62 protein-coding genes and 1 riboswitch (2 of these 63 only partly in view) are annotated in these 56,981 nt (G+C 40.1%); of the genes, 39 read left to right on the top strand and 23 right to left on the bottom strand.

Translation table 11 applies throughout. From position 1 onward, the window contains the following. The 3 genes in view from ACX0HA_RS01060 to ACX0HA_RS01050 are tightly spaced (at most 15 nt apart) and all read right to left on the bottom strand, a layout consistent with a single transcriptional unit that may run on beyond the window. Positions 1-117: the beginning of a DUF5074 domain-containing protein gene (locus tag ACX0HA_RS01060; RefSeq protein WP_458843408.1), read on the bottom strand. 1,161 nt of this gene lie to the left of the window's left edge; only the first 117 of its 1,278 coding nucleotides appear in the window; the start codon lies at positions 115-117; its stop codon lies off the left edge, out of view. Between the two features lie 15 nt (positions 118-132). Next, the gene (locus tag ACX0HA_RS01055) at positions 133-1,206 is read right to left on the bottom strand and encodes a YncE family protein (protein WP_458843407.1); all 1,074 of its coding nucleotides are present in this window, start codon (positions 1,204-1,206) and stop codon (positions 133-135) included. Positions 1,207-1,211: 5 nt separating this feature from the next. Further along, entirely contained in the window at positions 1,212-3,038 is a 1,827-nt protein-coding gene (locus ACX0HA_RS01050; RefSeq protein WP_458843406.1) for a TonB-dependent receptor plug domain-containing protein, read from the bottom strand. A 29-nt stretch (positions 3,039-3,067) separates the two neighbouring features. Then, positions 3,068-3,281, bottom strand: a riboswitch (cobalamin riboswitch). A gap of 53 nt (positions 3,282-3,334) precedes the next feature. On the opposite strand from ACX0HA_RS01050, the gene ACX0HA_RS01045 reads away from it, so the two are divergent. From ACX0HA_RS01045 to ACX0HA_RS01020, 6 genes are all read left to right on the top strand, one after another. Continuing rightward, positions 3,335-4,471 carry an ABC transporter substrate-binding protein gene (locus ACX0HA_RS01045; RefSeq protein WP_458843405.1) on the top strand — a complete coding sequence of 379 codons (1,137 nt, stop codon included), beginning with the start codon at positions 3,335-3,337 and terminating at the stop codon, positions 4,469-4,471. Between the two features lie 6 nt (positions 4,472-4,477). Next, positions 4,478-5,506, top strand: coding sequence for an iron chelate uptake ABC transporter family permease subunit (locus ACX0HA_RS01040; RefSeq protein ID WP_458843404.1), 1,029 nt, complete (start codon positions 4,478-4,480; stop codon positions 5,504-5,506). 2 nt (positions 5,507-5,508) lie between these two features. Further along, positions 5,509-6,297 carry an ABC transporter ATP-binding protein gene (locus ACX0HA_RS01035; RefSeq protein ID WP_458843403.1) on the top strand — a complete coding sequence of 263 codons (789 nt, stop codon included), beginning with the start codon at positions 5,509-5,511 and terminating at the stop codon, positions 6,295-6,297. 71 nt (positions 6,298-6,368) lie between these two features. Further along, on the top strand, positions 6,369-6,629 hold the full coding sequence (locus ACX0HA_RS01030; protein WP_458843402.1) for a hypothetical protein: 261 nt from the start codon (positions 6,369-6,371) through the stop codon (positions 6,627-6,629). A 2-nt stretch (positions 6,630-6,631) separates the two neighbouring features. Beyond that, positions 6,632-7,144: a hypothetical protein gene (locus ACX0HA_RS01025; RefSeq protein WP_458843401.1), complete on the top strand. Its 513-nt coding sequence runs from the start codon at positions 6,632-6,634 to the stop codon at positions 7,142-7,144. Between the two features lie 19 nt (positions 7,145-7,163). After that, the gene (locus ACX0HA_RS01020; RefSeq protein ID WP_458843400.1) at positions 7,164-7,577 is read left to right on the top strand and encodes a hypothetical protein; all 414 of its coding nucleotides are present in this window, start codon (positions 7,164-7,166) and stop codon (positions 7,575-7,577) included. Positions 7,578-7,702: 125 nt separating this feature from the next. On the opposite strand, the gene ACX0HA_RS01015 is transcribed toward ACX0HA_RS01020, so the two are convergent. Continuing rightward, the gene (locus ACX0HA_RS01015; RefSeq protein ID WP_458843399.1) at positions 7,703-8,242 is read right to left on the bottom strand and encodes a YceI family protein; all 540 of its coding nucleotides are present in this window, start codon (positions 8,240-8,242) and stop codon (positions 7,703-7,705) included. 316 nt (positions 8,243-8,558) lie between these two features. On the opposite strand from ACX0HA_RS01015, the gene ACX0HA_RS01010 reads away from it, so the two are divergent. Together ACX0HA_RS01010 and ACX0HA_RS01005 are read left to right on the top strand one after the other, a co-directional pair. Next, positions 8,559-8,753, top strand: coding sequence for a hypothetical protein (locus tag ACX0HA_RS01010; protein ID WP_458843398.1), 195 nt, complete (start codon positions 8,559-8,561; stop codon positions 8,751-8,753). A gap of 20 nt (positions 8,754-8,773) precedes the next feature. After that, positions 8,774-9,250, top strand: coding sequence for a hypothetical protein (locus ACX0HA_RS01005; RefSeq protein WP_458843397.1), 477 nt, complete (start codon positions 8,774-8,776; stop codon positions 9,248-9,250). 86 nt (positions 9,251-9,336) lie between these two features. On the opposite strand, the gene ACX0HA_RS01000 is transcribed toward ACX0HA_RS01005, so the two are convergent. The 9 genes from ACX0HA_RS01000 to ACX0HA_RS00960 all read right to left on the bottom strand — a co-directional run bounded on the left by ACX0HA_RS01000 (position 9,337) and on the right by ACX0HA_RS00960 (position 17,439). Continuing rightward, positions 9,337-9,774 carry a DUF6526 family protein gene (locus ACX0HA_RS01000; protein WP_458843396.1) on the bottom strand — a complete coding sequence of 146 codons (438 nt, stop codon included), beginning with the start codon at positions 9,772-9,774 and terminating at the stop codon, positions 9,337-9,339. A 7-nt stretch (positions 9,775-9,781) separates the two neighbouring features. Then, positions 9,782-10,402: an N-acetylmuramoyl-L-alanine amidase family protein gene (locus tag ACX0HA_RS00995; RefSeq protein ID WP_458843395.1), complete on the bottom strand. Its 621-nt coding sequence runs from the start codon at positions 10,400-10,402 to the stop codon at positions 9,782-9,784. A gap of 77 nt (positions 10,403-10,479) precedes the next feature. After that, a complete protein-coding gene (locus ACX0HA_RS00990) occupies positions 10,480-11,040 on the bottom strand; it encodes a YdeI/OmpD-associated family protein (RefSeq protein WP_458843394.1) in 561 nt (186 codons plus the stop codon). Between the two features lie 103 nt (positions 11,041-11,143). Then, positions 11,144-11,833, bottom strand: a complete 690-nt coding sequence (locus ACX0HA_RS00985) for an HAD family hydrolase (protein ID WP_458843393.1) — start codon at positions 11,831-11,833, stop codon at positions 11,144-11,146. 39 nt (positions 11,834-11,872) lie between these two features. Further along, on the bottom strand, positions 11,873-12,259 hold the full coding sequence (locus ACX0HA_RS00980) for a nuclear transport factor 2 family protein (RefSeq protein WP_458843392.1): 387 nt from the start codon (positions 12,257-12,259) through the stop codon (positions 11,873-11,875). A gap of 6 nt (positions 12,260-12,265) precedes the next feature. Next, positions 12,266-12,826, bottom strand: coding sequence for a putative glycolipid-binding domain-containing protein (locus ACX0HA_RS00975; protein ID WP_458843391.1), 561 nt, complete (start codon positions 12,824-12,826; stop codon positions 12,266-12,268). A gap of 332 nt (positions 12,827-13,158) precedes the next feature. Further along, entirely contained in the window at positions 13,159-14,139 is a 981-nt protein-coding gene (locus ACX0HA_RS00970) for an ImmA/IrrE family metallo-endopeptidase (RefSeq protein WP_458843390.1), read from the bottom strand. Positions 14,140-14,248: 109 nt separating this feature from the next. Next, positions 14,249-14,893 (bottom strand): hypothetical protein, encoded by a 645-nt coding sequence (locus ACX0HA_RS00965; RefSeq protein ID WP_458843389.1) that lies wholly within the window; start codon positions 14,891-14,893, stop codon positions 14,249-14,251. Between the two features lie 17 nt (positions 14,894-14,910). After that, entirely contained in the window at positions 14,911-17,439 is a 2,529-nt protein-coding gene (locus ACX0HA_RS00960; RefSeq protein WP_458843388.1) for a DEAD/DEAH box helicase, read from the bottom strand. 130 nt (positions 17,440-17,569) lie between these two features. Between ACX0HA_RS00960 and ACX0HA_RS00955 the strand changes: the two genes are divergently transcribed. From ACX0HA_RS00955 to ACX0HA_RS00935, 5 genes are all read left to right on the top strand, one after another. Continuing rightward, the gene (locus ACX0HA_RS00955) at positions 17,570-18,964 is read left to right on the top strand and encodes a DNA recombination protein RmuC (RefSeq protein WP_458843387.1); all 1,395 of its coding nucleotides are present in this window, start codon (positions 17,570-17,572) and stop codon (positions 18,962-18,964) included. Positions 18,965-18,966: 2 nt separating this feature from the next. After that, a complete protein-coding gene (locus ACX0HA_RS00950) occupies positions 18,967-19,515 on the top strand; it encodes an acyl-CoA thioesterase (RefSeq protein WP_458843386.1) in 549 nt (182 codons plus the stop codon). A gap of 71 nt (positions 19,516-19,586) precedes the next feature. Further along, positions 19,587-20,669, top strand: a complete 1,083-nt coding sequence (locus tag ACX0HA_RS00945; RefSeq protein WP_458843385.1) for a hypothetical protein — start codon at positions 19,587-19,589, stop codon at positions 20,667-20,669. 93 nt (positions 20,670-20,762) lie between these two features. Then, on the top strand, positions 20,763-22,676 hold the full coding sequence (locus tag ACX0HA_RS00940) for a transglutaminase-like domain-containing protein (protein ID WP_458843384.1): 1,914 nt from the start codon (positions 20,763-20,765) through the stop codon (positions 22,674-22,676). A gap of 3 nt (positions 22,677-22,679) precedes the next feature. After that, positions 22,680-24,833 carry a hypothetical protein gene (locus tag ACX0HA_RS00935; RefSeq protein ID WP_458843383.1) on the top strand — a complete coding sequence of 718 codons (2,154 nt, stop codon included), beginning with the start codon at positions 22,680-22,682 and terminating at the stop codon, positions 24,831-24,833. A gap of 68 nt (positions 24,834-24,901) precedes the next feature. Here the strand turns inward: ACX0HA_RS00935 and ACX0HA_RS00930 are convergent, their stop codons facing one another. Next, the gene (locus ACX0HA_RS00930; RefSeq protein ID WP_458843382.1) at positions 24,902-25,477 is read right to left on the bottom strand and encodes a T9SS type A sorting domain-containing protein; all 576 of its coding nucleotides are present in this window, start codon (positions 25,475-25,477) and stop codon (positions 24,902-24,904) included. A gap of 158 nt (positions 25,478-25,635) precedes the next feature. Continuing rightward, positions 25,636-27,678: a CotH kinase family protein gene (locus ACX0HA_RS00925; RefSeq protein WP_458843381.1), complete on the bottom strand. Its 2,043-nt coding sequence runs from the start codon at positions 27,676-27,678 to the stop codon at positions 25,636-25,638. 233 nt (positions 27,679-27,911) lie between these two features. Between ACX0HA_RS00925 and ACX0HA_RS00920 the strand changes: the two genes are divergently transcribed. After that, on the top strand, positions 27,912-28,463 hold the full coding sequence (locus tag ACX0HA_RS00920) for a DUF6252 family protein (RefSeq protein ID WP_458843380.1): 552 nt from the start codon (positions 27,912-27,914) through the stop codon (positions 28,461-28,463). A 71-nt stretch (positions 28,464-28,534) separates the two neighbouring features. Here the strand turns inward: ACX0HA_RS00920 and carB are convergent, their stop codons facing one another. Both carB and rpmH read right to left on the bottom strand, forming a co-directional pair. Beyond that, positions 28,535-31,387, bottom strand: a complete 2,853-nt coding sequence (carB, locus tag ACX0HA_RS00915; RefSeq protein WP_458843379.1) for a carbamoyl-phosphate synthase large subunit — start codon at positions 31,385-31,387, stop codon at positions 28,535-28,537. A 168-nt stretch (positions 31,388-31,555) separates the two neighbouring features. Further along, positions 31,556-31,717: a 50S ribosomal protein L34 gene (gene rpmH, locus ACX0HA_RS00910; protein ID WP_057669770.1), complete on the bottom strand. Its 162-nt coding sequence runs from the start codon at positions 31,715-31,717 to the stop codon at positions 31,556-31,558. A 190-nt stretch (positions 31,718-31,907) separates the two neighbouring features. On the opposite strand from rpmH, the gene ACX0HA_RS00905 reads away from it, so the two are divergent. From ACX0HA_RS00905 to ACX0HA_RS00865, 9 genes are all read left to right on the top strand, one after another. Beyond that, positions 31,908-32,447, top strand: a complete 540-nt coding sequence (locus tag ACX0HA_RS00905; RefSeq protein ID WP_458843378.1) for a DUF2892 domain-containing protein — start codon at positions 31,908-31,910, stop codon at positions 32,445-32,447. Between the two features lie 64 nt (positions 32,448-32,511). After that, a complete protein-coding gene (locus ACX0HA_RS00900) occupies positions 32,512-32,838 on the top strand; it encodes a low molecular weight protein tyrosine phosphatase family protein (RefSeq protein WP_458843377.1) in 327 nt (108 codons plus the stop codon). 25 nt (positions 32,839-32,863) lie between these two features. Beyond that, a complete protein-coding gene (locus ACX0HA_RS00895) occupies positions 32,864-33,325 on the top strand; it encodes a GyrI-like domain-containing protein (protein ID WP_458843376.1) in 462 nt (153 codons plus the stop codon). A gap of 106 nt (positions 33,326-33,431) precedes the next feature. After that, complete coding sequence (locus ACX0HA_RS00890; protein ID WP_458843375.1) at positions 33,432-33,761, top strand: ArsR/SmtB family transcription factor; 330 nt, start codon at positions 33,432-33,434, stop codon at positions 33,759-33,761. Positions 33,762-33,773: 12 nt separating this feature from the next. After that, positions 33,774-34,244, top strand: coding sequence for a DUF6428 family protein (locus ACX0HA_RS00885; protein ID WP_458843374.1), 471 nt, complete (start codon positions 33,774-33,776; stop codon positions 34,242-34,244). Between the two features lie 130 nt (positions 34,245-34,374). Then, positions 34,375-34,797 (top strand): arsenate reductase ArsC, encoded by a 423-nt coding sequence (locus ACX0HA_RS00880; protein ID WP_458843373.1) that lies wholly within the window; start codon positions 34,375-34,377, stop codon positions 34,795-34,797. A 135-nt stretch (positions 34,798-34,932) separates the two neighbouring features. Beyond that, positions 34,933-35,424, top strand: coding sequence for a Crp/Fnr family transcriptional regulator (locus ACX0HA_RS00875; RefSeq protein ID WP_458843372.1), 492 nt, complete (start codon positions 34,933-34,935; stop codon positions 35,422-35,424). Positions 35,425-35,493: 69 nt separating this feature from the next. After that, entirely contained in the window at positions 35,494-36,453 is a 960-nt protein-coding gene (locus ACX0HA_RS00870) for a quinone oxidoreductase family protein (protein ID WP_458843371.1), read from the top strand. A 164-nt stretch (positions 36,454-36,617) separates the two neighbouring features. Next, positions 36,618-37,322, top strand: coding sequence for a TlpA family protein disulfide reductase (locus tag ACX0HA_RS00865; protein ID WP_458843370.1), 705 nt, complete (start codon positions 36,618-36,620; stop codon positions 37,320-37,322). A gap of 121 nt (positions 37,323-37,443) precedes the next feature. On the opposite strand, the gene ACX0HA_RS00860 is transcribed toward ACX0HA_RS00865, so the two are convergent. Next, on the bottom strand, positions 37,444-38,331 hold the full coding sequence (locus tag ACX0HA_RS00860) for a lytic transglycosylase domain-containing protein (protein ID WP_458843369.1): 888 nt from the start codon (positions 38,329-38,331) through the stop codon (positions 37,444-37,446). A 5-nt stretch (positions 38,332-38,336) separates the two neighbouring features. Next, positions 38,337-39,011, bottom strand: coding sequence for an alpha/beta hydrolase (locus ACX0HA_RS00855; protein ID WP_458843368.1), 675 nt, complete (start codon positions 39,009-39,011; stop codon positions 38,337-38,339). 118 nt (positions 39,012-39,129) lie between these two features. On the opposite strand from ACX0HA_RS00855, the gene ACX0HA_RS00850 reads away from it, so the two are divergent. From ACX0HA_RS00850 to ACX0HA_RS00820, 7 genes are all read left to right on the top strand, one after another. Then, on the top strand, positions 39,130-39,855 hold the full coding sequence (locus ACX0HA_RS00850; RefSeq protein ID WP_458843367.1) for a pirin family protein: 726 nt from the start codon (positions 39,130-39,132) through the stop codon (positions 39,853-39,855). Positions 39,856-39,857: 2 nt separating this feature from the next. Continuing rightward, positions 39,858-40,142: a GNAT family N-acetyltransferase gene (locus ACX0HA_RS00845; protein ID WP_458843366.1), complete on the top strand. Its 285-nt coding sequence runs from the start codon at positions 39,858-39,860 to the stop codon at positions 40,140-40,142. A gap of 23 nt (positions 40,143-40,165) precedes the next feature. Beyond that, on the top strand, positions 40,166-40,882 hold the full coding sequence (locus tag ACX0HA_RS00840) for a 3-ketoacyl-ACP reductase (RefSeq protein ID WP_458843365.1): 717 nt from the start codon (positions 40,166-40,168) through the stop codon (positions 40,880-40,882). 4 nt (positions 40,883-40,886) lie between these two features. Continuing rightward, positions 40,887-41,522, top strand: coding sequence for a class I SAM-dependent methyltransferase (locus ACX0HA_RS00835; protein WP_458843364.1), 636 nt, complete (start codon positions 40,887-40,889; stop codon positions 41,520-41,522). A 35-nt stretch (positions 41,523-41,557) separates the two neighbouring features. Then, positions 41,558-42,091 carry a DMP19 family protein gene (locus tag ACX0HA_RS00830; RefSeq protein ID WP_458843363.1) on the top strand — a complete coding sequence of 178 codons (534 nt, stop codon included), beginning with the start codon at positions 41,558-41,560 and terminating at the stop codon, positions 42,089-42,091. A gap of 300 nt (positions 42,092-42,391) precedes the next feature. Then, positions 42,392-43,174, top strand: coding sequence for a hypothetical protein (locus ACX0HA_RS00825; protein WP_458843362.1), 783 nt, complete (start codon positions 42,392-42,394; stop codon positions 43,172-43,174). Positions 43,175-43,204: 30 nt separating this feature from the next. Then, entirely contained in the window at positions 43,205-44,923 is a 1,719-nt protein-coding gene (locus tag ACX0HA_RS00820; protein ID WP_458843361.1) for a T9SS type A sorting domain-containing protein, read from the top strand. Between the two features lie 46 nt (positions 44,924-44,969). Here ACX0HA_RS00820 and mtaB read toward each other — a convergent pair whose 3' ends face one another. Next, positions 44,970-46,337, bottom strand: coding sequence for a tRNA (N(6)-L-threonylcarbamoyladenosine(37)-C(2))-methylthiotransferase MtaB (mtaB, locus tag ACX0HA_RS00815; protein WP_458843360.1), 1,368 nt, complete (start codon positions 46,335-46,337; stop codon positions 44,970-44,972). Between the two features lie 87 nt (positions 46,338-46,424). On the opposite strand from mtaB, the gene ACX0HA_RS00810 reads away from it, so the two are divergent. The 6 genes from ACX0HA_RS00810 to ACX0HA_RS00785 all read left to right on the top strand — a co-directional run bounded on the left by ACX0HA_RS00810 (position 46,425) and on the right by ACX0HA_RS00785 (position 51,586). Continuing rightward, positions 46,425-48,026 carry an ABC transporter substrate-binding protein gene (locus tag ACX0HA_RS00810; protein WP_458843359.1) on the top strand — a complete coding sequence of 534 codons (1,602 nt, stop codon included), beginning with the start codon at positions 46,425-46,427 and terminating at the stop codon, positions 48,024-48,026. A gap of 86 nt (positions 48,027-48,112) precedes the next feature. Next, positions 48,113-48,535, top strand: coding sequence for a PepSY-like domain-containing protein (locus ACX0HA_RS00805; protein ID WP_458843358.1), 423 nt, complete (start codon positions 48,113-48,115; stop codon positions 48,533-48,535). Positions 48,536-48,620: 85 nt separating this feature from the next. Next, a complete protein-coding gene (locus ACX0HA_RS00800) occupies positions 48,621-49,292 on the top strand; it encodes a response regulator transcription factor (protein WP_458843357.1) in 672 nt (223 codons plus the stop codon). Beyond that, complete coding sequence (locus ACX0HA_RS00795) at positions 49,292-50,557, top strand: sensor histidine kinase (protein ID WP_458843356.1); 1,266 nt, start codon at positions 49,292-49,294, stop codon at positions 50,555-50,557. The genes ACX0HA_RS00800 and ACX0HA_RS00795 overlap by 1 nt, the downstream gene beginning before the upstream one ends. 80 nt (positions 50,558-50,637) lie before the next feature. After that, positions 50,638-51,075, top strand: a complete 438-nt coding sequence (locus tag ACX0HA_RS00790) for a PepSY-like domain-containing protein (protein WP_458843355.1) — start codon at positions 50,638-50,640, stop codon at positions 51,073-51,075. A gap of 73 nt (positions 51,076-51,148) precedes the next feature. Continuing rightward, positions 51,149-51,586 carry a PepSY-like domain-containing protein gene (locus tag ACX0HA_RS00785; RefSeq protein WP_458843354.1) on the top strand — a complete coding sequence of 146 codons (438 nt, stop codon included), beginning with the start codon at positions 51,149-51,151 and terminating at the stop codon, positions 51,584-51,586. 50 nt (positions 51,587-51,636) lie between these two features. Here ACX0HA_RS00785 and ACX0HA_RS00780 read toward each other — a convergent pair whose 3' ends face one another. The 3 genes from ACX0HA_RS00780 to ACX0HA_RS00770 all read right to left on the bottom strand — a co-directional run bounded on the left by ACX0HA_RS00780 (position 51,637) and on the right by ACX0HA_RS00770 (position 53,822). Next, on the bottom strand, positions 51,637-52,206 hold the full coding sequence (locus ACX0HA_RS00780) for a thermonuclease family protein (protein WP_458843353.1): 570 nt from the start codon (positions 52,204-52,206) through the stop codon (positions 51,637-51,639). A 32-nt stretch (positions 52,207-52,238) separates the two neighbouring features. Further along, on the bottom strand, positions 52,239-53,417 hold the full coding sequence (locus ACX0HA_RS00775; protein ID WP_458843352.1) for a GlmU family protein: 1,179 nt from the start codon (positions 53,415-53,417) through the stop codon (positions 52,239-52,241). Between the two features lie 132 nt (positions 53,418-53,549). Then, positions 53,550-53,822 (bottom strand): type B 50S ribosomal protein L31, encoded by a 273-nt coding sequence (locus ACX0HA_RS00770; protein ID WP_458843351.1) that lies wholly within the window; start codon positions 53,820-53,822, stop codon positions 53,550-53,552. Positions 53,823-54,062: 240 nt separating this feature from the next. Here ACX0HA_RS00770 and ACX0HA_RS00765 point away from each other — a divergent pair, with 240 nt between their 5' ends. The 3 genes in view from ACX0HA_RS00765 to ACX0HA_RS00755 are tightly spaced (at most 52 nt apart) and all read left to right on the top strand, a layout consistent with a single transcriptional unit that may run on beyond the window. Next, positions 54,063-54,659, top strand: a complete 597-nt coding sequence (locus ACX0HA_RS00765; protein WP_458843350.1) for a DUF4199 domain-containing protein — start codon at positions 54,063-54,065, stop codon at positions 54,657-54,659. Positions 54,660-54,665: 6 nt separating this feature from the next. Continuing rightward, positions 54,666-55,616: a glycosyltransferase family 2 protein gene (locus ACX0HA_RS00760; protein WP_458843349.1), complete on the top strand. Its 951-nt coding sequence runs from the start codon at positions 54,666-54,668 to the stop codon at positions 55,614-55,616. Between the two features lie 52 nt (positions 55,617-55,668). Continuing rightward, positions 55,669-56,981, top strand: partial view of a phospho-sugar mutase gene (locus ACX0HA_RS00755; protein ID WP_458843348.1) — the 5' portion only. Its footprint extends 415 nt past the window's final position; the window shows 1,313 of its 1,728 coding nt (coding positions 1-1,313); its start codon is at positions 55,669-55,671; its stop codon lies off the right edge, out of view.

Here is a 56,981-nt window from a genome sequence, read left to right as displayed (position 1 = left end):
ATTCGAATTGTCAGTACCTGCATTTCCTTCATTAAGAACCAGGATACCGTCTGTGTATTGTGCCGATGCCGACAGGAATGATGCTGCAAATACAGCCGATAGTAAAAATTTTTTCATTAGTTATAGTAGTAATTAATCATTAAAGAAGAAACCTGAAGGCAATAATCCTACAGTATATGTATTTGTAAGGCTCCCTGTAGCAGAATAAACAAACACTTTACCCGGGGTTTTATAGTCTCCGGCATCACCAATATAGATATGTCCATCTTCTACAGCAAAAGCGTAAATACCATAAACACCCTGATCAGTTGTCGTAAACAAAGGAGTAGAAGGCAATGTCAATGATGAAAGCGGAGTTGTGAATATACCGTTATCTACAGTATAGAAAATATTGTTATCTTCTATAACAAGGTTAGACGGGTGTGCAAGATCAGTAAATGCTATAGTTTTTGTTACTGTATTATTACTTAAGCTTATAACATCAATCTGCCCGGCTGTTTCAGTCCCTCCCCATGAAGGCATACCATTGCTTAATACATAAAGGTTACCGTTTTCTACCTCAAGAGAACCCGGCACATTTCCTACAGTTATGGTTTTTGTAACTGAATTGCTTGCTGCCTCAATTACACTAACTGTATTTCCGTAGCCGTAACCACCTTTATGAGCTACATAAAGTTTACCGTTTTCTTCAACGATCCTTTCAGGACCTTCAGCAACCGGGATTGTAGTACCTACATTGTTAAGCGCAAGGTTAATAACCGCAACATAATCATCGGTAGTAACGGTAGCATCACCCCAACAGGTAACATAAGCTTTGCCATTTGCAAAAGCAATATATCTTGGGTTTGTAAGGCCGCTGCTGATAGTTGCTACTTTGGCAAAAGTGTAACGGTTAACGATCTCTATCTTGTTAGACACATTAAGCACTATGTAAGCAAGATCTCCCTCAAGGCCAATATCCTGTCCGGTATCACCTAAAATATCACCATTGTTTACATTAGCGAATATATTATTTTCCACTACCGCGCCGGCAGCATCCGAAAGAAAAGATATCGATGCATTTCCTTTACCAAAATTACCCTCGTTAAGGATAAGCATACCATTATCATAAGCTCCTGATGGCTTGTTGTTCGAGTCATCATCGCTACATGATACAAACAATAGAGAACCTGCAACTGCAGTTAAGATTAGTTTGTGTAGTTTCATATTTATTAAAAATTAAAATTAAGATACATGTTATAATTGCGTCCCGGCATAGGCCTTACCTCATAGGCCAGGTATTCCTGGTCCCACAGGTTATTTACCTGTACACCTACATCGATGCCTTTCAGCACTTTAAAAGTATACTCCGCGCCTACCGAGCCTACGTTATAAGGATCAAGGCTGTAGCTATTGTCGGCAGTAGTAAATACTTCTCCGTTAAACAGATGCCTATAATACACCGATGCCCTCTTGTAGCTATAAGCCAGTGATGCAGTAGCTTTGTGCAGCGGCACGTAGATAAGCTGGTCATCTGACCCGTCTTCGCGCGATATAGTATAGGCATAAGTCCCGGTTATACTGATATGGCCTGCGCCTATTTTTTTGTTCCAGTTAAGCAATGACTCAACACCATAACTTTTGGCCTTCCCAACATTTCCCGGACTCCAAATGCCGTTTGTGCCGGGTGTCCAGCGCAGCATGTTTGTCATATCTATATAATAGCCTGTAACACTCAGCATGAAGCCCTTAAACTTCAGCACATTGCCAATCTCCCCCTGATAAGAACTTTCGGGCTTCAGGTCAGGATTACCACTTCCGGTCCAATACAGGTCGTTGTAGGTAGGAATTCTGAAATTGCGGGATGCATTTAGCCTTATGGTATAAAAACCGGTAACATCGATTTCGGTTCCTGCAGAGAAGAGCACAGGGCTTTCATAACTTTCGGTAAGTTCTTTTCGAACTCCCAGCTCATACCTGAGCCTGTTGGTTAGAGCGTGCTTCATCAGCAGGCTGGCAGAACCGATATCCCTTTTTTTATTAATGATATCTGATCCCTCTCCGTTATTATGGGTATAATCCAGTATGGTATTCAGCTTTATGGCTTCGGAAACATCATAGGTAAGGTCATATCGTGCTATATAGGTCTTTATGTTGCCAAAAGAATAGATATCATTCTTATAATTCTCGAAATATTTGTATTTTTCATACAGGTAAGCACCTTTAAGCCTCGACGTAAATTTGCCATAGTAACCGCTCCACTCTACAAGGTTACGGGCATCGATAGACTGGTATTTGCTTCGTGAAGGTGCAGCCAGAGTGCCCGAAAAATGCCTTTCCCCATCAAACAGATAACTGTAAAAACGAATTATATTTTTAGGATTCAGCTTGTAAGCCATACCCACATTAAGGCTTGTATTGTAGTATTGTCCGTTCTCATTGGTCTTATTCGTCCCCGGATACCCATAATCATTGTCAGAACTATTGCGGCTGATGCTGGCATTAGTACTGAAATCATCGGTTGCGGCATCTACACGGTAATTTATCCCTATGGTTTTATAGTTTCCATAATCAGTACGCAGGCTGTTGTCGAACCTGTTTCCAAAAGCAAGGTCATTATTCAGGTGGATGCTGCCCCCTATTGCGCTGCTTCCGTAGGCCACGCTGCCACCACCGGCCCTCACGCTGATGTTGTTGAAATCTCGAGTATTAAGCACATTAAAGTCAGTTTGGCCGTTAAGCTGCGAATTAATATTGATACCATTCCATACCACAGCTGTTTGCGAAGCCGTAGTACCACGAAAAGATGGAGAAGACACCATCCCGAGTCCGTTTTCCTTGAAATAGATATTCGTATTGTAATTAAGCAGTGAAGTTAATGATGCTGCATTCCTGCCGATAACAGAATCATTGAGCTTTTGTACCGACTGTGAATCAGAAAAATCGCGAAGCTGCGTATCGGATATAATTACTTCAGTAAGGGCAATAGTATCACTCTGTGCCGACAGGTAGTGGCACATTAGTAGCAATATAGGTAAAATGAATTTTTTTAGCGTCATAATTCGCAAGCCTTTTTTCCCGAAAGCCCGATATTAGTTATACTAAGGCAGGTCTCCTGGCTTGCGTACTGTTGTTTCCCTTCCCGTTACGCAATGGCGCACAGTGGTTTGTAGTTTACAACAGCCTCCGCCTCAACGACGGATAAGCTTACAGTTGCGGGAACAGCTCAGGTATTAAACCTGATTCCCTTTTAATGTGATATTCTTATAAAAAACATCACAACCTTAAGTGCTGCAAATATAGTATTATTGTTGATATAATAAATTTATACATTTGCATCTGTTGAATATTTTTTATGAAAAACACATTTTATCTCTTACTTTTTGTAGTATTTGCAATGGCAGGCTGCAAAAACGACCAAAAAGCCGAAACGCACAAAAATACTAATGCAGTAAATGCCATACAGCATGCACAGGGATTACAAATGTACCGTTATGACGGTTACACCGTTGTAAAAGTGAGCAATCCGTGGCCCGATGCAAAAGAGGTTTTTACTTATGTTATGCAAAAAAAAGGAGGCATAATTCCTGACAGCCTTAAACAGTATACTACCGTTCAGGTACCGCTTAAAACCGTAGTGGTAACCTCAACAACTCACATCCCATCGCTGGAAGCTCTTGGCGTAGTAAACACACTTGTGGGCTTTCCCGGAACGGACTTCATTTCGTCAGAGAAAGTGAGAAGCCGTATTGACAGCGGCAAAGTAAAAGAGGCCGGCGCCAACGAAAGCCTTAATACCGAAGTGATGATCGACCTTGCCCCGGAAGCAGTTGTAGGCTTCAGTATCAGCAGTAATAACAAATCGCTGAACAGCCTTGAAAAAAGCGGACTTAAAGTATTATATAACGGCGACTGGACTGAGCAAACGCCTTTGGGTAAAGCCGAATGGATAAAGTTCTTCGGGGCGTTATACGATCAGGAAGACAAAGCCGACAAGCTGTTTTCCGACATCGAAAAAGGTTATAAAGAAGCCCTGAAACTCGCGCAAAAAGCTACTACAAGACCTACAGTATTAAGCGGTGCCATGTTTCAGGACCACTGGTACCTGCCTCAAGGCGGAAGCTGGGCTGCACTATTCCTGAAGGATGCAAAAGCGGATTATCTTTGGGCCGACTCTGAAGGCACGGGAAGCCTGAACCTTTCCTTTGAAACGGTACTTGACAAAGCAGAAAATGCCGACTGCTGGATAGGCCCGAGCCAGTTTACAACCTTTAAGGAAATGACCGATGCCAATCCGCATTATGCGCAGTTTAAAGCATTCAAGACAAAAAACGTATATTCGTACAGCAGTAAAAAAGGGGCTAAAGGCGGACTTATTTATTATGAACTGGCTCCTAACCGCCCTGATCTTGTACTGAAAGACCTGATAGCTATACTGCACCCTGAATTGCTGCCGGGTTATCAAACCTACTTTTTTGAAAAACTAAAATAAAACCCCTTGCATAACCAAAAGAGGAACATAGCGCTTTTTACCATACTGGGCATCGCTCTTGTACTGGCCTTTTTGCTGAACCTTAGCCTGGGTTCGGTAAAGATTCCGTTTACAGATGTCGTACATAGCCTTACAGGCGGTGAAACCTCTAAACCTGCCTGGGATTATATCATAGTGCATTATCGTTTGCCAAAAGCCATAACAGCACTACTTGCTGGTATGGGGCTATCCGTAAGCGGATTGCTGATGCAGACGCTTTTTCGCAATCCTCTTGCCGGACCCGATGTGTTGGGACTGAGTTCGGGAGCAAGCCTTGGTGTTGCTTTCGTAATACTGGGAGCAGGCATTTTACCGGCAATCCTTGCCGGGTTTTTCCTTTCTCCCTATGGGATTGTATTGGCTTCGACTGCCGGAAGCTTTCTTGTATTGCTCGCTATACTTGTCGTGTCGCAACGATTGAGAGATACCATGGCCATACTCATCATAGGGCTTATGTTCTCAAGCTTTACAGGAGCAATCGTGGGTGTACTTACCTTTTTCAGCACTTCAGAACAATTACAGAAATTCACGTTCTGGTCGTTAGGCAGCCTTGGTAATTTAGCGTGGGAAGATATTATTATACTGCTTGTTGCCTGCTTGGTTGGGTTGTTGCTGTCTGCTCTTTGCATAAAGCCCCTCGATGCCTTATTGCTTGGCGAACGCTATGCTAAAAGCATGGGTATCAACTTCAGGAGAACACGATTCATAATCATACTGGCAGCCAGTCTGCTAACGGGAACCATAACTGCTTTTACAGGGCCTATTGCCTTTGTGGGGCTTGTGGTTCCGCATATTGCCAAACTGGTATTTAAAACCAGCAGCCACCTTATCTTGTATGCAGGAACATTACTAACAGGAGCCATCATATTATTGGTTTGCGATACATTTACCCAAATGCCGGGTAGCGAATATGTATTGCCCATCAACGCTATAACATCCATTATTGGTGCGCCGATAGTCATCTGGCTGCTGATGCGCAAACATAAACCGGTATAATCATGGGAAAGAACATCATATTATCGGCACAGCATCTCGGTATTGGTTACCATCATAAAAAAAAGGTAGATACCATAGCAAAAGATATTGATCTGGCATTCGCCGAAGGAAGCCTAATTGCGCTCATTGGGGCAAATGGCATAGGCAAATCTACCCTGTTGCGCACCCTTACCGGTATTCAGAAACCAATTGCCGGTGAAGTGCTCCTTAATAGCAAGAACATAACATCTTATACCTCAGCTGGACTCGCACAAAACCTTGCCGTAGTACTCACCGAGAGCCTTCCGCCAAGTAATCTGAGCGTTTTTGAACTGGTGGCACTTGGAAGGCAGCCCTATACCAACTGGCTTGGTACCCTGAGCCCTGAAGACCTTGACAAGGTAAATGAGGCCATAACCCTGACACAAATTGAGGCTATTGCACACAAAAAACACTTTGAGATAAGCGATGGCCAACTGCAAAAAGTACTGATTGCACGGGCTCTTGCACAGGATACACCACTTATTGTACTCGATGAACCTACTACACATCTTGACCTTCAGCATAAGGTAAACCTCATCAGGCTGCTTAAAAAACTGGCGACAGAAACCGGTAAATGCATCCTCTACTCTACGCACGACCTTGACCTCGCACTGCAGCTTAGTGACGAAATTGTTGTAATGGCAGATGGAAATGTTATACAGGGCACACCTCAGCATTTGATCGAAAACAACATCTTCGACAGGCTTTTTAATGATAAAACAATCCATTTTGATGCGAAAAAAGGCGGTTTTACCGTAAATGGAGAATAGCTTTAACAAAAGCTAAACACAAATAAGCATTGTATTGATTAAATTTACGTAATAACACTAAATCTACTACAATGGCTAATCAGTTTTCATTAAGTTACCCCGGAGATAAAAAACAGCTTCTCGAAAAGATAAAAAACGCAGCAGGCGACAAAGGTCAGTTTGCCGGTGATGAATCGCAGGGCAATTTTGAAGGAGATACACCTCTGGGTAAATTTGCAGGTACTTATACCATAGACGGTGACAGTATCAATATCACCATTGACAAAAAGCCTTTCCTGGTATCGCATGGCATGATCAAAGACGAATTTGAAAAAGCGCTTAAAAAAGCATAACCATGTTCAGGCTATCATCCTTACTCTGCTTTTTTATAGTGGCAATAACCTATGCCCAGCCACCGGCAATGGAACTCACACCACACGGATTTGACCCTGTGGAAGTAACAATTCAGAACACTTCTAATGAAAAGCTTATTGAACTTTCTAAAGCCTGGGCGGCAAGCGTCAATATCAAACTCAAGGGGTATGATGCAAGCAACGTTACCAGCAACAGCATGGTGATAAGTGCCTTTAGAAGGAATGCATTTTTTATACGGAATAATGGCGAATCGTTCAATTATAACATTACCTACTCTATAAAACTAAGTTTTCACGGAAACTATTATACGCTCCATTTTCTTGTAGATGATATTTATACCGATGATGATACATTGATAAAATATAAGATACCCGATTATTTTGATACCGATGGAGATATTAAAGAAGGGTATGAAAACATGAAACCATCATTGGAACGCAGTGCAAACGATCTTATACAATCCTATCACAATTATATTGTGAATTACAGATAGAACATTAAAAACAATTGCTATGATACCAGGAACAGATGACCCGAAAGACCTGGGTTCAAAAAAAATGAACAACCAGGAAAAAGAAAGTAAACCCAATGAAGGCTTTAGCGGTGAGAACCTGCCTAAGAATTACGATCCGTCGAAGGATAAGCTAAAAACAGAGCTTGACAAGGACACTGATGGCAGTACCGTAACCGTAAAACGAGCCCGCGATGTAGACGAAAAGAAAGCACCACCCGTAAGCGACAGCGGTAAAACCACCCGCGATGACGGCGCTGTAATAAGCAAAAACCGTGGCACAGCCAGTGAAAAAGAAGAGATTGAAACCGCCGAAAACCGTGATTTCAATTCCGATACCACGAAGAAAGATTACCCTGAATCCTATCCTGATAATGACAAACATCGGGGTAATATTGATGCTGGTAAGTCGTAGTTCCGGTTAATGTCCGTCATTGCGAGGAGGTACGACGAAGCAAACTCTTAGATTGCCGCACTCCGCTACGTTACGTTCGCAATGACAAAACTATACGAATAATAAAGGGCCTTAGCGGCCCTTTATTATTCTGTTTCGTTGGTAAACTGTATATTGGCATGTAATTTAATATCTTCACCCAATACAAGCCCGCCGGCCTCCGTTACATCAGGGGCATGGATATCAAAATCATTCCTGTTAATAAGGCCTGTAATCTCAAAACCGGCACGGTTAATACCAAAGCCATCCTTAGCTTCTCCGCCAAATAATACATCAAGCCTTACTGCTCTAGTAATACCTTTTATGGTCACATTACCGGCCAGCACATACTTATCGCCCATTATATGTCTGAACGACGTCGAATGAAAATCGATTTGCGGATAGATATCAGCATTAAAGAACTCATCCGATTTCAGGTGCTCATCCCGTGTGCTGTTATTTGTATCTATGCTGTAGACATCAATAGTAAAATTGATTTCGGCATCATTAAAATCGTCATGCTGTTTCGTAGTAAGATTCCCCGAGAAAACATTAAAAGCCCCGGTAATAGTAGAAATAACGAGGTGTTTTATTTTAAAATGTACTTCAGAATGTGCCAGATCCAGCACCCATTTGTTTGTTGCCATGTATATAGATTTGGTTTAGTAATTTCCTAAAGTTACAAATAAAAGTGGGTTTGAAAAAACTTTTACCAGTAAAGCCCTGTTAATCACTCGCTAATTTAATCGCATATCCTTTTTTTAAGCATAAACACCAGTGAATTCTTTGTTAAACTTTGGCTGCTGCCAAAATTCGCAATTGTATAAACCTCCTGAATTTACTGCATATCCAACAGCTTGTTAAAGGTTCTTATAACATTTTCAATAAAACAGAACGTTAATTGACCGCTTTCCACTCACGCCTCTTGCGAACTTTGTAATGTAACCTCTAAACAACAACATCATGGCAGATAAAAATCAGACACCGGCACCTAAAGTATCAAGTGATCGTGAAGATTATGAAGTAAAACCTTCAGAATCGGTATTAAAAAAACAGATGGCTGAAGCCGAAAAAGGAGCAGCCAAAAAAACAACAGCTACCAAAACACCCCAGAAAATACAAGAGGGAAAAATGGACGGACAAAAAAGGGAATATTAATATCCAAACTATACATAATTATGCAAACAGACAACAACGACAACCGCGACTTAAATAACCGCGACCGTCAGGACGAAAACAGAGACCAAAACGAATCACAACGCATGGGTAACCGTGAAAATGACAACCGTGATGACAGCCCTAACCGTACTTCTTCCATGGGACAGGAAAATAATGAATGGAACGAAAGTGACCTTGACTCTAGAGAAACGAGAGACAGGGAAAGATCTGAAAGGGATTCAGAGAACAGAGGATCCCAAACCAATAACGAAGATGAAGAAACCTGGGAAGAAGAACGAAGAATGGGTGGAACATCGTCTAACCGTGGTACTGAGAACAATGACTGGAACCAAAATGACCAGATGCAGCGCAGCCCCGGAAGATCGCACAGCGAAGACCAGAGGGATGCATCATCAAGCGACTACTACAGCGACAGGGAACAAGACAACCGTGGCAGCGATAACAGCAGCCGAAGCAATAACGGTGACGACTTTTAAAATACAGGATAGAGGTAAGAATTATGATGAATATTCCGAACCTAATCCAAAAGAAGCGGGACAATATTAATTGTCCCGCTTTTATATTATACCCTTCTGTTATCTGGTTTCCAGTTTTCTATGGAGCGTTTAATGGCATCGGGTGACAGCTCTTCGTTAATTGCTTTTTTAATAAGATCCAGCAGTTGGTCATCCTGTGCAAAGCGCAGGGCAAACAGCTGGCCTTCGGTCAGCATTCCTTCATACATTTCAAGCCTTTCGCCTGTGCTGGCAAAAAAGCGGTAGCGCAGCTCGAGCAGCACTATCCTGTTTTGAACTGTTAAAGCATAGTGTTGGCGCATCATATATGCAACCCACGTAATAATCGCTGTAAGAACGCTTAAAAATATCCACATGAGTTTATCTTGCTCTTTCAGGATTACCTGTGTTACTGCAAATGAGAAGAGAGCCAGCATTAGCGGATAAAACACAAAATGATGTGGAACGTACCAGCGTACGTGGTTTTTATAGCTTTGTTCTGCCATGGCCTAATTAATTTATTTCGTTTAGAAATTCTGCTATGATACCGGCAATTTGTTCCTGGTCAGCATCATTAGTCAGGTAGTCCCTGTCTGTTTTATTCGAAAGAAAACCCAACTCTGCAACAATAGCCGGTACTTCTGATTTCGCTAACGTGTAAAAAGGCGCTGTTTTCACCCCTCTTACCTTAAAGCCTTTATCTCCGAATTTATCAGATAGCCTTGTAGCATACATGGCCGATTTTTCACTGTTTTTTCCTTCCTTAGTTACAAAAAATTCCATCCCTGAAGCCTCTTCCTGTTTTGTATAGTTTACATGCAGTGAAAGTACCAGATCGGGCTTAATAGCATTTATTGTCTCGACACGCTCGTTGAGATCAACAAACTTATCGCCTTCACGGGTAAAATGCAGTATAACTTCTTTATCCGTATTCAATGCCCTGATTTTAGACGCAATTGCATCGGTAATCTGTTTTTCGGTAAAAGCATCATGTGCAGCACCAAAATCCTTACCGCCATGAGCGGCATCAATAACCACATTAATGATACGTTTTGGTTCTTCTTTATTTGGCAATGCAAATGCAAAACATACTCCTGTCGCCAATAGTGCAAATGGTTTAATAAGTTTCTTCATGTTAGATTGGTTTTAGTTGGTTTACGGTATTATTCAAATATAGCTAAAAATGTAATATTTTACGCATACAATCTATTTTACACCACCCTTTTCCCATCGGCACTGGCGTTCAACAGCTTTTCAAACCTTGATAGTTTTGTCTTTTCCTGCTTCGCAGAAACAATAAGGTGCAGCATCGTCTTGCGATAACCCGGCGGCTGCGCCATAAAAAACTCCCACGCCGTTTTATTGGCTTTGAATTGCTTTTCCATTTCAGCAGGCAGCACAGCATCTTCAGTACGTTCGTGCGAATAGATACGCGATTTGTTCTCCGTACGCTTTTCATAGGCCGCAATACCGGCAGACTTAACCAATCCCAGCTTGAGCAGCTTCTCCATCTTATCGATGTTTATGGCACTCCATATACTGGTAGGCTTCCTTGGTGTAAAGCGGATCGTATAACTATCCTCGTCCAACGATTTGCGTACACCGTCAATCCAGCCGTAACACAATGCCTGATCTACCGACTCAGGCCAGGTAATACTGGCTTTGCCACTATTCATCTTATAGAACCCGACCAAAAGTTCGGTTTCTGTTTCAGAATGCTTATCGAGCCATGCACGGAAATCGGATGGGGTTGCGAAGAAATGAGGTTTCATATATTTTTTAATAATACTTACAAGGTCTCAAAGATCTTGCAGGAATAGTACCGAATAGCAACCTGCAAGGTTTTCAAAACCTTGTAGGTTTTAATATTCTTATTTAATGAAGTAATAACGGTAGCAATTGCCCTATATTCTCAGCTTCCTTAAAATTAGGATGTTCTATGGTATGGTCTATCTGTTCGTGCAGCCAGGTAGTGTGAAATGGTATATGGCAGGCATGCCCGCCAATTTCAAGTACTGGCAGCACATCGGATTTCAGGGAGTTCCCTATCATCAAAAATTCAGACGGCTCCACCTCCAGGCGTTTCAGCATCTTTTCATAGTCTATTTTCCCTTTGTCTGACATTACCTCTATATGGTGAAAATAATGCCCAAGACCCGATTCGTGCAGCTTACGGTGCTGATCTTTCAGGTCTCCTTTCGTAGCTACTACCAGTTTGTATTTACCATGCAGCGCTTTCAGGGCTTCATCAATGCCTTCAATAAGCTCTACAGGCTTCTCAAGCATTTCTTTACCGTATTCAATGATCTTGCCAATGGCCTCGACACTTATGGTATTTTCAGAGATATGCAGTGCAGCCTCAATCATACTCAGTATATAAGCCTTGATACCATATCCATATACATCAAGATTATCGATCTCTATCTTAAAGAGTTCTTTGGCAATACTGTGCTGCGGAAGATAATCCGCCATCAGGCCATAGAATTTATGTTCCGTTTCCTGAAAAAAAGGTTCGTTTACCCAAAGGGTATCATCGGCATCAAAGGCGATCACTTTAATATTCATGAGGGGCAATTTTGTTCAAATTTAAGCATTAGGAATTACTTAATCTAATTGTACCTGCTCTCTCACTGCCTGTGTAGATTGTGCTGCAATGATTTGCCACTTATCACCGTGATCTTTCCATACACGTGTAAAACGGAAAAATCCAACTTCGGTATTCCCAAAGAAAGAACCGCTTATCTCCAGCAGTACCGACACTATGGCTACATCGCCTTCTATCCTTATCTTCTGTTCCGAAGGGATAATATCAAATATTTCTATATTCCCTGAAGCATGTGAATCAAGATCGTCCTGTTTGGTAAACAGCTGACCGGTATGGGCCGTAAATATAAGGTCATCGGCAATAAGCAAGTCAAGTTCGTTTACATTGCTTGTTTTCATGGCTTCAATAAGCCTGTTCTCTAACGATTGTATTTGCTGGATATCCATAAAAGGTTATTTGGTTTGGATCATGTTGAACAATTCGGGGTAATGGGTAACAAAGCCATCGTTGTCTACCTGTATATCGGCAATAAAACTGGCATCGGCATTCTCAAAATGGTAGTTGTGGTGTCCGGCTTTGGTATATTTCTGGTGTTCTTTGCGAATTTCATTCGCGATAATATCTACATAAACGACATCAATCTGTGCACTTTCGCCATGCGGCAAAAAGAGTCCGTTTACAGGCAATGAATTAGTGAATGGGGTAAGCGAGATATCGATGTAATTGCAGCCTTTAAATTCGGGAAATGATGTACCGGAGTCGTCGGTCCAGTTACCTTGTTCATCACGAAAGAGATGGTAATGGTGCTGCGTATCGCTCACGTGGAAACTGATTTTAAATTCCTGAACATTCCATTTAGAGTCGAGCCTCAGGGTATAATCTGCATAAACCGGAATGCCATGCGCCCAGCCCTCAATTTCCGAGCGTACCATAATGGCATCATCGAGGAAATTAACGGCACAATGCTCATCGGTATCATTCGCGATACCTTCCCAAAGTATACTCTTTTGCATGATTGAATTTTACTGCAATTTAGTTAAAATTCAGCTTGCTAATCAGAACAATATGTTAAAGAGAGTATAATATAACTGTATGATAGTATGAAGTTATTCCACAGAGATTCGCTGAGTTATCTCAGAGGTACACTGAGGATTTATTTAAATAAAGTGCACAGAGAAATCCTGTCTTAGGCAGGATAAAGCTTTGAGTGCTCAAAACCTTAAAACTTTGTGTCTTCTTTGTGTATCTCCGCATTATAGCTCTAACAAAAAAGCCCCGCTACAGCGAGGCTAATTTTTTACGGCTCAGTTTCTTTATGAGCAGTAGCGTTAAAATGATCAACATGTTATTTTCTTGCTTTAAGGTAACCTATCTTTTTCCCGTAGTTATTCACCAACATTCCTCCTGAACCAACATAAATCGTATTATAATCGGTATCAGTCAACATCATTTTGTATCCGGGCTTATTGGACTGCGTGAGGCTGCCCACAAGATATACCTTATCCCTGTCTACCTGTACCAGGTTACCTTTTGCGGTAACATAATACTTTCCGTTAGGATCTGAAGCAAACCAGGCTTCAGAAACCACATTTTTATCTGATTTTGCGCTTTGGGAGATTTTTTCGGCGCGAGTTAACGGTTTTGTTTCTGTTCTCTGAGGCTGCAACGTTATGGGTGCAGCCGTTATGGTTTTAGGCTGTTCCGGCTGATAGGCCGCAACAGCTGTAGTAATCGTCTTTCCTCCTGCCTTACCCCATCCTGTAGCGATGGCACTCAGGCGTTGGTTTTTTGGCGGATGTGAGTGCGAACCTTTAAGCGATGCGATGGCGGCCATTGCGGCCTGTGCATCGGTTAGTGTAGCACCCATCTTTTGAAGCACAAAACCCGAAAATTCATCGGCTTCGAGTTCGGTAGCGGGTTTACTGGTTTCGCTATCCAGCGTATGCCCGCTCAGGTGGTGGCCTATCTCGTGTGCCATAATGCTCACGGCTGTCCAACGGTTCCCTGTAGCCGAGATGATACTGTTCATGAACGTGGGATTGTACAGTATGTAACGGCTCCCTTTTTTTATAACCGCTGCTGCAGTTGGAATATCGGTCGAAGCACGCAATTCGAAGTTAGCACGAAGCCCGATAACTGACATGATATCCTCCACTACCTTATTGGCCGAAGCACCAGCCGGACTCATGTAAATAGCCTTTGCCGTGGTTTCGCCATAGTAGTTGCACATGGCTGTGTATTTATCTGATCCGAATGTTTTTTGTGCCCAAGCCGGCAGCATGCAGCACCACGCTGCAAGAACCAAAATGATCCTGATGCTTTTCATATAGTTAAGGAGATATAAATTAGGACTTAACAGTCACATTCATATCTCCTTAACGCAATGAGTTTGCCAAAAAGTGTGGCGCAAAAAAATTTATGATTTAACCTGAGAATTACCTTATTAAAAGTAATACTATAGAACTCAGCATTACAGCCAGGCTCACCATAAGTATCATTTTACCCTGGTTTCTGGTAGCCATGTCATAGGTATGCACTACATTTCCGTCGGGCAGAGTCTTTCTTGATGTCATCAGTACATAGCCAATTATAATTCCGAAAAAACCTCCTAAAAGAGCGAAAATATAGCCCGCTATTATCCAGCCTTTTTGATTGCCCTCGGGTTTTGCCAGTGCCTGTATCTCTTCCGTTCTCATCGCCTTGATCTGTGCTTCATCTATGCCGTGACCACGTTCTGCCAATAGCCTGCGCGCCAGCATATAGTCGAACTCACTCCATTCATAATGCTTTACCACGACTTCATGCAGTTCTTCATTGCTGAACGAAAGCAGGTAATAATCTTCCGGAAGATCAGCCATCATGTTTTCGGCATCTTTCTGAAGCAATTCTTCTGCTTTTTCGAAATTTTCAGGATGCAGTTTCAGCTCATATTCGTGCGAACCCTCACCCGAAAGGCTGCCCAGCTGCGATGAATTGTTTACAAAGATGCATTCAACGCCGTTTTCAAGCAGCAGTTCCTGTATGGCGCGTGCCTGTTTGGCATCGGGATATTTTTTGAAGGATACGTAGTTTTGTGACATGTTTATTTAAAAGTATATTATTTTGTCCTTTGATAATATGTTTCCGTATATAAACTTTCCAAGTTAGCTATATCGAGATTATGCATATTAATAAACTGTTGAATTGTTTCGTCACTCAATTCGTGTATATTGTAATTTTTGAATTCCTTAATAAATCCTAAAATTGAAGACTTAAATGATTTAAGTTTTCCTTTTCTCATCACTTCAACTTTATGGGTAAAATTAGCAAAATATGATACATTCTTAGTAGGTATAATCAAGATTCTTTTAACTTTAACTTCCTGACCATATTCCTCTTCAAACCATCCACAATGAGAATTCATTTGGCCAGCTTCATGTTTATTAATCTCTTCTCTTTCCTCCAAAACACTTGCCTTACATTCTATCAAAAAATATTTATTATCAACTCCACACCATAAATTATCAGGGCCTTTTTTTATCTCTTTATCAGGTCTTTGACTAATAAATCCTAGCAAAGAGCCGATTTCCTGAAGTGCACCTTCAAATTTCTCAGCATCTATCCCGAATGAAAAATCACTTAAAATACTATCAACTGATAATATAAGTTCATCATAATTATTGAATTGCGATATATAATCTTTGATCCTTTTGATTCTATTTTCGTTTATATATTGTATCTTTTTATAAGTAACTCCATCACGGGGCTTTAACAATTGTAAATTGTTATTAAATGCACTTTTTTGCATTTTATTAGATTCAGTTTTACTAATAAAATACATATATCTAGATAAGATTTGCAAATACCAGCCCCTTTCTGAAGAGTCCTGAACCTCATTGTCAATAATACTTTGAATTTTTTGGCAAGCTTTTTCATTATCACCCTTATAATTTGCTTCTTCAGCATCTTTCTCTAATTGGAGAATATTATAAATATTTGTGGCTGGCTCATTAGAAGATGTTTTATCCATTTCCTCTTTATAAAACTCTTTCCAACCTTCATCTCTATTAATCGATTGATTAATTAATGACATTAAAACCTTAGATGCATCATTATCTTTTATATCTTCAGCACCCATCTCTGCAATTTCAAATCCCAATTCAATTTGCTTTAGTGTTTGTTTCGAAAAATACTTATTGGTTCTTATACTTTTTATGAATTTAACTAAATCAGCTCCAATAAGTAATATTACACTATAATCTTTTTCTCCCCTTACACTTCTCCCTAAACCTTGTTCAATTTTTTGAGCCATCTTAATATTAATTATATCGCTACTCAATCTACACTGCTCCTCATAACGGTCACTTAGAGAATTAAAATAAGGTAATGAATCAAAAATCAAAATTCGACACGCTTCGTCCGGTAAATCAATCCCATCATATCTATTAACTATTACTAATGTATTGTGGTTATTCCCACTTTTTATTGCTCGTATTTTATCAAAAATATCTTGGGATAAGGCAGTATCAGAACCATGATATTTGTACTCTTCTGATTTACTAAAACTCGATACCAAAGCAACTCTTCCATAACCAACATTTACAGGCTTGGCGAACTTCTCAACAATAAAATTCCTATCCAATTTTTCATCTAGCAAAGATGGTATTAAGACCATTTTTTCTCCTGACCATTTTTGCATAGGATTAATCAATGGATTTTTAACTGACCCAATATTAAATCCTAAGCCTTTAATAAAAAATGAATCATCTTGTGTTGTTGCAGACATTAAAATTCTCTGACTCGCTTGTGAAAAAGTACCAAAACTCCGAATAGGAATATGATAAGGAACAATCTCTATTATATTACCTGTTACAAATACTTGGCAATTTTCAATTGAATTCCTTATGATTGGCCATACAAATTTTATAAAATTTTCATTTTTATATGCCTCTAAAATTTCAACTACTTCGCTTTTTCTATCAATCCACGACCAATAAGGAATTGTTAATAAAGTATCATATGCACCAGCTTTAATATCTAAAAAGCTCCCCTCTCCTTGTTCTCTCAAATCATTTTCAAATAAATTTATGAGTTTTTCAAAAAGTTCATATTCTCTCTTAATTGTTATTGTAAATGAATCTTTAATTGAATCTATACACGCATGTGAATCATCTAAAATAATGCAACCTACTGGAATATAGTTATTGTCAATTCCAAAAATACTTTTACCATTAAAAATCTTTTGCACATGAGTGATTAATATTTTTTTCCCTTGGTGAAACTCATTCGGAATTTCGTTAGTTCCTCCATCAATCAAACAAAAAGGGATTCCAAATTTTTGGGCTTCTAAAGCTACTTGATTGACTAAATAAATATTAGGACAAACAAAAATACAAGGACCCGCTCCTTGATTCAATTTAGATTGTAATATGAGTAAACCTATTAAAGTTTTACCTTCACCAGTATGCAATTTAACAATTAAATCCTTTTCATCTTTCCTTTTGTCATACCACTCTTCCAAAACTAAACTTTGTGCAGGTCTCAATGGACCTGTAACACTTCTACGATCTAAATTGTCGTAAATCTCTAAAGGATTGATTTTCTTATCAATTTCACCCTTGCTCAATTTTTTTCTAAAGTCTACCATTTTTTATAAAGTGCTATATTTCAATGCAATTTACTTTTTTATATTTATATTCTACAGTTTTTTCTTTCATAATTTATAAATTATATTCTCTTTATTTTCATTATTTTTACCTCTTACAAAATCTACTTCAATGCCCGATACTATTTCTATTTTACTTGCCTTTATTATCGCCCTTGCCATAGGTACTTACATTGGCAAGATCGTATTTTCATCTAAGGCTGCGGCCGACAAAAAAGTGTCTGAAGAACGCACCAACAGCCTTCAGCAGCAGATTGAGCAGCTGAAACAGCAGTCACAGAACGAACTTTTAGGCGTTGAAAAACAACTTGTACAGGCCCATGCCGAACGTGACAGCCTGCGTCAGGCTAAAGATGCCCTGTCTATACAGCTAACCAAAAAAGAAACCGACTTTGATAACCTACTTGAGCGCATGCGCGAGCAGCGCCAGGAGACGGATGAGCTTCGTGAGAAATTCACCAAAGAGTTTGAGAACCTAGCCAATAAGATACTGGAGGAAAAATCGGTTAAGTTTACCGAACAGAATAAGGAGAACCTTAAAAACATACTTTCGCCGCTTCAGGAGAAGATTCACCTGTTTGAAAAGAAGGTCGAAGATACCCATAAAGAAAGCATCGACTACCATGCTGCTTTGCGTCAGCAGATCGTTGGGCTTCGTGACATGAACGAACAGATGAGCAAAGAGACGCTTAACCTTACCCGTGCCCTTAAAGGCGACACCAAAATGCAGGGTAACTGGGGCGAACTTATACTGGAGCGTGTACTACAGAAATCGGGGCTTGAAAAAGACCGCGAATATTATGTACAGCAGAGCCACGTCAATGACGAAGGCAGCCGTATTCAGCCCGATGTTGTTATCAATCTGCCGGATGGCAAAAAGATGATTGTCGACTCTAAGGTATCGCTTGTGGCTTATGAGCGTTTCATAAATGAAGAAGATGAAGTGCTGAAAACAGTTCACCTGAAAGAACATATCAATTCTATCAAAAGGCACGTAGATCAGCTTAGCGATAAGAACTACCATGACCTTTACAAGATAGAAAGCCCTGACTTCGTATTGCTTTTCATCCCAATGGAACCGGCTTTTGCCATTGCGCTTAACGACGATACAACATTATACAGCAAAGCTTTTGAACGTAATATCGTTATCGTTACGCCTACTACCCTTTTGGCTACCCTGCGTACTATTGACAGCATGTGGACCAACCAGAAGCAGCAGGAAAATGCCTATGAGATCGCACGTCAGGCGGGAGCGCTTTATGATAAGTTCGAAGGTTTTGTAGGCGACCTGACTAAAGTAGGCAACAAAATGAAGGATGCTCAAAGCGAATACCAAAATGCTATGGGCAAACTGGTAGATGGACGAGGCAATATCATTACCAGCATTGAGAAGCTTAAAAAGATGGGAGCCAAAGCGAAAAAGACGCTTCCTGAAAACATATTGAACCGTGCGCTTCAGAATGAGGAAGAAGCGGCAGAGAATGACACTAACCTGCTAAATCCGTAATTATGGATATCGTTTATAAAAAAGTAAGCAGCTCAAGGGTTACCATTTCGGAGCTTATGCTGCCCTCACACCAAAACTTCAGCGGTAAGATACACGGTGGTTATATCCTGATGCTTATGGACCAGATTGCATTTGCATCGGCATCAAAATATTCGGGTACCTATTGTGTAACTGCATCGGTAGATACGGTAGATTTCCTGAACCCTATTGAAGTTGGTGAGCTGGTTACCCTGAAAGCGTCGGTAAACTATGTAGGCAACAGTTCTATGGTTGTAGGCATTCGTGTTGAGTCTGAAAACATACAAACGGGAAAACTAAAACACTGTAACTCGTCTTATTTTACTATGGTTGCCAAAGATATGGAAGGCAATAATGTAAAAGTGCCCCACCTTATATTAGCTAATGATAATGAAGTACGCCGTTTCTGCAAAGCGGTGATACGCATAATGCAGAAGAAAGAGCATAAAAATCATTCGGAAAATTTCAATTACATGGCTCCCGAATCACTTGAGATGCTATCTAATTATAATGTAAGGCTGGATTTGAAATAATCCGGCCTTTTTTTTGATACTTCATTAATTACTATATATTTGCGGCTTCACACTAACGTTTTGGATTCCGCATGAAAAAAAACTACATCATAGCAACTCTTTTGCTTTTATCTGCATTTACTGTTTTTTTGTCGTGCGGATCGGATGACTCCGGTGAATATAGAGAAGTGTCGCCCGTAGTGATGGATCTTACGACTGTGCCCTATCCAAAACTTTCTGATTACAAGTTTTTTGTGGGAGAAATAAAAAAACTTGAACCGGCTTATAAGGTTTTACCATACGACCTTAACAGTTCGCTGTTTACAGATTATGCCCTTAAAAAACGTTTTGTCTGGATGCCCGAGGGCACCAAGGCTACCTATACAGCAGATGGGGAGGTACTGAATTTTCCGGTGGGTGCGGCGCTGATCAAGAATTTTTACTATGATAATGTATTGCCCGGGAATGTTACCAGAATAATTGAAACCCGCATCATGATCAAAAAGACTGATGGCTGGATATTTGCCAATTATAAATGGAATGAAGAACAAACCGAAGCATTCCTCGACATGAATGCAAGCAGCCTGGATATAAAATGGCTGCAAAATGGTGAGGAAATGAATGTAACATACAAAATACCTGAATACCTTGATTGTGCAAGATGCCACTCTGACTACACTACATTTACGCCAATCGGGCCAAAACCACAAAACCTCTCAAAAAATTTCATATATCCTACAGGAGCGCAAAACCAACTTGCAAAATGGAAAGAAGAAGGTTATCTTGAATCATTCCCTGAAAATATCACAGTAACCGTCGACTGGAATGACACAGGCAAGTCTCTTGACTTAAGAGCACGCTCATACCTTGATATTAATTGTGCACATTGCCACAAACCAGGGGGTGCCTGCGACTTGATGCCGGAAAACTTTTCATTTACGCCTATTGCAAACCCAGTTAGCCTGGGTGTGTGCGTTGAGCCCCACGATTTTTTTATAGGTAATGAAAAATATATAATAATGGCGCAAAGAAGCCAATATTCATTACTGTATTCAAAAGTAGTTTCAACTGACCGTCTGCAAATGATGCCTCCCGTAGGGCGAACCCTACATCACAAAGAAGGTACCGACCTTATAATGCAATGGATTAATGATATGGAAACTTCGTGTCCATAAACATATTTAGTTGATGGCATGTGCTATATGCTACCATAAAAAAATGTTAAAAAAATAAGCAAAAATTTATACCTTGCAGCTTTAAAACCAACCATGAAGCGCATCCTAATCTACTTACTGCTACTCGGAGCCACTTGCCAGCAAAGCATCGCTCAAAAAGGCATTGACCCTACCCCTGAAGACATTACACAAGCAAAGCAACTTCGCGAAGTGTATAAAAAAGATGATATCGTTATACTTTCAGGAGCCGAAACCGTAACCTTTGGACTCGACAAGACGGTAACAGTAAAACATAATATCAATGAAAAATTAATGAACATCAACCACAGGGCTGATATTCAAAAATATGAATTTTATGACAGCGAGTCGGAACTTGAAGATTTTGCTATAAAATTCCGTAACGATAAATCTACTGCATTTCCCATAAAAGATGAGTTCTATAAGAGCGACGACCTGTTTTTTAATGATTACAGGGTAAAATACATGAATGTAGATTTTCCTGTACAGGGATACACCTACAATTATGAGCTTAAGAAAAAATATAAGGATGTAAAGTATTTTACGACACTTTACTTTCATGATACCTATCCAACCCTAAAAAAGCAATTTACCATTACAGTTCCCAACTGGCTGGAGATTGACATCAGGGAGTTTAATTTTGCCGGATTTGACGTCAAAAAAGAAATAAAAGAAGACACAAAATCCAAAAATACCACCTATACCTATACGCTTGAAAACATAGAAGGTTTTGCAAAAGATGAAAATGCGCCGGGAATGAGCTATTCCTATCCTCACCTGCTTATCATTGCAAAATCGTATACTAAAGACGGCAAACAGAATATGCTTTTCAGCAGTACTGCCGACCTGTACAAATGGTATAAATCCCTTGTAGACAGCATGGACGAAAAACCTTCGGCACTTAAAGACAAGGTTAACGAACTTACAGCCAATGCAAAAACTGACGACGAAAAAATAAAAAACATCTATTACTGGGTTCAGGATAACATCCGTTACATCGCCTTTGAAGATGGCCTTGCCGGATTTAAACCTGATGCTTCTCAAAATGTCTTCCAGAAACGTTATGGCGATTGCAAAGGTATGGCCAACCTGACCAGGCAAATGCTTAAAGAGGCCGGCTTTGATGCTAGGCTTACCTGGATAGGAACAAAACATATTGCCTATAATTACACCATACCATCGCTTGTGGTAGATAACCACATGATATGCACCCTTTTTAAAGATGGCAAGAAATATTTTCTTGACGGCACTGAAAAATACAATTCCTTTGGCGAATATGCCGAAAGAATTCAGGGTAAAGAGGTCATGATCGAAGATGGCGGTAAATTCATCATCGAAAAAGTTCCGGTAATGAGGGCATCGGCAAATAAGGAAACGTACACTTCTACTTTTCGTATCGAAAATGAAGCCCTTGTAGGCAAGGTAGAAGGCAGCATGAAAGGCGAAAGCCGTGCTGGCTTTTTATATGGCTACAACACTATCAGGAAAGACAAAAAAGAAAACGCACTTCAATACTACATCTCAAGAGGTAACAAGAATTTCTCCGTTTCAAATATCGTAACCTCAGATCTTACCAACAGGGATAAAACCCTGACAATGGCCTATGATGTTAACCTTAAGAACAAAGTATCGTCATTTGATAATGAAATGTATATAAATCTCGATTATAAGGAAGAGTTCGGCAATCTTGATTTTAAAGAGCGTAAAAGGGATTATGAGTTTAATTCAAAAACAGATTATGAGTCTTTGATAACGCTTGAGATCCCTACAGGATATAAAGTAACAAGGCTGCCCGAATCTTTTAAAGCAGGTAATGAGGTTTACACCATGACTGTATCTTATGAGCAGAAAGGCAATACGATAATCTACAAAAAACACTTTGTAATTAATAACTGCACCATAAAAAAATCTGATTTTACAGCATGGAACCAATCAATAGCCAGCTTAAAAAAATCATACAACGACCAAATCACACTAACCAAGAGCTAAAAAATGAAAAACCGTATTTTAATTGTCTTACTGTCTTTGTACGGCTGTATGGCCATGGCCCAAAAAAAAGAAGAAATAAGAGATCTGTTTTGGGGCACTAAGGACACATATAAATCTGCTGTTGAAATTCCTGAGAAATGGAAGAATGAATCGGCTGTCGTCATCTATAAAAACGAGAATTATGATTTTCATAAGTTCGGGACAAATGTTACCTACACCTCATCGATAAGAAAGAGGATAAAATTGCAGGATCAGGCTGCCGTGACTGACTTTTCGGAGTTTTCATTCAGGGATCACTTTTACTCTACAAAAGGGTATGCCATGAGAAAAGGAACTAATTTTGTAGGCATAAAGGTCGTTAAGCCCGATGGCAGCGAAAAAATAATTGATGTCGATGCAGATGCTGTAACTATAGATGACAGTAAAAAAATTGCCATTGCAGGACTGGAACCGGGCGATATCCTTGATTACTACTTCTATTCTGTGGAGCCTTTTAAAACAGCATTGGAATATGGTTTTGAGCCCGTTGAAAATACTTTAGGTGACGAATACCCTATCATGAACCTAAAAATCAACTTTAGTACAGAGAATGATTTTTTTGTAAACTTTAATACCTACAACGGTGCACCTGAACTAAAGCAGCTTACAACCAAAGGAGGCGACCGCAAGTATGAGCTTACAGCCGAAAACATAGAAAAAAATGACTTCCCAAGATGGTTTTATCCGTTAGCCGAATTACCGTGCTATAAATTCCAGGTGTACTTTGCCCGTAGCGGAGCTTTTGAAAACAGGGCAACGGCCTATCTTCCCGAAAAAGAAAGCATCATTAAGAAATCTGTTTCTCCTGATGATGTTTTGGCATATTACCAAAACAAGTTCAGGCCGGCAGGAGACATTGGCGATATTTCTAAATTCATCAAAAGCCGCACTTTTAAAAACGACGAGGAAAAGGTAAGAGAGGTTTATTACTACACAAGACATCAGTATTATACACGATATGTGGAGGCTTTTGTGGTTAATGAAGCTAAGATCATGGAGCCTTTTACACTATATGGCTATTATCCAACCTTTTTTAGTACCGAGTACCAGTTCATCAATCATTTTATGGCCTTCTTAAAAGAATACAAGCTGGATTACGATATTATTGTAGCTACACCAAGAGTAAATGGCCCTATCAAAGATCTTTTGATTGAAAAAAATTCCCAGGTATTGCTTAAAGTAAATACTGAAAACCCGGTTTACCTGCAGTTTTTCACACCTTATACAAATGCAGACCAAATTCCGTATGAGATAGAAAACAGTGATGCTTACATGATCGAGGTTGCAAAACAAAAGAAGATAACTAAAATTGAAACCATAAAGCTACCTTCATCTACCTATAACGATAACCAGAGCATTGAAAAAATAAATGTCAGCCTTTCTCCTGATTTCGCCGATGTGAAAATTGAGAGAGAATCATCTCTTTATGGACATAACAAAGACAATGAGCAGTCTGACAAAATGTATTTCTTTGATTATGTAGATGAAGATTATACCAAATACAGCTCGGCACCATTACTTTCCCTTGTGAGGAACAAAAAGAAGCAGGACCAATACACTAAAGAGTTTGATGCACTGAAAAACAAGTTAAAGGAGAAACAAAAAGAAGAATTCAAAAAAACAAGTGAGTCTGAATTTGGGTTCACCTTTGAAGACCATTCGCTGAATATTACCAGTACAGGCCGTTTTGGGAAAAGCAGCCCTTTTACCTTCACCGAAACCTTTAGTACAAAAAACAGCCTGCTTAAAAAAGCCGGCGAGAACTATGTTTTTGAAATAGGTAAACTTATAGGCCAGCAAGCTGATATTGAAGAAAAAGAAAACAAAAGAACCAACAATATCTATATAGCTTTTCCGCGATCGTTTAAAGATGAGATAACTTTCACCATTCCTGACGGCTATACAGTTTCGGGTCTTGAAAAACTTAATAAAAAGGTGGTAAACAGTACAGGAGGATTTGAAAGTACAGCTAAAATAGAAGGCAATATGCTTAAAGTTGCGGTGTATAAATATTATACCAACTATTATGAACCAAACGCCAACTGGAAGAACATGGTAGCATTTCTTGATGCTGCCTATCAGTTTACACAGGAAAAAGTCCTTATAAAGAAAAGCTAAAACGAATTCCATTCAAAATAAAACCCCGCTTTACAAGAAGGCGGGGTTTTCTTTTCAAAACACAATTACTAGTTTTTAACTATCGTTATATCTTTTGAAGCATTGGCTATAAACACTTTTAAATAATAAGTCCCTACAGGATAGCCAGCCATATAAACCTTACTGCTCGGGTTACCCGATTTTGAGTTCATGACCTGCCTGCCATTAACATCATACATCTCGATCCTGTCTATGGTTTCAGCCGCATTAATGGTAACGACATCAGTGGTAGGGTTTGGATAGTATTCAAAACCAATCTTATCATTATCGTTTATGCCTGCTACTGCAGTCACTGTAATAGTCCCGGTCATCATTGCATGAACGTTGCATTTATAATTGGTTACCCCTGCATTTTCAAATGTATGCGAAAAAGTTTGCCCATTACCGGTTTTCTGGCCGCTGTTAAATGTCTCTGCACCTCCGGCGATACTTGTTACAGTATGCGGCAGTGCATCAGTCCACGTCCATTCTATAATATCTCCCTGTTCAATTGTCAAGCTGGCTTGTGCATTCGAAACAGACATAGACCAGTTAAGATGATGTGTTGTCTGTGCAAAGGCGCCAAATGTCAGCATAAACATCCCTAAAAGTAATTTTCCTTTCATAATATAAGTTTTTAATTTATGTAAAGGTCAGTGGTTAAAGCGCAACAAAATGTTATAAATGAGCAACGGACTATTATGAGTTAGTATTTACCTCATACCACTTAGTATTTGAAATAAAAAAATCCTGTTTTATGACAGGATTTTCAAAAGCTAATTTATTAATTCTTAATGATCTTCATGGTTCCGGAACCTGAATCGTCGGTAATTTTAACGAGGTACATTCCTGGAGCATAACCTGTAAACAGAAGTTCTGTTGTTTCCGCCAAAGGCGTAAAACGTTGCAGCAGCTTACCTGTAATATCAAACACTTCTACATTCTTAATAAGATTTTCGGAAGCAATCGTAAGCTTTTCATTCACAGGGTTAGGATATGCTTTTATAGTAGCCTTTGCAAATGCTTTCGTAGAAAGTATTGTTTCTTCTGCGGTCCAGCTTGAAGCAAGACTATTATCCAGTGTATTGCTGGTAAGGTGAAGGAATTTACCATTGCCATCAGCATCCGGCCATGGTGCATCATCATCGTATTCCACTTCATCTATCCTGTTACCAAAAGCATCAGACAACACTAACTTCTGGCTGCTGTTAGACATATGGCGTACAAACTGTCCAAAAGCCGTTATATCGTATTTTTGTTCGAATACAGCAGAGTCACTGGCAAGGTAAATTTTTTGCCCTGCAGCAACAGTAGATGCAACCGGAAACTGGTAGGATATACCAAGTTCGCTCAGGTAAACCCCTGTAAGGTCTACAGCTTGAGTACCTGTATTTGTGATCTCAATAAACTCCTGGTCATCTGACTCAGGGAATTCTTCCGACTCTCCGGGATTGTAATTGATACCGCTGATGACAAGTGAAGGTAGCTCAACAGTATTACAAGCCGTAAATGTGCCAATATTAGCCGTTATCCAGTCAAGCCTTTCAGCAATGAAATTTTTTATATAATCAACTTCGCCATCAAGATCAGGAACAGTGTTCCAGCGCTGCTGTTCCCTTATGGCCGCCTCATCAATAAGCAATACTGTAGCGTCAATAAAAGCAGATAGGCTATCGTAATTCAACGGCTGCCCAAGTGATGTTACCTGGCTCCATCTTTTTGAAAAATAGCATTTATAGGTATCGTTATCAAAAAGGTCCTTCCAGAATTTAGCACCTGTATTATCGCCATTGTCAAACTGCCATTGATCCGTTACGCTCCTCTCGCCAAATTCATCATGACCAAGGCTCAGGTTAAAATCCCAAACCGGTCCTGCACGCAGCTTACCTCCCCTGTCTTTGTGGAAAAAGGTGCTTATCTGGTAAGCATCCACATTGGCAGAAAACTCATTCATGACCATGAAATCGATGAATGTAGGCACATCAATAACCGATGGGTACCCAGTTCCTGCATTGTCATTGTCGGCAGCTGTAAGTGTTTCCAGCGAAGTGAACTGTGAATGGATATACTCATTCTGTTCACTGGTTACATCCGCAGGTTTAGGCAGCTCATGGATAAAATCGCTCCATCCGTTATACGAGTCCATTGTCCAGGCAACGGGATCACCACCTGTAGTTTTATCTGCTTTGGTGATATATCCTCCGGTAAGGTTAATTCCGGAGTTATCATCTTCAGTGATCTCTTCTATATTAACACGCTTGGAATCGTCCTTAATCTTCTCCTGTAAAATATACAATCCCCTGTAATCGCCATTAATCACTACCTCACAGTACTGTGTACGTGTAGCATACTGGCCCAGAGCCCTCGCCATGTTATAATTGATGTAATCCCTCATTAGTGATGCGTCAAATGCAAGGCCGTTCAGTATCCAGTCATTCTCGCTGGGCATACCTAAAAGACTTACGTTCTGTTTTGCTCCTGCTGCATCATAGGTTGTCCATCCGTACTGTTTTTTTTCAAGCATTTGCGAACTTGAGCCACGTGTCTCAATCTTAATACGGTTATTATAATTAAGGAATTCAGCAGTGTTTTGGTCGGTCATGTAATTGCGCGATCCATCAGTATGGTAAATGATTTTTAAATCTGCCCACACTTTTGGGTCATCGGGTATTTCAATAGGATTTCCGGTATTTGGGTCAATGGCCGTAGTAATAATAAAAATTGGCAGGTTACTGTCTGTAAAGGTCACCTGACCATAAGAAACCGCGCATAAAAGCAATGAAAGCGAAAGCGCGTTCTTTCGAACGAGAAGTAGAATTCTTTTCATAGTAGTTTTAAGATGTTTTAACAAATATATAATTAATTCATTTACATAAACATAACCATATCATTACGTTCGTAAAAAAATAACATTTTTATGAAAAATTAATTTCGAAATCGTTTTAACCGAAAAACCACATATCAACCTATTATATATACTCTTATTTGCTATATTTCAAACAGAAGATTAAAGATTATTCTTATATATTTGCGCCGATAAATTCTTAATCAATAAATCAAATGAAAATTTTAAGAGCATTAAGCTTTACATTAGCTGTACTTGCACTAAACAGCTGTTCAGGTGATGACAGTTCTCCTGTAGACAATCCTGACAATGACACCCAGTATGCAATGACAGCAAAAATTAATGGCACACTCACTAACCTGGCGAGTCCATTTGGCGGCAATGAAGCTTCATCAGGAGGCTTTACGCAATTCCCTGACGAAGAATATCTTCATTTACAGGGATGGCCTGTAGGAGAAGGAATTGGAGCCAGGGAAATAACCATGTACATCAGCAGAGCTAATCTTACGCCGGGAACTTATCAGGTTAACACTCCAAGCAATGAAGAGGCTGTTAATTACATCGACCTTATTGATAATACTAACGGAGACGAGTTTGAAGATACTGTAGAAGGCTCAATAACTATTACAGAAGTTAACACTACTGCTAAAACGGTTAAAGGAACTTTTACATTTAAAACTTCCGATGACGCATGGGAAACTAACCCGGTTATAAACTTCAACATTACTGAGGGTACTTTTAACTACAAATATGATGTAGAAGATTAATATAATCTGAAACGGTATAAACTAAAAATCCCGCCAGTTGGCGGGATTTTTTTATGTGTTATGAGCAGGTATTATTTACTCAGGTACATTTTTCTTCTTGAATACAATTCGTAGAACTGGTCGTCTTTAAGATCATCTATGAACAGGATACTCTCACCTGTAGATTTCATTTCAGGCCCAAGTTTCTTATTCACACCGTGGAATTTGCTGAAAGAGAATACCGGCTGTTTGATGGCATATCCTTTAAGTTGCGGGTTGAAAGTAAAGTCAGTCACTTTGTTGTGGCCCAGCATTACCTTAGTTGCATAGTTTACATAAGGCTCTCCGTAAGCTTTCGCGATGAACGGAACCGTACGTGATGCCCTTGGGTTAGCTTCGATGATATATACGATATCATCCTTAACCGCAAACTGTATGTTGATAAGACCTACTGTTTTAAGCGCGATAGCAATCTTTTTAGTGTGGTCTTTTATCTGTTGCATTACAAACTCTCCAAGGTTAAATGGAGGGAGCGTAGCGTTACTGTCGCCTGAGTGTACACCACAAGGCTCAATGTGCTCCATGATACCGATGATGTAAACGTTCTCACCGTCGCAGATAGCATCCGCTTCAGCTTCGATCGCTCCGTCAAGGTAGTGGTCAAGAAGCAGCTTGTTGCCAGGTATGCTCTTAAGAAGGTCGATTACGTGCTCTTCAAGCTCCTGCTTGTTGATTACAATCTTCATACCCTGTCCACCAAGTACATAAGATGGCCTAACCAGTAGCGGGAAGTCAAGTGAGTCTGCAAGTTTAGAAGCTTCGTCAGCACTTTCAGCGATACCAAACTTAGGGAAAGGAATTCCAAGATTAGTTAGCAGTTCAGAGAAACGTCCCCTGTCTTCTGCAAGGTCAAGCGCATCAAAGCTTGTTCCAAGTATTTTTATGCCATACCTGTCAAGTTTTTCGGCAAGCTTAAGGGCAGTCTGCCCACCCAGCTGCACGATAACACCCTCAGGTTTTTCATGGCGGATAATGTCGTAAATATGTTCCCAGAATACCGGTTCAAAGTACAGTTTGTCTGCCGTATCAAAGTCGGTCGATACTGTTTCAGGGTTACAGTTGATCATGATGGTCTCGTAGCCGCACTCAGCAGCTGCAAGTACACCGTGTACACAAGAGTAGTCAAACTCGATACCCTGCCCGATCCTGTTAGGACCCGATCCAAGTACCACCACTTTTTTCCTGTCAGAAACGATACTTTCGTTACTCACATATCTTGTACCATCAGCTTTCTCGATCTCAGCTTCAAAAGTTGAGTAGTAGTAAGGAGTCTTCGCCTGGAACTCGGCCGCGCAGGTATCTACAAGTTTGTAAACACGCTTCACGCCCATTTCTTCACGCTTGTTGTAAACCTGGCTTTCAAGGCATCCCATCATGTGGGCAATCTGCCTGTCGGCAAAACCTTTTTGTTTCGCCTCAAGAAGCAATTCTTTAGGAAGCCCGTCTATTTTGAAAGTAGATATTTCTTTTTCAAGAAGGTACAGCTCCTCATATTGCTTAAGGAACCACATGTCTATCTTAGTAATTTCGTGGATACGGCTCAATGGTATTCCCATTGCGATAGCATCATAAATTACGAATACGCGATCCCAGCTTGCATTGGTAAGCTTGTCGATGATCTGCTCGTAGTTTGTATAGCCTTTACCGTCGGCACCAAGACCGTTACGTTTTATCTCAAGAGATTGTGTTGCTTTGTGAAGCGCTTCCTGGAACGAACGCCCGATACCCATTACCTCACCTACCGATTTCATCTGTAGTCCAAGGGTTCTGTCAGCACCTTCAAATTTGTCAAAGTTCCAGCGTGGTATTTTAACGATAACGTAGTCAAGTGTCGGCTCGAATAAAGCTGATGTCGATTTGGTTATCTGGTTTTGCAGTTCGTCAAGGTTATATCCTAAAGCCAGCTTAGAAGCGATTTTTGCAATTGGGTAACCTGTAGCTTTAGAAGCAAGAGCCGAAGAGCGCGATACCCTTGGGTTGATCTCGATAGCTACGATATCTTCTTTCTCGTCAGGGCTTACTGCAAACTGTACGTTACATCCGCCGGCAAAGTTTCCGATGCTGCGCATCATCTTGATTGCCATATCCCTCATTTTCTGAAAAGTCTTATCAGATAGTGTCATTGCAGGCGCTACCGTGATACTGTCTCCGGTATGGATACCCATTGGATCCATGTTTTCGATAGAACAGATGATAACCACGTTATCATTCTTGTCACGAAGCAGCTCCAGTTCATATTCTTTCCAGCCTAAAAGGGCTTTATCGATAAGAACCTCGTGTATAGGCGATGCCTCAAGGCCGCGTGTAAGCAGCTCATCAAAATCTTCTTTTTGGTGTACAAAAGCTGCCCCTGTACCTCCCAGCGTAAACGAAGGGCGAATTACAAGCGGGAAGCCAAACTCCTGAGCGATTTCTTTTCCTTTAAGGAAAGAGTTGGCAGTTTTAGCCGGTGCAGCAGGAATACCTATTCTTTCAAGAAGCTGTTTGAATTGCTCCCTGTCTTCTGTAATGTTGATTGCGTTAACATCAACACCTATCAGCCTTACATTAAAGTCAGCCCAGATGCCTTTTTCCTCTGCCTCAAGACAAAGGTTAAGTGCCGTCTGCCCTCCCATTGTAGGAAGTACTGCATCAATGTTCGGGTGTGCCTTCAATATCTCCACAATCGATTTTGTGGTAAGCGGTTTCAGGTACACATGATCAGCCATCGAAGGGTCTGTCATAATGGTAGCCGGGTTAGAGTTTATCAGGATAACCTCTATACCTTCTTCCCTGATTGAACGTGCGGACTGAGATCCGGCGTAGTCAAATTCACAAGCCTGTCCAATAACGATTGGACCTGAGCCGATGATAAGAACCGATTTAATTGAAGTGTCTTTAGGCATTGTATCTTTTCTGAAGTTGTATTAAAAATTGCCCCTTTGGAGCGTTTGCAAATTTAGTGTTTTATTTTCAAAAAAATGCCCCTTTAAAACGGGGGCTATTTTTCGATTAGGTATAAAAAAAGGCGTTACCTATAAATAGTAACACCTTTATTATGTTTTGTTCAAACATTATTTTTTATGTCTAGGTTCGCTAGAAACAGTTAGCTTATGCCTTCCTTTAGCTCTTCTGCGGGCAAGTACTTTTCTTCCGTTAGGAGAAGACATCCTGTCCATAAAACCGTGTTTGTTTCTTCTTTTTCTTTTCGATGGTTGAAATGTTCTCTTGCTCATTGCTTTGTATCTTTAAATCTTAGTGAATATCTTTTTATAAGGTATCAGAAAAACCTCTTTCCAAAACCGAGTGCAAATATACAAAGGTTTTTTTTGTCTGCAAGTAGTTTTTAAAAAATATTTTTCAGAATGAGTTCAATTCCTTTTATTCCGTTTTCATACCTTTGCAATCGCAAAATAAAACAATTATATGTTCAATAAAAATATCAAGCTTGTAATCGCAGCTTTACTCGTTATAACAGCCGTTTGGCAATTTACCGAAGGTAATATCGGTAACGGTATATTCATACTCCTTATTACACTAATAGTAGTATTGCTGTATTTCAAAAATGAATACATACTTCTTGCTTTCCTTAAATTAAGGAAACAGGATTTTGATGGCGCTACCAAAATACTTAATAAGATAAAGAACCCTGAAACGGCGCTTGTTCGCAAACAACAGGGGTACTACAACTACCTTAACGGACTGATGCTGTCTCAGACAAACCTGAACGCAGCCGAGAAATACCTTAAGAAAGCGGTAGAGCTTGGCCTAAGCATGGACCAGGATCTTGCAATGGCAAAACTGAACCTTGCCGGTATCGCAATGTCTAAAAACAAAAAGCTTGAAGCCGAGAAACTTCTTGGTGAAGCTAAGAAGCTTGACAAACAGGGAATGCTAAAAGACCAGATCGCAATGATGAAGGCGCAGCTTAAAAAAGGCCCGCAAGTTCAGCAGAGAAGATATTAACAGAAGCCGCCCCATGAGGGCGGTTTTTTTTATATTTGGCCTACTATTACTTAATGTAAGGTTTATGGAACTGAAAAAAATCCTGTTTGTATGCAGCCGTAATAAGTGGCGGAGCTTTACAGCCGAAACCATTTACAGGAATACCCGGGGGATTAGTGTAAAATCTGCAGGTACAGAGGATGGTGCGAGAATAAAAATAAACAGTAAACTGATTCTTTGGGCTGACACGATATTTGTAATGGAAAAACACCATAAAGAAAAACTCCTGTATAAATTCTCTCAGCAAATAGCAGGTAAAGAAGTCATTACTCTTGATATACCGGATGTTTACAAATACATGGATAATGAATTAATCGAAGAACTCGAATTATCTGTTTCACAATACATATAATAAATTATCATCAATCAATATAATTATGACAATTACAAAACCGGCCGTAAAACTTATAGGTGTATCACTTGGATTTAAAACCACTAACGACAACGGAAAAGCAGCCGAAGACTGTGCTTCACTTTGGCAAACCTTTAGTGGCGGCTTTATGGCACCAAGAATAAGAGGCAAACTGAGCAAAGAGACATACGCTGTATATTATGACTACGATGGAGACTTTACCAAACCCTATAACTATTTTATAGGTTGTCCTGTAGCTGATGACGCCGAAGTGCCTGCCGGAATGGAAACCATCACCATCCCTGAACAGACTTATGAAGTTGTTACCGCAAAAGGACAAATGCCTAACTGCATTGGCAACGCATGGCGTGAAATATGGGAAAACACTACCCTAAACCGCGCTTATGGCTATGACTTTGAAATATACTCTGAAAAGGCAGCCGACTGGAACAATGCCGAAGTGGATATCTTTCTGTCTGTAAAGTAATCCGAAATACTATAAAATTTAATACCGCCCGCTTGAGCGGTATTTTTTTGCCCTTTTGTCAAACTTTTAAAAGTTTATCGTAATATTGCAATATACAAATACATCTATGGGGACAACTAAAACAGAATTCTTTACAGAGAAGCAAAACACTACAGCAACAATACTAAAAGCACTGGGGCATCCGGCACGTATTGCAATCATTGAATACCTGCTAAAAGTGAATGCCTGTATTTGCGGTGATATTGTAAATGAACTTCCTCTCTCCCAGCCTACTGTTTCGCAGCACCTGAAAGAGCTGAAGAACGCAGGTATAATAAAAGGCAGCATCGAAGGCAATACTATTTGCTACTGCCTTAATGAAACTACCATTGCCACATTGCGTGATTACTTTGGTAACATTTCCACTAAACTTGAAAACAACAGCAATTGCTGCTAAAAAATAAATACGATGAAACTATCTGAATTAAAACAACAGCTTGAAAACCTGACTGCGGTAAACTTTTTACTGCCGGACATGTCATTTGTGCCCAACCACTTCCATATTACGGAAGCAGGCATAACAACTAAAAAATTTATTGATTGCGGAGGAACCGTTCGCTCTACTAAAAACATAACGCTTCAGCTTTGGACGGCGGATGACTTCCGACACAGGCTTGAACCCCAAAAGCTACTAAAGATACTGGACATGGCCGAATCATTGTTTGATGGTGAAGACCTAGAGGTAGTTGTAGAATATCAGTCGGCAACGATAGGACTTTATGGACTAAATACCGATGGTGTAAACTTTATACTTACGCCAACTCAAACAGATTGCCTGGCACAGGATGCATGTGGCGTACCCGTAAAAACCAAACTAAAACTATCTGAACTTCATTCCGACACAGCTACAAGCTGCACACCAGGTGGAGGATGCTGCTAAAGATGAAAGAAAAACTAAAAAAATATAGAAAGCCACTACTAATTACTACTTCAGTAATTGTGTTACAGGTCATTTTTGGTTTCGACCCAAAATTTTGCATCATTAATCTTATATGGCTGACCGTTTAAATATGGAAACTAAAAAAATATTGGTGCTTTGCACCGGAAACAGCTGCCGTAGCCAAATCGCAGAAGGTTATTTAAGGCATTTTGCACAGGACAAAGCAATCATTTATAGTGCAGGAGTAGAAACACACGGCTTAAATCCGCTTGCCATTGCCATAATGAAAGAAGACGGTATTGATATCTCCAATCACACCTCAAACAACATCGACGAGCATTATGATATTGATTTTGACTTTGTCATAACCGTTTGTGATAATGCAAAAGAGCGTTGCCCTTTCTTCCCAACTAAAGCACAGAAATTCCACCATAATTTTCCCGATCCTGCCAAAGCTATTGGCACCGAAGAAGAAATCAAACATGAGTTTGCCAAAGTAAGGAACATGATTAAAGTGTATTCAGAGGACTTTATTAAAAACAATCTGAAATAAATTCCTTTAAAGAATAACTCAAGCCGCCCAATAAGGCGGTTTTTGTTTTGATGCCTTTTGTATATTTGAAATAAAATTCAGGCTTTGCTATCATCCCAACCCATAAACTTATTATCCTTAATCCATAAATATGATTTGGAAGAGATAAGTATTCCTACCAAGACTGTTTTGCTGAAAGAAGGAGAGAAATCGAAGTTTATGTACTTTGTAAAGTCGGGCTGCCTGAGGATGTGGACCAACCATAACGGCAACGAAATCACAACCCAGTTCTTTTTTGAAGGTAAAGGTGTCGCCTCCCTGGAGAGCCTGCTTACCGGCAGTCACAGCGAATTTACCATGGAGAGCCTTGAACCCTGCACGCTGTATGTTATGAGTAAAGAGCTGTTCCTAAAACTGATACAAGAAGATACGGATTTCAAAAAATGGTTCGACCAACTGCTGCTGGAACGCTTCTTTTACTACTCCAAACACATGCTCTCTTATCTAAAGAACAAGCCCCAGGAACGCTACAACGAACTTTTAAAGAAGCATCCACAGATACTGCAGCGCGTTCCCCAACACTACATTGCTTCCTATCTTGGTATCACACCCGTATCGCTTAGCCGCATCCGTAACCGTAAACCCTGATTCCATTTCTTAACAATTGTTATCGTCTGCCTTTTGGCCACTGCCGAACTTTGCTTAAAATTATACAATATGAAAGCAGCAGTTTTGCATCAGTTAGGGACTAATCCGAAATTTGAAGATTTTGAGGTTCCTATACCAAATAACAAAAATGAAGTCATTGTTAACGTAAAAGCGTTCTCACTTAAAAACCTCGACCGCGGGAAGGCAGCCGGAAAACACTATACCTCTTACCCTTCCCTACCCGTTGTTGTAGGCATAGATGGTGCCGGTGTGCTCGAAGATGGCACAAAAATATATGCCTGGGGCAAAACCGGGATGCTTGCCGAACAGGCTCTGGTCGAAAAAGGTAAGTGGACGGTAATCCCTGACGGACTCGATTTTGAAACCGCAGCCGCCCTGCCCAATGCGCTTGTAGGCTCAGATACTGCTTTATTATACAGAGCAGATTTTCAGCAAGGTCAAACAATACTGATAAACGGTGCTACCGGATTTACAGGTAAAATAGCCGTTCAGATGGCAAAACTAAGAGGCGCTGCCAAAGTGGTTGTCACAGGGCGTAATCAGGCTATACTGGAAGAATTGAAAACCTTGGGCGCTGATGAGATCATCTCATTGAACCGGGATGACAACACTATCATCAAACAAATACAGGAATCACACAGCCAAACACCAATTGACATTGTGTTGGACTATATATGGGGACATCCGGTAGAGCTTATACTCGAAGCTTTTAAATCACTTCCGCCACGCAGGCTGAAGATCGTTACCATAGGCAATATGGCAGGAGCCACTATTTCTCTGCCTTCAGCCATATTAAGAAGTACACAGATAGAATTCCTGGGGTCAGGCATTGGCAGCATATCTTTTTCGGATATTCATAAATACATGAATGAAGTGCTGCCGGAAGTATTTCAGTTTGTCGCTGAGGGCAAAATAAAAACAGACCTGGAAATTACCGAACTCAAAGATGTGGAAACTGTATGGTCGCAAACAGAAAAACTGGGAAGCCGCATCGTTATAAAAATATAAGTTTTTTATCCAAAGCCTTCTTTTCAGAAGGCTTTTATATGTGTATGCATAGCATAATCGACCAAATACACTGATTTGGGGTCACAAACAACGTTAATAACAAAAAAATATTATATCTGTTGTGAGAATTTTAACTAAATTTACTCATCAAATTAACCGAATCGATGAGATATTTATTACCCCTCATAATAATATCCTTATTTCCCTTAACGGCTTTAGGACAAATTCCTGACAGCCTCTACTTTTCTAATGCCATAAAGATCAACTTTACGCATTATAAGAAAGAAAGTACACTTGCTTTTGTAACCGGCAATGTTGAACGCGGGCAGTTCCTTTTCGACTCTCTTGTACAGCATCGCCTTATAGGTACTACGTTTGACAATCTTACACTAAAAAAATCATCCGGTTCCCAATTGAAGCTGAGTTCTGTAAAAAAACCTTTATTCCTGCTTACGTATGCCTCCTGGTGTGTACCCAATCAGGGAGAGATACCGGCACTCAATAAACTGGCTCGCAAATATGGCAAAGATGTCAAGATCATCGTACTATTCTGGGACCGTAAGGATAAAATGAAAAAACTGGCACGAAAATTCAGCAGCAGGATTACCGTATGTTATGCCCACGAATATTACAAAACCGATACCCGTACAGTAGCAGCCCTAAAACACACGCTGGGTTTCCCTACCTCCTATTTTCTTGATGCCGAACGCAAGATCGTAGACATTCGCCGCTGCGGCGTCTATACAGGACAGTCTAAAGAGCAATCAGAGCAGGCATTGGCCGCCAACTATAAATCATTCCTCGACGGACTTACAACCATAACCGTAAATAAAGACATATCAAAAGACCATACGCAGATTAGCGATTAGTTTTTCAGTATTGAGAATTGGAATCTTAGTAGTCAGACAAATAAAAACGGGTTTTACATTTTGTAAAACCCGTTTTTATTATAGAATCATATATCTATTATCTAATGTCTAAATCTCAATACTAGTAACCCTTAAGCGGTATATCAAATATGTAGGCCTTACCGGCAGCTACATCAAGTTTCCTGTCCCTTAGCCACGGATTGTGTATCTTAAGTATCTTATAATTAACCCCCTGTTCTTTGGCAAACACAGCCAGGTCAGGTATTGAACTTGTTACCTGGATTGTTTTTACAGGCAGTGTCTGGTACATTTCGCTTTGCGGCATGGCAAAGTTATATTCAGCAGGATGCTGCATGATCTCTTTTAATGCCAGTATCCTGAAAACATAGCGTGCAGTTTCATCTGTCAACAACAGGTCATAGTAATTTGTAGCACCCTGAAAGGTAATTTGCTTATTCACACCGCTTACACCTCCATTATAAGAAGCCGCGGCAAGCGTCCATGATCCGAATTTGTTATAGGCAGTTTTCAGGTAAGCACAGGCAGCTTCGGTAGATTTTTCAAGGTGGTAACGCTCGTCAACCACATCATTTACTTCAAGGCCACGTTCGCGGGCCGTGTCAGGCATAAATTGCCATACTCCTTTAGCCCCCGCCGGTGATACCACGTTTACCAGTCCGCTTTCAATAACCGCCAGGTATTTAAAATCGTCCGGGATGCCATTTTTCTTAAGTATAGGCTCGATAACCGGAAACGCACGGTTAGCACGCTTAATGATGATTTTTGTGGTTGCATCAAGATTAGCATTAATAAGCAGTTCGCGGTCAAAACGTTCATGGACGTCAGAGATGTTCAAAGGAGTCTTTTCACCAGCAAAATCAATCTCCGTTGGGTAACGGAATTCCTTTTTTGCCTCATCATTATCCTGTTTGTCATACGCCGAATGGATTAGCACTCCGCTCATCAGTATCGCCGAAGCGATAACTCCTGTTTTCTTGATCAATTCCATGGTTTCTATAGTTTAGTGTTTTCTTCTAAAATTATTTGCGGTAGATGCTCATTGAGCCATTTGTACTTATTGATGATCATAATATGGGTTCCGCCTTTTACAGGAATAAAGTTCTTTATATACCTGGGCGGAAAGACTTCATCATTATCGCCATGAATATGTACTACAGTATCATCAGGCTCGCATCTGTCCCACAATATAATAGTTTTTAACGCCCAGTCAAGGTATTTCTTATCGCGAACGGAAAGAAATTTTCCATATAGGTTCAGCCGCCTGGTAATCATATTATTACCCACTGCAATTTTTGCAAGCCAATCAACCTTTACCATAAGTCCGGTTGGAAAAAATTTGTAAGCCCTTGTCATTTTAGCAAACCTCATTCTCCTCGGAAACTCGGCATTGCATTTTACGCTCGAGATGATAATTACCTTTCTTACCTTTATGAGCTTTGCAATTTCCTGCACCAATACACCACCAAACGATACACCTATAAGTACAGGATTTTCGTGTTTTATATTCTGTACGATCCTCGCTGCATAATCTGCTACTGCTTCATCCTTCTCAGGCAGGCACCATTCTAAAAAGAACATTTCAAAACGGTCTTCAGGCAGTTTTATATTTTCAAATATTTTTGGACTAGCCGCCAGCCCGGGCATAAAATATACAGGTATCCTGTCCATTTGTTGTGTTTTAACGCTTTGGGAGCGGAACAATCAATTTTTATTCCGAAATTTGTATAAAATTAAAGTTTTTCGCTCAAAAATGAACAGGGCAAAAGTTTTAATTTATCAATAAGTTATGAAGTCAAGACTTTTCCCAAAAAACGAGAGAGGCACTGCCAACCACGGGTGGCTACAGGCCAATTTCTCCTTTTCCTTTGGCAATTATTACAATCCTGACATGGTACAGTTTGGTATGCTTCGCGTTCTGAATGACGATACTATAGGCGCAGGTATGGGTTTTGGTACCCACCCGCATGACAATATGGAAATTATTACCATACCTCTTGAGGGCGGACTTACCCACCGTGATAGTATGGGCAACCAGGAAACGGTGCGCTTTGGCGAGGTACAGGTAATGAGTGCCGGTACAGGCATACAGCACAGTGAAATGAATGCAAGCCAAACGGAGCAGGCCAAAACACTGCAGCTATGGATATTTCCTGACAAGCAAAATGTAGAGCCGCGATATGGACAAAAAGGTTTTGACCTGGAAAATAACCGCAATAACCTTATAAACATAGTATCTCCGGAAGATAAGAACGATGGCAATGCGCTATGGATTCACCAGCAGGCATTCCTGCACCTTGGTGTGTTTGATGCCGGACAAACGATTACTTATGATGTAAAGGTTCCTGATAATGGCATCTATCTTTTCCTTATTGAGGGCGAACTTGAAATTAACGGACAGGCAGTACAGGAACGTGATGCCTTTGGAATTATTGAATTTGACAGTGTTGAAATACAAACAAAATCTGCTTCCAAAATATTGATTATAGAAGTACCAATGAAGTTTAACGATTAGCTATGGAAATAAAAGACAACGCATTCTCAAGACAGTTTGAAACTACCGCCAATGGCAAAATGCTCTCCATAGAATATTCTATGCAGGAGCGTAAATTGTTCCTTACCCGCATAAATGTACCGGAAGGCTTTGATGACGAAGAACTCCTTTCTGAATTCATTAAAAATATTCTTGATATTGCAGAAGAAAAACGGCAAAAGGTAGTGCCTACGCACCCTAAAGTTGCCGCCTTCTTTAAAAAGAACCCAAAATATAAAGAGATGCTCCCACCGGGCATCAGGCTATAATAAAAATTCCAAAAAACATCATAATGCAAAGTTTAAAAAACAAGAATGCGCTTATTACAGGTGCAGGGAAAGGTATTGGCAAAGCCGTAGCACTTGCGCTTGCCGCCGAAGGCACTAACGTAATCCTTTTGGCACGTACCACTGCCGACTTGGAGCAAACAGCTGCCGAAGCTAAAGCCTTTGGCGTAAAAACACTTATCCTTACTGTAGATATTGCTGACATCAACTCGGTAAATGCAGCTGTAAAAACTGCTCTTGACGAATTTAAGAACATCGACATCCTTATCAACAATGCCGGTGTGGGTAAATTTGGCAAGTTCCTTGAGCTGACACCCGAAGAATTTGAGAACATCATCAGAGTAAACCTTATGGGTGTATATTATGCAACCCGTGCTGCACTACCAGGCATGATCGAACAACAAAGCGGTGATATCGTAAACATCTCATCTTCGGCAGGATTAAGAGGTGCCGCATTGACAAGCGCTTACAGCGCATCAAAATTTGCAGTGCTTGGCCTTACCGAATCGCTTATGCAGGAAGTACGCAAGCACAATATCAGGGTAACAGCGCTTACACCAAGTACTGTCGCTACCGATATGGCCAAAGACCTGAATCTGACCGATGGCAATCCTGAAACAGTAATGCAGCCGGAAGACCTTGCTGAACTTATAGTAGCCCAGCTGAAACTGAACAAAAGGGTTTTCATTAAGGATAGCGGAATGTGGTCTACCAACCCATAAAAGAATGAGCAACATTGACTGCCCGCTTTGCAGCGGAACATCAAGCCATTATCATACCAAAGGGCAAAGAGAGTTTTTACAATGCTCCCTTTGCCTTTCGGTTTTTACCCATCCTGATTGTTTTCTTACTGACGAAGAGGAAAAAGCACATTACCTGTGCCATAATAATGATCCGGAAGACATACGTTACCAAAACTTCCTTAGCCCTGTAACCAAACTCATCCTGAATGATTTTGGCATCAATGACAAGGGGCTCGACTTTGGATCGGGAACGGGCTCGCCTATTGTAAAAATACTTACCGATAATGGTTATGACATCAGCCAGTTTGATCTGTTCTTTCACAATGACCCCGAAAAACTAAAACAGAAATACGATTACATTTCCTGTACCGAAGTAGCCGAACATTTTAAGGAGCCCTATAAAGAATTCAGCCAATTGAGGGAATTATTGAAACCTGATGGCTCACTATATATAATGACCGACATGTTTGATGAAAACAGGGATTTTGGCACCTGGTATTATAAAACCGATCCTACCCACGTTTTTCTGTACCATGCAAAAGCTTTTGAATGGATCAAAGCTAACTTTGGGTTTAAAAATATCACTATAGATGGACGGGTTATTACCCTTAAATCTTAATTTTGCCTAACACAATAGCTAAAGCAACATAAACAATGAAATTTGACAAGATAATAGTTTCCGAAAATGCTTTTAAGAGCGATGAAGCCCAGGACATAATAAACTCAAATATTGCAGTAATTAACCTGATGCGTGAAGAAGGCCTTAAAGATGAAGACATTCACGATGATGCCCTGATAAGCTATTATCTTGATTATTATACCACACAGGTAAACAGTGATGGCTTTGCAAAGTTTGTACACGAATCTGACTGGAATGAAGACCTGAACACTCTCCTTGAAAAAGCATTTGAACAAGTAGGCTCGCAGGCACACCTCGACTATTTTTTAGCCCAAACCGAAAAGATTGATGCCCTGACCCGAAAAGAATTTGATGGATTCATGGAACAGGAGTTCGGTAAAAGTCCGATAAAGGAGAGAATAGACGATGATACTTATTTTGAAATTCCGGAAGGACTGGTAAAACTCAATGCCGACTGGCTGAAGAATCACCCTGATCTTAAAGTGCTATCCATAGACGACATGTATGCCGAACTTGAAAAATTCATAGGCAAGAAAATCGATAAATAAGCATTCATTATAGTTTATTAAAAGGCAAAGAGTACTCCTCTTTGCCTTTTTTTATTTTTTCAATTACGGAAAAACCACACATTTTACACTATCACAAAACAGAGGTTTTTTGTGATAGCCGTTTTTTAAATTTGTTAAAATATGTTAAGACACATAAACTACAAGACTTTTAATTACAACCTTTTAAACTAAAAGACAAGCAATATTTAAAAATTAAATAGTAAGAAAAAATCTATGTTACAGATTTAACATACGGCTCTTTACATTCGAATATTATTAATCCAATCCAACTAATTAATCATGAAAAAACAAATTTTTACATTGTCATTTGCATTATGTGCAGCTTTTGGGTATTCTCAGATTGCCACAAATACTTTTCCTACTACAGGAAAAGCGGGTGTTAATACTGTAACACCAGCCTATTCTCTTGATGTAATTTCTCCTGTAGGTTTAGCAACCACCGGTAATCCTTACACACTAACATTTGTTGGAGACAGACAACTTGCCCTAAGGCCAAATCCTAGTTTAGATAGTGGTCTATTAACTCAGATATACAGTTATGGTACTATATCAACAAGATTACAATCACTAGTATCTAATCAAAAACTTGGCTTTATCGATTTTAATGCCAGAGCTACAACAAATACTACTGTAGCCGCAATTACTATTGGCAGCGCCGGTTCTGAATTAATGCGTATTAACCAGGATGGTAAAGTAAGAATTGGGGCAGGCGCCAGTGATATTAAAACTCCAAATGGCTACAAACTTTTTGTTGAACAAGGCATACTTACCGAAAAAGTAAAAGTATCATTAGCTACTACCACTGATTGGGCTGATTATGTCTTTGCTTCTGATTATAAGCTTATGCCTCTTGAAGATGTTGAGAAATTCACTAAAGAGAATAAGCACCTTCCCAATGTACCTTCTGCTGCCGAAATGGTAAACAATGGTCTCGATGTAGCAAAAATGGATGCTAAACTGATGGAAAAGGTAGAAGAGCTTACGCTTTATTTAATTGAACAAAATAAACAGATAGAGCTGCTTAAAGCAGAAATCAACGCATTAAAAGAACAAAAGAAGTAATATAGGTTTAATTCATTAAAACGATAATTTATGAAAAACTTATATTTATCTGTATGTACGATACTGATGTGTTGTACAGGAGTTTATGCACAACAGCTGCATAATGCGAATTGGTACTTTGGGAATAATGCCGGTTATGATTTTTTAGCTGATCCCGACCCTACATTTCCAACCAGTATAAGTACTGCTTTGTCGAGTGATGAAGCTTGTGCCTCTTATTCGAACGGTGCAGGACAATTTCTGTTCTACACAAACGGCAGGCAGGTATACAATGCTAACAATACTTTGATGACAAATGGTAGTGGCTTGCTATCCCATACTTCAAACAGCCAGTTGGCCATAATTAAAAAACCAAGGGTCATGTCGCAAAATATTGAGGCGAGGATTCCTTTTGAAGCAGTATACCTGGTTACAATCAACGGGGATGACAGATCCGGTTTATATTATTCTGAAGTAAACACTTATACCGGTACTGATGGTGAGGTCATCAACAAGAATACGGTGTTAAATGATCATCTGGGTGTCCCTATAAACCAAACTTATAACAACAGGTCAGAAAAACTGACTACAGCTCTGCATTGCAACGGGAATGATTACTGGCTGATTACACAAATAGGACAATATATATATTCCTATCATGTTTCTTCAGATGGTATCGAGAGTACACCTTCAGGTGTTAGTATCGCTCCTTTTAATTTATTGGCTGGCATTACAAATAGTGCTTTCGCAGGGCAAATGAAGATAAGTCCAAACAATGACCGTATTGCTGTAGCATACAGAAGCATTGGTAATTTTAATGGTGCTTTGGCCTTAGGTAATTTTGACAGCAGCACGGGTTTGGTCACTTTCGATCAGAACATGATAGCTATTCCGGCTCCGGCAGGACAAGAATCCAATAATCTTGCATACGCAGCTGAATTTTCGCCTGACAGCCAACAAGTTTATTTTGGTATGGGAGCCCGTATGTATAGAGGTAATGCTTATACAGCAACCACAAGTAATGTAACTTTAATTGCTCCGGATGTAAGTGGCTATATTTGGGAAATATGGGGTATGCAGCTGGGCATGAACGGAAAGATATATTGTGCTTGTGTTAATCCGTCATTATCATTTAGCCCCGCCGTTATCAGTAATCCTAACAGCACGACAAGCCCTGATTATGGTTTTTCTTTTAGTCCCGGCGTAGGATCAGGTACAATTAGAGCAGGATTCCCTGCCTGGGTACTTTCGCAAATGGGAGCCTGCGATACTTCTTACGCACTTTACAATCCCGATCTTAACGTTATGCCACATGTCTATCGTGTTGGTGACCATATCACTACCATGCAGGATTATAAAGTGTTTTCAGGAAGAGAGATCACCATGAGAGCCGGTCAATATGTCGAAATGAATCCCAATACTACTATTGAAGCCGGAAGCGTATTTTTAGCTGAAATTATTGCTTGCCAGGAATGCACAGGTAGTTTCTCTTCACAAATACAGAAAGAAAATACAAGAAGCATTCTTGATTCAGATGGTTTAGGACTAAAATTATACCCTAACCCTACTTCTGATCAGGTAGCATTACATGTAAAAGATGATATACTGAAAAATATAACTGTAACCTCTTTAGAAGGGAAAACTGTATATATGACTTCTTCGGACACTTCAGACTACACACTTGATGTATCTGCACTTCCTAAAGGCGTTTATATTATTTCGGTTAACACAAACAAAGGTACTTACAGCGAAAAGCTAATCGTTAAGTAAAAGTAGTTTACAAAAAAACACCGCCCAAAAGGCGGTGTTTTTACTTTTATGCTGATATATCTTTAAATACGCTTGTTCTAATCGCTTCTTCCTTAGCATTCACAAATTCCATCCTTACACTACCGTCTTCATCAATGGTAGTAAGCTTAATTTCGTGAAGTGTATTTACCAGTTCAGGATTCCAAGGCGTTTTTACTTTTACATAGTTCTCGGTAAATCCGTGAATGTAGCCTTCTTTGTTTTCGCTTTCGAAAAGTACTGTTCGTGTTGAACCTAATTGGCTCTCGTAGAAAGCACGGCGTTTTTTAACCGAAAGTCCTCTTAACATCTTGCTGCGCTTAGCGCGAACATTGTTTGGCACTTCGCCCGGCATGGTCGCTGCAGGTGTGTTGTCCCTTTCTGAATAGGTAAACACGTGCAGGTAGGATATGTCCATTTCGTTAAGGTAGTTGTAGGTCTCAAGGAAATGCTCATCGGTCTCACCAGGAAAACCTACGATAACATCTACACCAATACAGGCATGAGGCATAACTTCCCTTATCTTATTAACACGCTCGGTATAAATTTCACGAAGGTAACGGCGACGCATCAATTTCAGTATATCATTACTGCCCGACTGTAACGGAATATGAAAGTGCGGCACAAAAGTGCGGCTTTGGGAAACGAACTGTATAGTCTCGTTCTTAAGCAGGTTCGGCTCAATAGAAGAGATACGTAAACGCTCAATACCTTCTACTTTATCCAGTTCCTGAACCAACTCATAAAAAGTATGTTCGTGTTTCTTGTTACCGAATTCACCTTTACCATAATCACCAATGTTTACACCGGTAAGTACAATCTCTTTAATGTTTTGCTGAGAGATCTCTTTGGCATTCTGCAATACATTCTCTAAAGTATCACTACGGGAAATACCACGTGCCAATGGGATAGTACAGTAAGTACATTTATAGTCACAACCATCCTGTACTTTAAGGAAAGCACGGGTACGGTCGCCTATGGAATAGCTGCCTACATAAAAGTCGGCTTCTGATATTTCGCACGAATGAACCTCTCCCATGTCATTTTTAGACAGGTCGTTAATGTAATCGGTAATCTTGAATTTTTCGGTTGCACCAAGAACCAGGTCAACCCCGTCTACAGCGGCAAGCTCTTCGGGTTTCAGCTGGGCATAACAGCCAACAGCCGCCACAAAGGCCTTATCATTATTCTTAAGCGCTTTCTTTACGATCTGTTTAAACTGCTTATCGGCATTCTCGGTAACCGAACAGGTATTGATAACATAAATATCGGCCACCTCTTCAAAATCAACACGGTCGAAACCGTCATCCTGAAAACCGCGGGCTATGGTAGATGTCTCTGAAAAATTCAGTTTGCATCCTAATGTATAAAAAGCGACTTTTTTCCTGTTTTCCATTCTATAAGCTACTTGTAAAGTAGTAACTTTAATTATATTTACCCCATCTAAAAAGAGTTTGCAAATTTACACACAAAAATCGACTTGATGAAATCAATAATATACTATATATCAATTTGTTGCTTAATATTATTTTTCTCTTCCTGCGGAAAAACAAAATCTGAAAACCGCGACGACCTTGTTTTTCGGTATAACGAAAATGCTGCCGTTAACTCTTTAGATCCGGCATTTGCGAAGATCCGTCCCTCAATATGGGTATGTAATCAACTCTTCAATGGACTTGTACAGCTTGATGACAGCCTGAACATAAAACCAGATATCGCCAAATCATGGACTATTTCGCCCGATGGTAAAACCTATACGTTCACTTTACGCAATGATGTGTACTTCCATAAGAATATCCTGTTCGGGAAAGACAGTACACGAACTGTAAAAGCAGCCGATTTCAGTTATAGCCTAAATCGCCTGCGCGATGAAAAAATTGCGGCTCCGGGTGGGTGGATACTACAAAACGTTGACAATTTTAAAGCCATTAACGATACTGTTTTCGAAATCAGGCTTACCAAGACCTTCCCTGCTTTCCTTGGGCTATTAACCATGAAGTATGCATCGGTAGTGCCTATTGAAGCTTTCAACACAGCAAATCATGATTTCAGGTCAAATCCGATCGGCACAGGACCTTTCCAATTCAAAATATGGGAAGAGAACGTAAAACTGGTGCTTCGCAAAAATCCGTTGTACTTTGAGAAAGATGAAAAAGGCGTTCAGCTGCCATACATGGAATCTGTGGCTATCACCTTCCTGCCTGACAAGCAAAGCGGATTTCTTCAGTTTGTTCAGGGCAAGCTCGATTTTGTATCAGGCCTTGACCCATCTTATAAAGACGAGATACTTACACCTAAAGGCGAATTGCAGCCAAAATATCGCAAGGATGTAAAAATGATTACCGGGCCCTACCTAAATACTGAGTACATGGGCTTTCGTCTTGATGGTGCCGATAAAGCGGTTAAAGACAAGCGCATTCGTCAGGCTCTTAACTATGGCTTTGACCGTGCTAAAATGATACTGTTTCTTCGTAATGGGATGGGCGCAGCTGCCACCAATGGAATGATTCCGAATGGATTAGGCGGCTTTGGTGCTAAAGGCTATGATTTTGACATCGAAAAAGCGCGTCAGCTTGTTGCTGACTATAAAAAACAAACCGGCGATAACAAGCCGAAAATTATGATGAGCACCAGTGCTTCATACCTTGATATTGCCGAATACCTGCAGCGTGAATGGCAAAAGACAGGGCTTGATGTGCAGGTAGACGTTAACCCGCCTTCAACACTAACGCAATCAATATCAACCGGAAAAGTATCGTTTTTTAAAGCCAGCTGGATTGCCGATTACCCGGATGCCGAAAATTACCTTTCGCTGTTTTACAGCAAGAACTTCTCACCTGGCGGACCAAACTATACCCATTTTAAAAACGATAAATTCGATAAGCTATACGAAGCTGCTTTTTTAGAAACGGACGATGCCAAAAGACATGAAATGTACAAACAGATGGATGCCCTTATGATAGAGGAAGCTCCTGTAATTCCTTTATTTTATGATAAGGCTTCACGATTCACCCGCAGCAATGTATCAGGCCTTGGCATAAACCCCCTGAATTTGCTGGTTTTGAAAAGGGTAAAGAAAGTTTAACAGAAGTTTTTGTTTTAAAAAAAACATAAAAATGTGAACGCAGCGTTTTTTTACCTAACTTAGGAATACCAAAAAGTTGCTAAAACATGAAATCATTACTATCCGCTGCTGCGTTTTTTATTGCCATACTGTCAGTACAGGCACAGGAAACTGTATACAGATCAGAACTTCCATCAAAGGTGCGTTCTTTCCTGACTTATTTCAAGAGTCCTTTTCATCATGCGGTAAAAGCGAGTGATGACCTTTCTACAACTTATGATATTGTACTGAACAATAAAACCGAAATACAATTTGGAGAGAATGGATTGTGGACACTAATAGATGGTAAAGGAAACCCGGTTCCGTTCAAATTTCTGGACAAACCTATTCAGGAATATCTTAAAACAAACAGTAAAGATCTTGTAGTTACCAAAATTGAGCGCTCAAATTCGGAATGCAGGCTGGCCTTCAGTAATGGGCAAAAATGTCATTTTGATGCCAATGGAACCCTATTGGCTGCAAACCAATAGTCACCATTCCCAAATGTTTCCAAAATCTGTTTTTACCTTGCCGGCATAATCGGTATATTTGATATACCCAAACAGCAAAGGCAATATGAAAATCCTAATCATAGAAGATGAGCAGGGACTTAGGGAAGTGATTCGCGAATCGCTCGAAAAAGAAAAATACATTGTAGAAACAGCACACGATTTCATATCCGGAATGGACAAGATCGGCTCCTACGATTACGACTGTGTACTCATCGATATCATGCTTCCTAATGGCAGCGGACTTGATCTGGTCCGTGAGCTCAAAGCCCTCCGCAAAAAAGAAGCTGTCATTATCATTTCTGCTAAAGATGCCGTTGACGATAAGGTTGCCGGGCTCGATTTAGGCGCCGATGACTATTTAGCAAAACCCTTTCACCTTGCCGAGTTACATGCCAGAATCAAATCAGCCATTAGAAGAAAAAACCATGATGGCGACACTGCCATTACATGGAATAACCTCAAACTGTCTCCCGAACAACGTACCGTTACTGTTGACGACACCCCGCTTACACTGAACCGTAAAGAGTTTGACCTTTTATACTATTTTATCATCAACCCGAACAGGCTGATAAACAAGACAGCATTGGCGGAAGCCGTATGGGGCGATTATATAGATCAGGCTGATAATCTTGACTTTGTATATTCACAAATAAAAAACCTCCGCAAAAAACTTAAAGATGCCGCTGCTGAAGCCGATATACAGGCTGTATATGGCATGGGCTATAAAATGAGCTGATGAAATTACGCAATTATACATTACGGTATCTTATCATTGCCCTGCTTGTTGTCATAGCAGTATGGGCAGGCTTGTTTTATGCGGTTATATTAGAAGAGGTCTATGACAATATTGATGACGGCCTTAAAAACTCAAAATTGCTTATCCTTAGAGAAGTCAAAGAGAACGAAGCGATAGTAAACACGCCTGAATTTGGCATTAACCAGTTTAAGATAACTCCGCTGCCACAGGGTCACTATGACGACAAAAGTAGGTTCATAAACACTTTTGAATTCATGGAGTATGACGATGATAATGAACCGGTAAGGCTATTGGAAACCGTATTTGAAGACTCTAAAGGCAATCCTCACCTGCTTACCATACGTGCATCAATGGTTGAAGAAGATGAGCTTCTTGAAGACCTTCTTACTGCCCTTATCGCTCTGTATGCAATGCTGGTTATCAGTATTGGACTGCTGAATTATGTGATTCTTCGCAAAGCATGGAAATCTTTCTACACCACACTCGACAGGCTTAAGCATTTCAGGTTAGGCTCAGGCAAATCATTTGAAGCGCCGGCTTCTTCTATAAAAGAATTCAAAGCGCTGGGCAACGAACTGGAAAGTATGCTAAAACGTAATGAAGAAATTTACTCCAGCCAGAAACAATTTATCGAAAATGCATCACATGAGCTGCAGACACCCTTGGCAATCAGCCTGAACCGACTTGAACTCTATGCCGAAAACAACAACCTGCCGGAAACACAAATGGAAGAAATCGGTAAGATAAGCGATACCCTGAACAGGCTCGTACGCCTTAATAGATCACTATTGATGTTATCTAAAATAGAGAACAGGCAATATACCGAAGAAGAGCCCGTAAACTTTAATGAGCTGATGCTACAGCTTACCGAAGACTTTACTGACCTGGCAGAATACAAAGACATCAATATCACGGTAAAAGCGGATACCCAGCTAAGCTTTACCATGAATCGCGGCCTTGCAGTCACGCTGATAAGCAACCTTATAAAAAATGCCATATTGCACAACCACAAAGGTGGAACAATACATGTCGAAATACAACAAAAAAAGATCAGTATAAGTAATACCGGAAACGAAAAGGCTTTAGACACCAATGCCGTTTTCAGGCGCTTTTACAGGGACAGTTACAATGAGAATTCAACCGGATTAGGTCTGTCTATTGTGAGTTCGATAATAAGCACTTATAAACTTTCTATTGATTATTCCTTTAACAGGATGCATACCTTTAACATAACTTTTCCTTAGAAAGCAGCGGATTTTTGTAAATTCCCATTTGTTTCCAAATTGTGGTACTAAGTTTGTTTAAAATTTAAAACATATACATTATGAAAACCGTATTTAAACTGATACTTACATTGGCATTATTTAGCGGATTTACAGCTAATGCCCAAAAAAGGAATATTACAATAAAAGAACTTCCTGCTGCCGCACAAACATTCCTTTCGCAAAACTTCCCTAAGCAAACAGCAGCCTATGCTGTCGAAGATAAGGGCATGATAAGCACTGATTATGAGATAATGCTTTCTAACGGAGTGGAAATTGAATTTGACGGGAAGGGAAACTGGGAAGAAATAGACGGTAACAAAAATGCCCTGCCACATTCGGTTTTGCCAAAAGCAATCGCTGATTATGCCGACAGGAACTATAAAGGCCAGGGAATAGAAAAAATAGAAAAAGAAAAGTGGGGCTATAAAGTTGAATTCTTAAATGATGTTGAGCTTAGATTTGACAGTAATGGCAAATTTTTAAGGATAGACGATTAAAGGCCCGGTTTTTGGTTTATACCATAACAAAGCTTCAGAGTGCTAATTTTAATTCTGCAAAAGAGAAACGACCATGACAAAACGATTGACATTACTGCTAACCTTATTAGTATTAGGCATATCATCCGTAGCATTTGCACAGGATAAAAAGATAACTTCAGCTCAGTTACCTGCAACAGCACAAAACTTTATCAAACAGCATTTTAAGGGTGCGACGGTAACATCGGCCAAACTGGATAAAGAAATGTTTGACACCGATTATGAAACGGTATTGTCTAACGGGGTAAAAATCAATTTTGATGCCCAGGGCAACTGGGATGAGATCGATTGCCGTAGCGGAGTACCGGCAGCAGTAATACCAAAATCCATAAGCTCTTTTCTTGCTACCAATTATAAAGGACAAAATGTAGTACAGATAGACAAGAAAAAGGCCGGTTATGATATTGAGCTTTCAAGCGGAACCGAAATCGAATTTGACACTAACGGTAAATTCTTAAGGATAGACGACTAAATAAAACAGAGGAGCTTTTACTCCTCTGTTCTTTATTAATAGTTTTTTGTTTAACGTTTATTCTCTTTTCTCCATTGCCATGGATCCACAGGGTTTTCTCCTGCCCATAATCCTGAATGTGAGTTACGTGCCTGTTCTTCATAACGGGCATATTCTTTACTTTTCGAATATTTATAACGCCATGCATAACCTGCAACGATCATTTCAGCATTTACGTTTAAGGTATCATCAACATAAATCGTCCCTAGTATCCTTCCGTATTGATCTCTTTTCTTCTTAGGTTCCACTCTTACCGTTTTTCCAAAACACAGGTCTGAAGCATATTTTTTAGCTGCTTTACCAAACGGCTGAGCACTTTCGGGCGAATCAATATCCACAAGGCGCACCCTTTCAGGTTCGCCATCACGAAGCACCTCAAAAGTATCGCCGTCCTTAATCCCTGTCACTTTTCCTTCAAATATATTTAGTGTATCAGCATCTTTCTGACGCTCAACAGTATTTTCTTTTGGCTGCTGCCTATCCTTTTTCTTATCAGGATTACAGGCCATATAAAACAAGAAAGCCAGCAATAACAGCAGGCTTCCTATAGTATATTTTGATTGGGATTTATTTCTTCTCAATTGCTACATCAAATAATTACAACATTAGTACATTAATCGTCTTTTCTCCATTTTTTGCTTTCTTCAAAAATGTGTTCCATAATGGCAGCATCCTGATCTGTAAACTCAACTTTACGTCGTGACATCACTATTTTGGCCGTTTCAAAAGCCTTTTTTGTTACATAGGTAGTAAAGCCCGATGCACCGCCCCATGAAAAGCTCGGAACAAAGTTGCGAGGAAACCCGCTTCCAAAGATATTTGCACTTACCCCTACAACAGTTCCTGTATTGAACATTGTATTAATTCCCGACTTACTGTGGTCGCCCATCATCAATCCGCAGAACTGAAGCCCGGTTCTTACGAAGCCTTCTTTTTCGTAGCTCCATAGTTTAACCTCTTCATAGTTGTTCTTAAGGTTTGAGTTATTGGTATCGGCACCCAGGTTACACCATTCGCCAAGTACTGAATTCCCAAGGAAACCGTCATGACCTTTGTTAGAGTACCCGAACAGTACCGAGTTGCTAACCTCTCCTCCTATCCTGCTGTGCGGGCCAACAGTAGTTGCTCCATATACTTTAGTCGCCAGTTTTACCTGAGCTTCTTCGCAAAGTGCAAATGGCCCACGGATAACAGAGTTCTCCATTATCTCTGAGTTTTTACCTATATATATAGGCCCTGTAGAAGCGTTTAGGGTAACAAATTCAAGCTTTGCACCTTCTTCAATGAATATATTTTCAGCAGCGATGACATTTACGCTTGACGGTATAGGCTGCGAAACACGCCCTTCGGTCAGCAATTCAAAATCTTCACGGATGGCTGCGTCATTCTTTTGAAAGATATCCCACGGATGCTCTATGGTAAGGCACTCTTCGGTAAACTCAATAATATCGTAAGTATCAAAGTCTACTTCTTCCTGTGTCTCATTAGTGTAAAAAGCAATAACATCATCTCCTTTAAAGATAGCCTGATTTGGTTCAAGTGCCATAACCATCTCGGCCAGTATCTCATTAGGCAGGAATGATGCGTTGATCATTACATTCTCTTCCATCTCTACCATTGGGAATTTATCCATAAGATACTCCTCGGTAAGTGTAGTGGTAGTATAGCCAATATGCTTTTCCCATTTTTCACGGATGGTTAGGATACCCACACGGATATCGGCTACAGGCCTTGTATAGGTAAAAGGAAGCAACGCATTGCGCACAGTTCCGTCAAAGAGAATATAATTCATTGTGATAGATTGTCGGTTTACAAAGTCTCAAAGTTACAAAGTTTCGTTGCAAAACAAAGAACTCAATAAAATAAACCGCAATAAAAAAGCCTTCCGTTTCGGGAAGGCTTTGTATGATATAGATATTTAAAACTATTCTTCAGTTTTAGTATCTGCTTTGCTGAATTTAGCATATTTAGTTTTGAACTTGTCAATACGTCCTGCAGTATCGATAAGTTTAGATTTACCAGTGTAAAAAGGGTGAGAAGTTCTTGAGATCTCCATTTTCACTACAGGGTACTCAACACCTTCGTGTACAATTGTTTCTCTTGTGTCAGCAGTAGATTTAGTAATAAAGACTTCTTCGTTTGACATGTCTTTAAAAGCAACTAATCTGTAATTTTCCGGGTGAATACCTTTTTTCATCTTGATAAATTTTTATTGTTTTGGCTATACCTCACTTTGAAGCTTTCTATACGAAAGGTGTAAATGATTTACAGCTTTTTGTTTTTAAACTTTAATTTGAGGTGCAAAAGTACAATTATATTTCAAATATCAAACAACAATTATATTTTTTTTCAATGTAACTCAAATACAAATGTAGCGACTGATTATTCCATAATTAGTATATTTGTGGATTAATTTAACCAACTATAAAACCAAACCATGGAAAACAAAGACGCCGTTCAAAAACCAGCATTAGGAAAATCAGCAGTGCCATACGGAATCATATTTGGCCTTATTATGATTATTGAACTTGTAACAATGTTTTTTTTAAAGCCGGACCCCATAGAATCAGGGTGGGTAGGAACTCTTGTAAACATCCTTAATTTCTTAGTGTTTCCTTTTATTTTTATTACCCTTGCGTGCAACAATTATAAAAACAAAATAAACGGCGGCTATATATCATTTGGGCAGTGCCTGAAGACCGGCGTTGCAGTTTGCGTTGTAGCTGCTGCCTTATATGCTGTATTCTACTTTATTTTCAATATGATATTCCCTGAATTTATCTCAGATTCAATTGAACAGATGAAAAGGGTTAGCATACATAAAAACCCTAACATGACAGCAGCCGAAATGGAAATGATGTTAGCAGTAGTTGAAAAAACCATGTCTCCGTATGTTGCAGGTCCTGTGACCATAGTAATGTATGCTTTTGTAGGTTTGGTAGAATCATTAATAGTAGGTGCTTTTGTAAAAAAAGAAAATCCTTATGGGTCTTTCGCTCCTCAGGACGAAGAAAACAACACAGGGAACGAATAATAATCAATGAATATATCTATAGTTATACCTCTTCTTAACGAAGAGGAATCGTTACAGGAACTGCATCAGTGGATCGTTAGGGTCATGGCCGAAAACAATTTCAGCTATGAGGTTATCTTTATAGATGATGGCAGTACTGACAATTCCTGGAACATCATAGAGCAGCTTGCTGCTCAAAACCCAAATAGTAAAGGCATCCGTTTCCAAAAGAACTACGGCAAGTCTCAGGCATTGCATGCCGGGTTTGCCAAAGCACAGGGCGATGTGATCATCACCATGGATGCCGACCTGCAGGACAGCCCCGACGAAATTCCGGGATTGTACAGCATGATCACAGGTGAAAATTTTGACCTGGTGTCTGGCTGGAAGAAAAAGCGTTACGATTCTGTTGTAGCAAAGAATCTTCCGTCTAAGCTGTTCAACTGGGCTGCCAGGAAAACATCGGGCGTTAAGCTAAATGATTTCAATTGTGGACTTAAAGCCTACAAAAACATAGTTGTTAAGAACATCGAGGTTTCGGGTGAGATGCACCGTTATATCCCCGTACTGGCGAAAAATGCAGGTTTTGCTAAAATAGGCGAAAAAGTGGTTATTCACCAGGCAAGGAAATACGGTACTACCAAATTTGGAATGGAGCGTTTCATCAACGGTTTCCTTGACCTTATAACAATATGGTTCCTTTCCCGTTTCGGCAAAAGGCCAATGCACCTCTTTGGAGCACTTGGAGCACTGATGTTCATGATAGGGTTTGGATCGGCTATATATATAGGTGTCGCAAAACTGATACATCTTGCCTACAACGAAAAAGCCATACTGATAACTGCCAATCCGTGGTTCTATATTGCGTTAACCACCATGATAATAGGCACTCAGTTGTTTTTGGCAGGGTTTCTCGGCGAAATTATACTTCGCACAAAAAACAACGAGGAGCGTTATAAAATTAGTAAAACCTTATAATTTCTATTTTGTAACTTGACGTCTCGTCACATCCTTTAAAAATTAAACTGAAATGGAGATTAAACAAGATATACTTGATAAAGTAAACATTTGGCTTACACCGGTTTTTGATACAGCTACACACGATGCTGTTAAAGAAATAATGACATCTTCGCCTAAAGAGCTTGAAGAATCCTTTTATAAAAACCTTGAATTCGGTACCGGAGGCATGAGGGGCATTATGGGCCCGGGCACCAACCGTATCAATAAATATACCCTTGGTAAAGCAACACAGGGACTTTCTGATTACCTGAAAACATCATTCCCCGGTGAAGAACTTAAAGTTGCTATCGCATACGACTGCCGCCATAACAGCGACACCCTTGCGAAAGTAGTTGCCGATGTATTCTCTGCTAACGGAATCAAAGTATTCCTGTTTTCTGAACTTCGCCCTACCCCGGAACTTTCATTTGCTGTAAGGCAGCTGAATTGTCATGCGGGTATTGTACTTACCGCATCGCACAACCCCCCTGAATATAACGGATACAAAGTGTACTGGCAGGATGGCGGACAACTTGTACCACCACAGGACAAAGAACTTATAGATGTTATTGAGGCTTTAAACTATGACCAGATCAATTTTCAGCCGAATGAAGGCCTAATTGAATATATAGGAAACGATATTGATAAATCATTCATCCGTTCTTCGCTACAGGCTGCTACCTTTGGCACACAGCAGGAAGCTAAGAACGAGCTTAAGATCGTTTTCACGCCACTGCACGGAACTTCGGTAACACTCATACCTGACCTTCTTGAAGATGCAGGCTATAACAACGTACACATTGTAGCTGACCAAGCCAAACCTGACGGAAACTTCCCAACGGTAAAATCGCCGAATCCGGAAGAACCTGAAGCCCTGGCAATGGCTATTGCCCTTGCAAACGAAATAGGCGCTGATATTGTTGTGGGTACCGATCCTGACAGTGACCGCCTTGGTGTAGCTGTACGCAATGGCAACGGTATCATGACACTACTTAACGGTAACCAGACCATGGTACTGATGACGCATTTCCTTTTAGAGCAATGGAAGAAAAAAGGCCTGCTTAAAGGCAACGAATTTGTAGCTTCGACCATCGTTTCTACCCCAATGATCATGGAACTGGCTTCAGCTTACAATGTAGGCTTTAAAGTTGGGCTTACCGGTTTTAAATGGATTGCCAAAATGATCAAAGATTTCCCGAATGAGAAATTCATTGGCGGTGGCGAAGAGAGTTTTGGCTACATGATAGGTGATGAAGTACGCGATAAAGATGCTGTTACCTCTACCCTATTACTTTCCGAAATGGCAGCACAGGCAAAAGCTAATGCAAGTTCGCTATACCAGGA

The organism is Flavobacterium hauense (assembly GCF_054457175.1).
The sequence above is the reverse complement of the archived record's forward strand: the minus strand, read 5'-3'. Positions and strand labels throughout refer to the sequence as shown.

Excerpts from the sequence above, each read along its gene's own strand:
- ACX0HA_RS01050 (WP_458843406.1), bottom strand. The coding sequence starts at position 3,038 with ATGACGCTAAAAAAATTCATTTTACCTATATTGCTACTAATGTGCCAC.
- ACX0HA_RS01035 (WP_458843403.1), top strand. The coding sequence starts at position 5,509 with ATGGGAAAGAACATCATATTATCGGCACAGCATCTCGGTATTGGTTAC.
- ACX0HA_RS00925 (WP_458843381.1), bottom strand. The coding sequence starts at position 27,678 with ATGAAAAGAATTCTACTTCTCGTTCGAAAGAACGCGCTTTCGCTTTCA.
- ACX0HA_RS00995 (WP_458843395.1), bottom strand. The coding sequence starts at position 10,402 with ATGAAGAAACTTATTAAACCATTTGCACTATTGGCGACAGGAGTATGT.
- ACX0HA_RS00785 (WP_458843354.1), top strand. The coding sequence starts at position 51,149 with ATGACAAAACGATTGACATTACTGCTAACCTTATTAGTATTAGGCATA.
- ACX0HA_RS01005 (WP_458843397.1), top strand. The coding sequence starts at position 8,774 with ATGCAAACAGACAACAACGACAACCGCGACTTAAATAACCGCGACCGT.
- ACX0HA_RS00950 (WP_458843386.1), top strand. The coding sequence starts at position 18,967 with ATGGATATCGTTTATAAAAAAGTAAGCAGCTCAAGGGTTACCATTTCG.
- ACX0HA_RS00795 (WP_458843356.1), top strand. The coding sequence starts at position 49,292 with ATGAAATTACGCAATTATACATTACGGTATCTTATCATTGCCCTGCTT.
- ACX0HA_RS00880 (WP_458843373.1), top strand. The coding sequence starts at position 34,375 with ATGGAAACTAAAAAAATATTGGTGCTTTGCACCGGAAACAGCTGCCGT.
- ACX0HA_RS00965 (WP_458843389.1), bottom strand. The coding sequence starts at position 14,893 with ATGTCACAAAACTACGTATCCTTCAAAAAATATCCCGATGCCAAACAG.
- ACX0HA_RS00825 (WP_458843362.1), top strand. The coding sequence starts at position 42,392 with ATGAAAAAACAAATTTTTACATTGTCATTTGCATTATGTGCAGCTTTT.
- ACX0HA_RS01015 (WP_458843399.1), bottom strand. The coding sequence starts at position 8,242 with ATGGCAACAAACAAATGGGTGCTGGATCTGGCACATTCTGAAGTACAT.
- ACX0HA_RS00930 (WP_458843382.1), bottom strand. The coding sequence starts at position 25,477 with ATGAAAGGAAAATTACTTTTAGGGATGTTTATGCTGACATTTGGCGCC.
- ACX0HA_RS00990 (WP_458843394.1), bottom strand. The coding sequence starts at position 11,040 with ATGAAACCTCATTTCTTCGCAACCCCATCCGATTTCCGTGCATGGCTC.
- ACX0HA_RS01045 (WP_458843405.1), top strand. The coding sequence starts at position 3,335 with ATGAAAAACACATTTTATCTCTTACTTTTTGTAGTATTTGCAATGGCA.
- ACX0HA_RS00830 (WP_458843363.1), top strand. The coding sequence starts at position 41,558 with ATGAAATTTGACAAGATAATAGTTTCCGAAAATGCTTTTAAGAGCGAT.
- ACX0HA_RS00885 (WP_458843374.1), top strand. The coding sequence starts at position 33,774 with ATGAAACTATCTGAATTAAAACAACAGCTTGAAAACCTGACTGCGGTA.
- ACX0HA_RS00835 (WP_458843364.1), top strand. The coding sequence starts at position 40,887 with ATGAGCAACATTGACTGCCCGCTTTGCAGCGGAACATCAAGCCATTAT.
- ACX0HA_RS00790 (WP_458843355.1), top strand. The coding sequence starts at position 50,638 with ATGAAAACCGTATTTAAACTGATACTTACATTGGCATTATTTAGCGGA.
- mtaB (WP_458843360.1), bottom strand. The coding sequence starts at position 46,337 with ATGGAAAACAGGAAAAAAGTCGCTTTTTATACATTAGGATGCAAACTG.
- ACX0HA_RS01010 (WP_458843398.1), top strand. The coding sequence starts at position 8,559 with ATGGCAGATAAAAATCAGACACCGGCACCTAAAGTATCAAGTGATCGT.
- ACX0HA_RS00960 (WP_458843388.1), bottom strand. The coding sequence starts at position 17,439 with ATGGTAGACTTTAGAAAAAAATTGAGCAAGGGTGAAATTGATAAGAAA.
- ACX0HA_RS00895 (WP_458843376.1), top strand. The coding sequence starts at position 32,864 with ATGACAATTACAAAACCGGCCGTAAAACTTATAGGTGTATCACTTGGA.
- ACX0HA_RS00850 (WP_458843367.1), top strand. The coding sequence starts at position 39,130 with ATGAAGTCAAGACTTTTCCCAAAAAACGAGAGAGGCACTGCCAACCAC.
- ACX0HA_RS00900 (WP_458843377.1), top strand. The coding sequence starts at position 32,512 with ATGGAACTGAAAAAAATCCTGTTTGTATGCAGCCGTAATAAGTGGCGG.
- ACX0HA_RS00800 (WP_458843357.1), top strand. The coding sequence starts at position 48,621 with ATGAAAATCCTAATCATAGAAGATGAGCAGGGACTTAGGGAAGTGATT.
- ACX0HA_RS00840 (WP_458843365.1), top strand. The coding sequence starts at position 40,166 with ATGCAAAGTTTAAAAAACAAGAATGCGCTTATTACAGGTGCAGGGAAA.
- ACX0HA_RS00760 (WP_458843349.1), top strand. The coding sequence starts at position 54,666 with ATGAATATATCTATAGTTATACCTCTTCTTAACGAAGAGGAATCGTTA.
- ACX0HA_RS00870 (WP_458843371.1), top strand. The coding sequence starts at position 35,494 with ATGAAAGCAGCAGTTTTGCATCAGTTAGGGACTAATCCGAAATTTGAA.
- ACX0HA_RS00940 (WP_458843384.1), top strand. The coding sequence starts at position 20,763 with ATGAAGCGCATCCTAATCTACTTACTGCTACTCGGAGCCACTTGCCAG.
- ACX0HA_RS00810 (WP_458843359.1), top strand. The coding sequence starts at position 46,425 with ATGAAATCAATAATATACTATATATCAATTTGTTGCTTAATATTATTT.
- ACX0HA_RS00820 (WP_458843361.1), top strand. The coding sequence starts at position 43,205 with ATGAAAAACTTATATTTATCTGTATGTACGATACTGATGTGTTGTACA.
- ACX0HA_RS00905 (WP_458843378.1), top strand. The coding sequence starts at position 31,908 with ATGTTCAATAAAAATATCAAGCTTGTAATCGCAGCTTTACTCGTTATA.
- ACX0HA_RS00770 (WP_458843351.1), bottom strand. The coding sequence starts at position 53,822 with ATGAAAAAAGGTATTCACCCGGAAAATTACAGATTAGTTGCTTTTAAA.
- carB (WP_458843379.1), bottom strand. The coding sequence starts at position 31,387 with ATGCCTAAAGACACTTCAATTAAATCGGTTCTTATCATCGGCTCAGGT.
- ACX0HA_RS01000 (WP_458843396.1), bottom strand. The coding sequence starts at position 9,774 with ATGGCAGAACAAAGCTATAAAAACCACGTACGCTGGTACGTTCCACAT.
- ACX0HA_RS00805 (WP_458843358.1), top strand. The coding sequence starts at position 48,113 with ATGAAATCATTACTATCCGCTGCTGCGTTTTTTATTGCCATACTGTCA.
- ACX0HA_RS00985 (WP_458843393.1), bottom strand. The coding sequence starts at position 11,833 with ATGAATATTAAAGTGATCGCCTTTGATGCCGATGATACCCTTTGGGTA.
- ACX0HA_RS00935 (WP_458843383.1), top strand. The coding sequence starts at position 22,680 with ATGAAAAACCGTATTTTAATTGTCTTACTGTCTTTGTACGGCTGTATG.
- ACX0HA_RS01025 (WP_458843401.1), top strand. The coding sequence starts at position 6,632 with ATGTTCAGGCTATCATCCTTACTCTGCTTTTTTATAGTGGCAATAACC.
- ACX0HA_RS00945 (WP_458843385.1), top strand. The coding sequence starts at position 19,587 with ATGAAAAAAAACTACATCATAGCAACTCTTTTGCTTTTATCTGCATTT.
- ACX0HA_RS00855 (WP_458843368.1), bottom strand. The coding sequence starts at position 39,011 with ATGGACAGGATACCTGTATATTTTATGCCCGGGCTGGCGGCTAGTCCA.
- ACX0HA_RS00955 (WP_458843387.1), top strand. The coding sequence starts at position 17,570 with ATGCCCGATACTATTTCTATTTTACTTGCCTTTATTATCGCCCTTGCC.
- ACX0HA_RS00920 (WP_458843380.1), top strand. The coding sequence starts at position 27,912 with ATGAAAATTTTAAGAGCATTAAGCTTTACATTAGCTGTACTTGCACTA.
- ACX0HA_RS00765 (WP_458843350.1), top strand. The coding sequence starts at position 54,063 with ATGGAAAACAAAGACGCCGTTCAAAAACCAGCATTAGGAAAATCAGCA.
- ACX0HA_RS01020 (WP_458843400.1), top strand. The coding sequence starts at position 7,164 with ATGATACCAGGAACAGATGACCCGAAAGACCTGGGTTCAAAAAAAATG.
- ACX0HA_RS00975 (WP_458843391.1), bottom strand. The coding sequence starts at position 12,826 with ATGCAAAAGAGTATACTTTGGGAAGGTATCGCGAATGATACCGATGAG.
- ACX0HA_RS01030 (WP_458843402.1), top strand. The coding sequence starts at position 6,369 with ATGGCTAATCAGTTTTCATTAAGTTACCCCGGAGATAAAAAACAGCTT.
- ACX0HA_RS00980 (WP_458843392.1), bottom strand. The coding sequence starts at position 12,259 with ATGGATATCCAGCAAATACAATCGTTAGAGAACAGGCTTATTGAAGCC.
- ACX0HA_RS01055 (WP_458843407.1), bottom strand. The coding sequence starts at position 1,206 with ATGAAACTACACAAACTAATCTTAACTGCAGTTGCAGGTTCTCTATTG.
- ACX0HA_RS00970 (WP_458843390.1), bottom strand. The coding sequence starts at position 14,139 with ATGAAAAGCATCAGGATCATTTTGGTTCTTGCAGCGTGGTGCTGCATG.
- rpmH (WP_057669770.1), bottom strand. The coding sequence starts at position 31,717 with ATGAGCAAGAGAACATTTCAACCATCGAAAAGAAAAAGAAGAAACAAA.
- ACX0HA_RS00860 (WP_458843369.1), bottom strand. The coding sequence starts at position 38,331 with ATGGAATTGATCAAGAAAACAGGAGTTATCGCTTCGGCGATACTGATG.
- ACX0HA_RS00775 (WP_458843352.1), bottom strand. The coding sequence starts at position 53,417 with ATGAATTATATTCTCTTTGACGGAACTGTGCGCAATGCGTTGCTTCCT.
- ACX0HA_RS00865 (WP_458843370.1), top strand. The coding sequence starts at position 36,618 with ATGAGATATTTATTACCCCTCATAATAATATCCTTATTTCCCTTAACG.
- ACX0HA_RS00890 (WP_458843375.1), top strand. The coding sequence starts at position 33,432 with ATGGGGACAACTAAAACAGAATTCTTTACAGAGAAGCAAAACACTACA.
- ACX0HA_RS00845 (WP_458843366.1), top strand. The coding sequence starts at position 39,858 with ATGGAAATAAAAGACAACGCATTCTCAAGACAGTTTGAAACTACCGCC.